The sequence below is a fragment of the Pelagimonas sp. KU-00592-HH genome (genome assembly GCF_040369695.1).
In the GTDB taxonomy this organism is placed as follows: domain Bacteria; phylum Pseudomonadota; class Alphaproteobacteria; order Rhodobacterales; family Rhodobacteraceae; genus Shimia.
In genome coordinates this window covers 283,241-340,762 of record NZ_BAABWM010000004.1, presented here as the reverse complement: position 1 = coordinate 340,762, position 57,522 = coordinate 283,241, and the positions used below count along the sequence as shown (strand labels likewise).

The window sequence follows — 57,522 nt, the reverse complement described above, 5'->3', positions numbered from 1 at the left end:
ATGGCGCCATCGCGGCAGTCTTCGCCTTCTTCGCCGCCCTCCTGGCGTTGAAGTTCATGATGCAACTTCTCCGCTCGGTCAGCTTCACGCCCTACGTGATCTACCGCGTCGCTCTTGGCATCATCCTTCTGGCCATCGCCTACAGCTAAAGAAAAAGGCGGGCCACATTGGACCCGCCTTGCGATTTCCAAACCCGAAAGCAATCAGGCGTTCAGGTTCTTTGCCGAATCCTTGATGGCGTCATACTGGCCCGACGGGCGGAAGCGCCACAGATAGTCGGCCAGAACCGCATCGGTGCTTGTCGGCTCGATGCCCAGATCGGCAAAGCCCTTGGCGTCTTCCGAAACCACATTGTCGTTCCGCAGCAGCTTGATCTGGTCGCGGGTGATGATCTTGTTTTCGATCAGCCCCATCAGAACCGCCTGCACCATGTCACAGCCCCAGGCCATGAGACGTGCCACAAAGAACGGCATATTCACGATCAGGCGGCGACGGTGCGCAACGTCAATGGACTTTTGCGCCCATTCCCGCAGCGTGCCCACATCAGGACCGCCCAGTTCATAAACACCCTGCGCCTCGCCCAGAATGCCCTTCACGGCCGCCTTGGCAACATCGTCAACGTAAACCGGCTGGAACTTGGTATCGCCGCCGATCACGGGCAGGATCGGGCCAAGGCGCGACATGGACGCAAAGCGGTTGAAGAACCCGTCATCGGGCCCAAAGATCACGGAGGGGCGCAGGATCATCGCGTTCGGCATATGCGCGAGAACCGCTTCCTCGCCCTCTACCTTGGCCTTGGCATAGCCGCTGTCCGAGGCGGTGTCCGCGATGGCCGAGATCTGCACCATCGTGTCAATGCCTGCCTCTGCGGCCAGACGCGCAACACGACCGGCGCCTTCCGCCATAACCGCATCAAAGGTGTTCTTGCGGTGCTCCCCCAGAACGCCAACGCAGTTCACAACCGCATCGGCACCATCCATCGCAAGTGCAACCGAGGCATCATCGCGAATATTGCAGAGAACCGGCTCAACTTGCCCGACCGCACCGTAAGGTTTTACGAACATCGCCTCGTTGGGACGGCGCACGGCCACGCGCACGCGCCAGCCCTCTTTCGCCATACGTTGCGCAATGTGGCGCCCGACAAAGCCCGAGCCGCCATAGATGGTCACAAGTTTCGGCATGGGAACCCTCCGCTTCTTGAATTCCTGTTTTCGGAATACGCCCGTTGCGCCGCGGGAACAAGGCGCAAACCCCGTACCGCGACAAGAATCCCCTTTAATTCCGAAAGAATTGGAAAGGCGCGCAACAGCCACCCCGAAAGTTCATGATAGAAAATTTAAATTTCTTTCAGAATCGCGTTGACACCCCCCGCCACGAGGCTTAAACGCCTGCCTCACCAACCCGTGCCCAGATGGCGGAATTGGTAGACGCGCTAGCTTCAGGTGCTAGTGTCCGTATGGACGTGGAGGTTCGAGTCCTCTTCTGGGCACCAAATTCCCCGAAATGATATATCCACAAAGCCTTGCTCAGGTGTCGCCAGTTTGGTCCACTCTTCCATCCAGCTTTTGAGGCGCTAATTTCTCAGTATGCGAGAAATTTTTCCAACGAGCTCTCAGTAACCAACTCTAGAATTCGCGCATGCAGCTCAGTGCCCGAACCAAGCAATATCTTCCCTTTGCACTTCGCCCTAATGAAATGCATTTGACGTCAGCGCTTGTGTGTCCAAATAGCGATCCTCCAATTTGCGGGACAATCTATGCCAGTTGGTTGACCAGTTCAGATGGGGCATCCCAACACCGACGTAATCGACGAAACGATCACGCGTTTGGCGGATAATTGGGAAGGCGATGAAGCTGCAGATGGGATTGATGCCCCCCTAAACAAATCCCGGCCATCGTGGGCACAAAACGATTTGGAAAAATGAAGGCACTTTTTCTGTTCCGACTGAGATCCTTCAGTGCCGAGAAACTTCTACGTCGGGAAGTCCTCGTTGCGGGCAGGAAAGGGAAAAATGAAACTCCGATTTTTTTGAATGCAATCTGGGTCAGTCTGGGGGGTGCAGTCTTCCGCCGTGAATTTCAGGTAGGATGGTCTTGGCCGAATGCTTTGCCTTTTGCTTCTGGGAAGGAGCGCGTCAACCTAGAAACAGCTAGTAAACAACAAAGGTTCACGAAATCTGAAGTTTGAAATCCTCGTGATACTTGGCCTGCAAGAAATCAAAGAACCGGTCGTGGAACAAGGCAGTGTGTTCATGCGCCAATCGGTCTGCGGCATCAGCGTCTTGCCGTTCAATGGCTTCGATCATGGTGAAGTGTTCGGGACCGAGGCTGCGGCCTTTGACCGAGTTTTTCGTGAACTCGAAATGCATGTGCAGGATTCGGCGACCCTCATCGAGAAGGCGACCATAAGATTCCATTAGGTAAGGATTCCTGCCGGCTTTTGCGACCGCCATGTGAAAGGCCTTGTTAGTAGCGGACATGTCGAGGTGGTCTTCGCTGCGGCAGGCGTCTTCATAGGCTTCAGCGCATTGCTTCATTTCTGTCAGATCAGCCTCGGTGCGGTATTGAGCTGCCAGCCGTGTCGTGATGCGTTGGAGCAAGTCCAATGCCTCGACGTACCTTGGGAACTCCATAAGGTTGATCGGGGTCACGATGGTCGTTCGGTTGGAGAGCATTTCGACCATACCCTCGGCAGACAATCGCACCAATGCTTCGCGAATCGGAGAGCGTGACATGGCGAACCTTTCGGCCAGAGCCGCCTCATCCAACGGGGTGCCAGGCGAAAGGTCCAACTCGAGAATCTCGCGCTTTAAGGTCTCGTAGACATGTCGACCGCCCCCGCCCCGAGCCGGCTTTGCTGTTGGTTTGGCTTTCTTTTTTACCTTGGTCGTTGTTTCGGATGCCATGAGGGCCTCTTGAGAAAGAATTGCATGCGAAAGAGAGCATTTCCAAAATATATTGACTTGTCGACGAACTGTCGACTAATTTCCTGCAACCATTCACGTCGACGAACTGTCGACAAAGATCCGGGCGGAAAACTCGGGGCAACAGAGGAGACCGAAATGAAACTCAAAATGCTTGCACTGGCAGCTGCGGGCCTTCTGGCGGCAGGATCAGCGATGGCTGAAAGCCGTCTGGATACCGTTAAGGAACGCGGCAAGTTGATGTGCTCTGGGCACAACGGCAGCTATCTGGGCTTTGCCGAAGTGGACGATCAGGGTAAATGGAAAGGCCTGGACATCGACCTTTGCCGCGGATTGGCCGCATCATTGTTTGGCCAGGCCGACGGCAACCTAGAAATCGTTCCAATCAGCTGGGCGCAGCGTTGGCCTGCGCTGCAGTCGGGCGATGTAGATGTCATCATCAAGCTTTCGGGCTGGAGCCAGAGCCGCGATACCGAATTGAACCTGGCCTTCTCGCGCCCCTATTTCGTGGCGTCGTTCCACGTGATGGTGAACACTGATCTGGGTGCCGAAAGCGTGGCCGATCTGGATGGTGGCTCAATCTGTGTGTCGGCCGGAACCTCGACCGAACGCTTCCTGGCCGCATATATCGAAAAGCTGGGTATCGAGGCTGAACTGATCGTATTTGAAAGTGGCGACGAGGTGCGCAGCGCCTACTTCAACGGCCGCTGTGACGGCCTGACCCTGCTGGCACCTCCGCTGGCCGCTGCCCGCGCCAAGTCGGCTGACCCGTCAGCCCATGTTATTCTGCCCGACGTGATCGCGCTGGAGCCCGAAGGCATCATCGTGCCCGAAGGCGATCCAAAATGGTTGGACGTTCAGAACTGGATGGTCAGCTCGCTTTGGTTCGCTGAGCTGCACGGCATCACCCAAGCCAATGTGGACGAAATCCGCGCCAACCCGCCGTCGGCCCAGATCGGCAAGTTCCTGGGTGTAACCCCGGGCTATGGCGAACGCCTGGGTCTGTCGGATGACTGGGCCTACAACCTGATCAAAGAGGTTGGCAACTACGCCGAGATCTTCGATCGCAACGTGGGTGAGCCCTATGGCCTGCCGCGGGCGATGAATAACCTCTACACCAACGGCGGCGTGTTCGTCCCGCTGATGGTTGACTAAACCTCCCCCCTGCCGGGGCCCTTCGGGGCCTCGGCCCCTCTTCCTTGTTGATCACGGGAGCCTTGCCGGATGTTTGCGCTTCTCAAGAAAAAATCTGTTCGGGATAAGGTGTTTCAGGCCGGTTTCGTTGGCGGGCTGCTTGCACTGATGATCCTGTTTGCGGTGACCGCCCGGATCAATCTGGACGCGCAGGGCCTGACCTCGGGCTTTGGGTTCCTGAACCGGGCGACCGGCTGGGACGTGAATTTCTCACTGATCGAGTTCGACACCTCAGACACCTATCTAAAGGTGATCTGGGTTGGTTTGCTGAACTCCTTGTTCCTTGGCGCGATCTCGTTGTCGATCGCCACCGTCCTGGGCACTGTCATTGGCATTATGCGAGTATCAGGCAACGAGATGGCCGAGCTCATTGGTGCCAGTTTCGTTGAACTCTTTCGAAATATCCCACTGCTGCTGCAGCTGTTCTTCTGGTACGCGATCCTTACATCGCTGCCCAAGCCGAAGCAGGCGCTGGATATCGGCGGCATTGCCTTTGTGAGTGGCAGAGGCATTTACCTGCCGGGGCTGAATGTCAGTGGCGGATCAGTCTTTGTGGCGGTGGCGATCATCACAGCAGCACTTGGTCTGATGCTATGGCTGAAAACCGCCCGGCGCTTTGCACAGACGGATGAAACGCGCAAAACTTCGATGGTTCGCGGTTTGTGGCTGGGTGTATTGGTAACGGTTGTGGCAACCCTGTGGATCGGGCGCATTCCTGAAACACCGCTTGTGAACTTGCCATATCTTAAGGGGCTGAATTTCAGAGAAGGTGTTCGTATTTCACCCGAGCTTCTTTCCTGTATCGTGGCCATTTCGATATATGGTGCGGCCTATATCGGCGAGATTGTGCGCGCAGGCTTCAATGCCGTGGGCAAGGGGCAATCCGAAGCCGGGCACGCGCTTGGTTTGACCCAATGGCAGATATTCAGCCGCATTCGTCTGCCGCTGGCCATCCGTGCGGTGCTGCCGACACTGATCAACCAGTATGTCTGGCTGTTCAAGTCGACAACGATTGGTATTGCTATCGGCTTCGTCGACTTCTTCTTCGTGATCTCCACCGCGATCAACCAATCGGGCCAGACGCTCGAGCTGATCGCCATCCTGATGGGCGGGTTCCTGGCCATCAACTACTCAATGGCCTGGGTGCTGAACCGCGTGAACGACGCGATCAAGCTCAAGGGCACGCAGCTGCGCACCTGAGGAACGATCATGGCCAAGACCTATCATACCCCGACCTTCTTCGAGAATGTGCGTGCGCGTTACTTCTCGACCCGCCTGGACACTGTCATGACCATAGGGTTCGGTGCATTTGTAGCATGGATCCTTTGGAACCTGCTGGACTGGGGCGTGTTGAACGCCACCTTCTCACAGGAACACCGCGACCATTGTGGCCACGGGAGCGGTGGGGCCTGCTGGGCAGTGATTGACGCACGTTGGCGGCTGATCCTGTTCGGGCTGTATCCCTTTGAAGAGCAATGGCGTTCGGCAATTGCCTGCATCGTCATGGTGTTGGTTGGTGGGCTGTCCTGTGTACCGTGGTTCTGGAATGCACGACGGATCGCTCTGCTGTGGGTCGCCGGGTTCGCCACCTTCTATGTCCTGATGCGCGGTGGCTATTTCGGCCTGACGGAGGTGACCGAGCAGAATTGGGGCGGGCTGTCGCTGACTATTTTCATTTTTGCGACAGTGATCCTGATGGGCATGCCGATGGCCATCGTCTTTGCCCTGCTGCGTCGTTCGGAGCTTCCTTGGATAGCCCGCACCATGGCACTGGTGATCGACACCATCCGGTCACTGCCACTCTTGTCGATCATGTTCACCTTTGCCATCGTGCTGCCCTTCGTGCTGCCGGGCTGGGCCGTGGGGGACAAGCTCTATCGTGTAATTGTCGGCTACGCCCTGTTCTTTGCCTGTTATCAGGCCGAGATCATCCGGGGTGGTATGCAGGCCCTGCCAGCCGGGCAGGAAGAGGCCGCCAAAGCACTGGGAATGGGATACTGGCAGCGGATCGGCTATGTCGTGCTGCCACAGGCCTTCCGGAACGCCCTTCCGCCGACAATCAACCAGTTCGTAATCACCTTCAAGGAAACCTCACTGGTCGTCATCATCGGTTTCTTCGAAATCCTTGCGTCAGGCAACGCTGCCTATGGCACTGCCGAATGGAATTTCGCTCATGTGGAAGTCTATTGCTTCGTCGCGCTGATCTATTTCACTTTCGTCTTCGCCCTGTCGCGCTACGGCGCCTATCTTGAACGCCGCCTGAGCGTTGCATCCCGCTAAGGAGCCCGCAGATGTCCGATACCAACACCGCCGTCCGCATTGCTGAAATGGACAAATACTATGGGTCGTTCCACGCCCTGAAGGGGATCAACCTGACCGTGGAAAAGGGCGAGCGGATTGTCGTTTGCGGCCCATCCGGATCTGGCAAGTCCACCCTGATCCGCTGTATCAACAAGCTTGAGGATTATCATGGCGGTTCGATCAACGTGCTGGGGACCGAGCTGGACGACAACCTGGATCACATCGACGAGATCCGGCGCGAGACGGGTATGGTGTTCCAACACTTCAACCTGTTCCCGCATATGACGATTCTGGAAAACTGCACTCTGGCACCGATCTTGGTGCGCAAGCAGCCACGTGCCGAGGCGGAACAGATCGCCATGGAATATCTAACCAAGGTGAAAATCCCCGAGCAGGCCGACAAGTACCCCGGCCAATTGTCAGGCGGTCAGCAGCAGCGTGTCGCCATCGCCCGTGCGCTTTGTATGCGACCGGAGATCATGCTGTTTGATGAACCTACTTCGGCGCTGGATCCCGAGATGATTTCCGAAGTGCTGGACGTCATGGTGAGCCTTGCAGACGAGGGCATGACAATGATCTGTGTTACCCACGAAATGGGCTTTGCCCGCCAGGTCGCCGACCGGGTGATCTTCATGGCGGATGGCGAGATCGTCGAGCAGGGGCCGCCGGATCAGTTCTTCGATAACCCGCAACACGAGCGTACCCGCACCTTCCTGAGCCAGGTGATTGGCCACTAAAGAGATGAAAGAAACCAACATGACCGAGCAAAGCCATTCCACCCACGACGCACAGGCTGACGACCGCAACGAGCACATCCTGATCCATGTGAACGGCCAATTGGTACCCAAGGATCAGGCTGTGGTGTCGGTCTATGACAGCGGCTTCATGCTTGGCGACGGCATGTGGGAGGGGATGCGTCTCTATGATGGCGAATGGGCTTTTTTTGACGAACACATGGACCGCTTGTTCAACTCGCTAAAATCGGTGTCGATCGATATTGGTATCGGTCCCAAGGACATTCGCAAGATTTTGGACGACACGGCAGCCGCAAACAACATGACTGGCGATGCGCACTGCCGACTGATGATCACCCGTGGACGCAAGGCGAAACCGTTTCAACACCCCGGGCTCTCGCGATTTGGCCCGACCATCGTGGCTATTGTCGAGCATTCGAAACCCGCCGATAGCCTGCAGAAAAAGGGCATTCGCCTGGCCACAGTCCCGCAGGTACGCGGGCTACCGATGAGTCAGGACGCCAAGTATAATAGCCATTCCAAGCTGAACTGCGTTGTAGCCTGCTTGCAGGCCGAACAGGCAGGCGCGGATGAGGCGCTGATGTTGGACCCGCACGGTTTTGTGAACACCACCAACGCCTGTAACTTCTTTATCGTGCGCCGAGGTGAAGTCTGGACCTCGACTGGTGACTACTGCATGAACGGGGTGACCCGGCAAAAGGTCATTGATCTGTGTCGCGCCAACGACATTCCGGTCAAGGAAAAGAACTACTCCCTGTATGAAGCATATGGCGCCGACGAGGCCTTTCTGACCGGCACCTTCGGGGCACAAACACCGGTGGCCGAAATCGACGGTAAACGCATCGGCGAGCATGACGGTGCAGGCCCGATGACGTTGCACCTGCGCCAGCTCTACAAGGAATTGATCGCTCAGAATGTGGCCGCTCAGAAGGCGTCCCGCTGATGGATATGGGTGCGGGCGGCCTGCTGTTGCTGGGATGCGGCAAGATGGGTGGAGCCATGTTGCGTGGTTGGCTGGCCAAAGGGCTGTCGCCGGATCAGGTGACGGTGCTGGACCCGCGCCCCGCCGACTGGCTGTGCGAGCTGCAGGCCAAGGGATTGCGCCTGAACGTTCAGCCTGACACCCCGCCCGCCATCGCCGTCATCGCCACCAAGCCGCAGATCATGGGTGATGCGATACCTGGCATAGCTGCCTTTGGGAACGGACCTACGCTGTTTCTTTCGATCGCTGCGGGTACGTCAATTGCGACGTTTGAGGATATGCTTGGCTTGGAGACACCTGTCGTGCGTGCCATGCCCAACACGCCCGCAGCTATCGGAGCCGGCATCAGCGCGTTGGTTGCCAACGAGCAAGTGACAACAGATCAACTGGGCCTTGCCGAAAGGTTGCTGGCGGCGGTGGGTGAAACGGTTTTGCTTGATTGCGAAGAACAGATGCACGCTGTAACGGCGTTGTCGGGCTCTGGTCCGGCCTATGTCTTTGCGTTGGCTGAGGCGATGGCAGGAGCAGGCCAGGAACTGGGTCTGCCCAAGGACATGGCGCTTCGGCTTGCTGTGGCAACCATTGCCGGGGCTGGGCGTTTGATGATGGAAACCGGAACTGCGCCGGATGTCTTACGCGATCAGGTCACATCTCCCAATGGCACCACCGCAGCTGGGCTGGACGTGCTGATGCGCCCGGACGGAATTGCAGAGCTGACGCGTCAAACCCTTGAAGCAGCCGCCGACCGCAGTAGAACTCTGGCGTAGAGGTGAACCGCACGGCTTGACCGCGTCGGTATCACCAAGCGAACAAAAAATCGAAATGAGTGCCCTATGAAAATTGGTTTTCTTCACGAACACCCGACCTGGTCAGATGCCCTGATCGACTGTTTCGCTCAAAATGGTATTGAACCGGTTCTGATCAATATCGCGGAAACGCCTTTTGCGACCGATGCGCCTGCTTTCGATGTCGACCTATGCGTCAATCGGATCAACATCATGCCATCTCACGGGCGGGCACCTGCCGTAGCCGCACACACTCTGCATTTCTTGAATTGGCTGGAAGGTTCAGGGACAAAGGTGATCAACGGGTTCCAGGCACATTTTGCCGGGGCGTCGAAGGCCGTACAAAACGGAATTTTCGCGGGCCTTGACCTCGACCATCCCACCGCAATTGCGATCTATCGTCCGGAAGACGCGCCTGCAGCAGCCGAACGCATAGGTTTTCCAGTGATCGTAAAACCGAACATCGGCGGTTCCGGCAGTGGTATCGCGCGGTTTGAGGACTCTGATGAATTGCAGGCCGCGGTGGAAAACGGCGATCTTGATCTCGGGATCGATGGGACAGGATTGGTGCAGGAATACATTCAGTCGGACGGCTTCGTGTACCGGGTCGAAGTTCTGGGGGACGAGCTGTTCTATGGCATTCGCCAGCGCATCGTAGAAAACCAGTTCAACTATTGCGCTGCCGATGGGTGCAGCATCAGTTTAGAAGGCTCGCCTTCAGAAGCTGAGTTCGACTTCTGCTCCCTGGATAGCGCGGGTCGTATCGAGCCGCACGAGGTGCCCGACGGAGTTTTGCAAAACGTTCTGAAGATCTGCCGTGCGGCCGGCGCCGAAGTTGGTGGCGTCGAATATTTCATTCGCGCGGAGTCCGGTTCGGCCTGCTTCTACGACTTCAACCCCTACTCAAACTTCGTCGGAGAGGGAAAAGCGTTGTTCGGCTTTTCCCCCGAACAACGCTTTGTCGACTTCGTGAAGGCCCATCTGTCAGATTGAAGGTTAGGTTTGCTGCCCTGTTCTTATGCCTAGATCCCTGTCGGCATGCTTGTTAGGCGGTCTGGCTATGCTGGTGGTTATACTGCCGCTGGTCTTTCGGATCATCACTGGGCCCGGTTGGTATCCAATCGGGCCCTTTCATTATTGGGTATCCGTCAGTCGATTCTCCAATGCGACGAGAACCTGGGCATATGCCGGTTCGATCCAGTCGGAATTCCAGAACCAGAGATATAATCCTCTATCCACTTCGTGCTGGGTGACCTTGGTACCACCCTGTACCGGTTCCAGACGCCACCGATGATCAAACGTAATAACGCCGAACAGGCCCCCGGTCTGACGCAGTTCGCGGTTTTCGGTCAGGTTTTTCACAGCGGCGCTCATTTCCAGAAATTTACCTTCAGGATCGCGCACCTTGTTCCGCACCTTTCCGCCTTGGACGTAGTCGCCTTGGACGTGGACAAAAACCGGATTCCAATCCGGATACGCCTCCGTATCCATCAGAATTTTCCAGACTTCATGCGGTGCGGCAGGAATGACTGCTTCGACATGAAACGTCTTGCGGGTAAACAACCCCGCCACCACCAGAATGGCGATGACGGGCAGCACCCACTTAAGAAGGCTCGAGATCATCGCATGTACTTGTCGAACCAACCCAACAGATCCTGCGGGTGTGATCCGACATAGTCATAGGCGGCAAACCGGCTTTTCTCGATGTCCAGAAGTTTGAGCTCTTTCTCGACTGTGAGCGCTTTGTAGTAGTCTTCGACCATACCCATCTGTGTCCAGGGATCGTTCTGGTTCTGGACCACCAGGGTTGGTACGGTCACTTTCGGAGCATCTTTGACAAAATTCGGCTGGCTCATGTCGAACCCCAGCCGTTTCTCGCTGACTCGCTCGCCGGCGCGGACCATGAATTTCGGCATGCCGAGCGCTTCCATGAAACAGGTATAGAGCAGCGGCTGCACCGCGACCATCGCCTTTACGTTCAGACGCGTTGCCAGCCCGTTTTCGCGGCCATAAGCGTAGGTTGTCGAGGCCGCACCCATGCAGATCGACAGCAGACCAATCGATGCTTCCGGGAACCGCTCGGTCACGAAATCCACCGCCGCCAGCACGTCCTTGGCTTCTTCCGGTCCCCAGCTGACCCAGGGAATTGGTCCCAGATCACTTTCTCCATGCCCACGCATGTCATACATAAGTACCGAATAACCTTGCTCAACCAGGTATTTCGCCTGGCGCAGGAACTGGATGTCGCGCTTCCAAGGGCTGATCGGACCATGTCCCTTTGGAGTCCATCCGCCGCGATTACACTGCACCCCGAAATGGGTCTGCACAATCACGCGATCTTCCCCGCCGTTGATTAGCCAACCGCGCAGGGTGGTGCCGTCTTCCGCTTTGAAGACGACGTTTTCATAAGCGAGACCATGGGCCTCGGGGGTGTCAAACAAAGGCGACTGCCCCGGTTTGACCATCATATTCGAGATCATGTTTCCCAACATCAGAGGTCTCCTTGGGTTAGGGCTTGGGGTCTTGGATAATGTTCTGAAGGCTCAGCAGGCGTAGGTTTGCGTAGCGATTGCTGATCCTACACACACCGTCCTCAAACCGGTATTCATCGCGGTATTCTGCCACGCCAGTTACGCCACGCGGGTCATCCATGCTGGCGCCAATCGGGTGAATGAAGATCTGTACATAGTTGGTGCCGGTGGCGGTGGTATCTGATGTGGGCTGGATGCGAATATTGCTCATCAGGTGCAAAAACCGCATCTGGTCGCGGCCCTGCAGATAGCGCCCGGCGATTTCCGAGTGACCGGTAAAGGTTTCTTCCTCCAGGCGGGCATTGGCCAGGCGCAGCACGGCATCTTCTGTAAAAAGCTGGGCGAATGCCTGCGCGGTTGCGGACATGTCGTCACCGGGGTGGTCCAGATACCAAGCATAATCATTCACAGTTTGCGTGCAGGCGACGATTTGCGCCGTGGATTCAGCCTGCGCGGGCAGGGTGGCGCCGAGGGACAGCAGACCGGCGAGAACTGTATTTTTCATTGCTTTCACCTCACATATGGGCGTCGTACCAGGCGATCATTTCGCCGGGGTTCTGGCTGAAATAGCGGTAGCCTTCGTAGCGCACCGGGGTGCCTTCAATCCACAATAGCTTCTTGTCGGGGTTGGGCAGCTTGTCGTGAATACCTTGGGCGTCCGAGGGTTTGGTGGTCATATCGTCCTTCACCTGCACCACCATGGTCGGACAGGTCACCTTGTCGGCACGGGCGATGGCGTTGCTGTCGGTGTGACGGAAGCTGGAGTAATAGCTATAGCGCGCATTGAAACGCTCAACCGCATTTTCCACGCCGTTGTCGATCAGAGCCCGTTCGATGAAGGGCGCCGCCGACAAGGGTTGCAAGGCGATCATGCAAGCTATGTCCTCGAATTCTTCGGGGTGTTTTTCCATAGCAAGGAACGTTGAGTTACAGCCCATACACTGGCTGTGAAGCGCAATTTTGGCGCCTGGCATTTTGTCTTTTGCAAAGCGGACAGAGCCGATCACGTCGCGCCATTCAATTGCACCAACGCCCGTGATGCTGCCTGCACCCTCGCTGGAATGGCCGTGGCCGCGCAGGTCATAAGCCAGCACGTTGTAGCCGGCATCATGCAGTACCTTGTACGCTTCGACAAAGTTCACCTCGAACCCGCCTTGTCCGGTCCAGGGCTCCAGATGGCCCGGGTAGCCATAGCGGTTCGCGCCGATGAAATGGTTGACGATAACCAGCTTGTTCGAACCTTCTGCCGGAATGAACCAGCCATCCAGCATCACGCCATCCATCGCCGGGAAGAACACGTCTTCGTATGCCATACCGTAGTCCGAAGGGCGGCGCAGAATGGGGGTGCGGAAAGAATAGCTCACGCCTTTGGCGATTTGATCTATCAGAGCATCTTCCTGTGTCTTGTCCATGGGGTTTCCTTTCGGTGTTTGTGCCCGTGCCGCCCATGGAAGGACGCTCGCGAAGATCGCGGCAGTGCTGCTGGTCAATAGGGTTCGACGGGTCAGGGTCATGACATTTGCCTTACAACTGTTTCGCAGTTGTACAGTTGTATTTTACATTGGAACCACACTTGTCAAGAAGTAAAAACGATTTTATTTAACTCCCATGACCAAAGCAGTTGCCAACCCCATGACCGAAACCGAGGAAAAGATCCTCGACGCCGCAATCCGCACATTCCTGCGATACGGTGCCCGCAAGACATCAATGAATGACATTGCCAAAGCCGCCGGTGTATCGCGCCAGACGCTTTATGATTTGTTTGGAAGCAAGGAAGAGTTGATCCGTGCTTCAACCCGTTCAATTACAGATCAAAAACTTGCCACGGTGCGGGAACGACTCGAAAAGAGCTTGTCCTTGGCAGATCAGCTAGAGATCTATTTCGAAGAGACCATCGTGGAGAGTTTCGAACTTCTGAAAGCGGCGGGCGATGCGGAGGATCTGATTGCTGGCTATCACGAGGTTGGCAAGGAGGCGATCGCAGAGTCACATGACCGCCATGCCGAGTTGGTTGAAGAATTGCTAGCACCATATGCCGCGCAATTGCTCAGCCACGGCCTCACACCGCAAAAACAAGCGCAGTTTATTGTCACTGTCACAATGGGCCTGAAAGCCGGAGTCGAAACGCGCATCGAACTGGACGCCATATTGAATACGTTGAAGAAAAACTGCCTTTCCGTTGTCACTGACAAGATTGCAATGCCATCTCACTAGTTGGGTTTGGGCTTACGGTCGGCAAACAGCTGCTATGCGCTGTTCATCGCTATCAATTCGGCAATAGGCAGACGCGTCTACAACATTGCCCGGCATCGTTTCGGCGCCTGAATGACTGGCCTCGGCAGTCTCTGCCGATCAGGCGCAGAGACTGAACCTGAAACCGCGCAATCTTGTCTGCAAGCCTAGTCGCCTAATCCGCAATATCCGCTGCGTCCCCTGTCTCCGCAAACTGATCCATCGATTGAAACCGAACAGTTTTCACCACAGCCAAGACCTAATCCATATCCGGCTCGGCGTGATTGAATTCGCGCGGTCAACGCCATAACGTCGCCCTGCCAAGACCGTAAAGGGCCAAGCCATTGCAACCACCCACCCCTCCCATTCCGGAAGAGTTGACGCTTGTCGTTGACGGGCTGACCTATGCCGGTCTTGCATCTGGGCCGGTTGATGCCCCGCCTATCCTCGCGTTGCATGGCTGGCAGGACAACGCCAACAGCTTCCTGCAACTGGCACGCGCCCTTCCCGATGTCCGGCTGGTCGCGCTTGACCTGTCCGGCCACGGCCTCAGTGGCCACCGCTCCACCGATGCAACCTACCAGATTTGGGACGACCTGCCCCAGCTTGTCGGCGTTCTGGATGCGCTGGGTTGGGCGCAATGCGCGGTCCTGGGACACTCCCGGGGGGCAATCATCGCAACTTTGCTGGCCGCGACCCAACCGGAAAGGGTTCATACGCTCATAACCCTCGATAGCATGCTGCCCAGACCCGCCAAAGACGAGGACTTTGCCAAGACACTGCGCGCGTTTCTCAAGGACCGCGCCGCGCTTTTGAACCGGTCTCCCCGCCAATACGCCACCGAACAGGACTTCGTCGCAAGACGCTCCCGTATGGGTGAACCACCCCTTGTCTCAACGGTTCTGGCAGAACGCGCACTCAAGCCCTGCGACGACGGTTTTGTGCATCGCAATGACCCACGACACAACGGCGCCTCGGCGGTCAGGATGAATGCGCAGCAGTGTATCTCCGTACTCAAGACTCTCTCAATGCCTGTCCTGAATATCTGGGCCACCCCCAGGAAGGGCCTCGAGGACGACATCGCACTGCAACGCGCCCTGATTGCCGAGCACATGCCGGATGTCACAACGGTTGATATCCCGGGACACCACCACTGGCACATGGAGCCAGAGCCCGCAGAACAGATCGCCACGGCCATCAGGCAGTTTCTGGTCTAGTCCCCTCGGCGCAAGCCTGCCCCACCCGATCAATGCGCGGCTTTCCGCATGAGTCATTGAAACGGCCCCGCGAAAACCGTAAGTCCTTTCTATCCGGAATTTCCGAGGCTTGAGATGGCAAACTACCTCTATCAGAACGACCTTCCCGACGGGCTTGACCTTGGCCCCATCGTTGCAATCGACTGCGAGACCATGGGTCTCAACCCCCATCGCGATCGCCTCTGTGTGATCCAGATGTCGGGGGGCGACGGGAATGCACACCTCGTGCAGGTCGCCATCGGTCAGACCGAGGCCCCCAACCTCTGCAAGATGCTCGAAGATCCAAACGTGCTCAAGCTGTTCCACTTCGGCCGCTTCGACATTGCCGCGATGTATAACGCCTTTGGCGCTCTCACCGCCCCGGTCTACTGCACCAAGATCGCCTCGAAACTGGTGCGCACCTACACCGACCGCCACGGCCTCAAGAACCTGCTTCAGGAATTGATCGGCGTCGACATCTCCAAGCAACAACAGATGAGCGACTGGGGTGCACCCACGCTCACCGACGCACAGCTCGACTATGCCGCCTCTGATGTTCTTTACCTGCACCGCTTGCGCGAAGAGCTGAACAAGCGCCTCGAACGCGAAGGGCGCACCGAAATGGCGCAGGCCTGTTTTGACTTCCTGCCAATGCGCGCGCGCCTCGATCTCGCGGGTTGGCCCGAACAAGATATCTTCGCCCACTGATGACCCAGACCTCGACTTTCTCTGACACCGCCCGCCGCGTCATCGCCACCGAGGCCGATGCTCTGCGCCAGTTGGGTGAAGGCCTGAACGGCGACTTTGATAAGGCTGTCGAAATCCTGCTGTCGGCGACCGGGCGCGTGATCGTATCCGGCATGGGCAAGTCCGGCCACATCGCCCGCAAGATTGCAGCCACGCTTGCCTCGACCGGCACCCCCGCGCATTTCGTGCACCCCGCCGAAGCAAGCCATGGCGACCTTGGCATGATGGCGCAGGGCGATGTTGCCCTCGTACTGTCCAATTCCGGTGAAACACCCGAACTGGCAGACGTTATCGCCTACACCCGTCGGTTCAACATCCCGATGATCGGTGTGGCAAGCCGCGCCGAGTCGACCCTGATCAAACAGTCCGATGTCGGCCTGATCCTGCCCCGGGCAGAAGAAGCCTGCGGCAGCGGCATCGTTCCGACATCTTCGACCACCATGACTCTGGCACTTGGCGATGCACTCGCCATCGCCCTCATGGAACACCGCAGCTTTACGCCCGAACACTTCCGTGAATTCCACCCCGGTGGCAAACTCGGTGCCCAACTCAGCCGCGTCAGCGACCTTATGCACGATGGCAAGGCGCTGCCGCTGGTCTCGCGCGAAACCCCGATGGCAGATGTCCTGATCGAAATCAGCCAGAAGGGCTTTGGCGTTGTCGGCGTAGTGGACAACTCCGGCGCGTTGCAGGGCATCATCACGGATGGCGACTTGCGGCGCCACATGCAGGGCCTTCTGGATCTGTCTGCCGCCGAAGTAATGACAGCCAACCCAACCACCATCGCGCCCGACGCACTTGCCGAGGAAGCGGTTGCCGTGATGAATGGGCGCAAGATTACCTGCCTGTTTGTGTTGTCTGCGCAAAAGGACATGACACCACTTGGTCTCCTGCACATCCATGACTGCCTGCGGGTAGGCCTGGGCTGAGAATGGACGGTATCGGGATGTCATACTCTCGCTTCATCTCTCTGTTGAAGGTCATCCTGCCCCTGACGGCGCTTGCGCTTTTGTCAACGCTGTTCCTCGTCTCCAACCGCATCAGCGACAGCACCGCCTCGATTCCGTTCGCCAAGGTCGATCTTGAGCAACGCGCCAAGGAACAGCGGATCACCGCCCCCTTCTTTTCGGGCAAAACCCAGAAGGGACATCTCGTGATGTTCATGGCAGAAGATGCCAAACCCGACGCGGACCAGCCTTCGACGTCGCTCGCACATAAAATGCAGGCCCGCGTCGATCTGAAAGACGGCTCCAGCCTGTCAATCAAGGCCGATACAGCCTTGATCAACAACAGCACGCAGGAAGCCCAACTCGAAGGCGCGGTGAACATCAGCAGCTCGAACGGCTTTGATATTCACAGCGACCTGCTGACATCCGCCATGCGTCGCCTTCATGTCGTCTCACCCGGCACTGTGACCGGAGAAGGCCCTGCCGGGGCCCTCCGGGCCGGTGCGCTCGAAATCGTGACGGACGAAGTATCTGGCAAAACAACTTTGTTTTTCACAAATGGTGTGAAACTGATATACACACCAACGAATTGATCGAGGTTTCCCCAGTGTCACTGCCCAAGTCTGTTTTCCTGGCTATCGCACTATTATTTTCAACGGCGGCCTTGGCCCAGGGTTTTGAAGTGGCATTTGGTAGCCTGCAACAGGACACGAACCAACCCGTTGAAGTAAACGCTGACAGCCTGTCCGTGAACCAGGCCGACGGCACCGCGACCTTCTCCGGCAATGTACTCATTAGCCAGGGCGGTATGCGTATGTCTGCACCTGAAGTGCAGGTTTTCTACAACGAGGAATCCTCGGGCATCTCGCGCCTTGTGGCCACAGGCGGAGTGCTTCTGGTCAAGGATCAGGATGCCGCCGAATCCCGCGAAGCCGACTATAGTGTTGAAGGCGGAACCGTCGTGATGGTCGGAGATGTGCTGCTGACGCAGGGCAACAACACCCTGCATTCGCAGAAAATGACCGTGAACCTGGAAACTGGCACCGCGCAGATGGAAGGCCGTGTCAAAACCATCCTGCGCACCGGGGACAACTGATGGCTGCTCCTGAACTGACGGTCGCCGAAGGAAGCTCGGGACTCCGCGTCGACAACCTACGCAAAAGCTATCGCAAGCGGGTGGTGATCCGGGAATTCAGCATGGAGCTGAACCGGGGCGAAGTTGTCGCTCTTCTCGGGCCAAACGGCTCGGGCAAGACCACAACCTTCTACGCCATCGCGGGTCTCATCATGCCCGAAGGCGGCCGCGTCACGATCGATGGCCGCGATGTCACGCATATGCCGATGTACCGCCGCGCCAAGCTGGGTATTGGCTATCTGCCGCAGGAGATGTCGATCTTCCGCGGCTTGAGCGTGGAAGAGAACATCACCGCCATTCTCGACATCACTCAGAAGGATCGCCACAAGCGCCGTGAGCGCCTTGAAGAGCTGCTGTCGGAGTTCTCCATCGAACACCTCCGCCGCGCCCCCGCACTGGCCCTTTCTGGTGGTGAGCGCCGCCGCGTGGAAATTGCCCGCTGCCTGGCGGCCGACCCGAAATACCTGCTGCTTGACGAACCTTTTGCCGGCGTCGATCCCATCTCGGTTGGCGACATTCGCCATCTTGTTGCCGATCTCAAGAAACGCGGTATCGGTGTTCTGATTACCGATCACAACGTGCGTGAGACCCTCGAAATCGTCGATCGCGCCTATATTCTCCACGATGGCAAGGTGCTCATGTCAGGCACACCTGACGACGTTGTCGAGAATGAAAACGTGCGTCGCGTCTATCTGGGAGACAACTTCCGGATTTCGTAATTCACCAAAAATTTTTGCGTGATTCTTCTTCGGAATTTGATCTGACCACATTGACAATTCCCTCGCCTGGGTTCTCAATGAAGGTATGACGTTTTTGGTACCCGAACCGCAGACTCACGCGGCCTTCTCGAAAAGGCCCGGTCTCGGACAAGGTACGAAGACGTCCAATTCCAGCATTCGAACCTGATCCGATCCGGGGCACTCAACGCCCTCGGACCGTGGTTCGACATGTCATCGCAAAGGAGACAGGATGCGCTACCAAATTACCGGAAAACATATCGATGTCGGTGATGCCCTTCAGACTCACGTCAAGGACGAGCTAGGATCAGTGGTCGGCAAGTATGCTGAACGCCCCACCGACGCCAACATTATCTTTTCCAAAAGCGCACACGAGTATGTTTGTGAAGCCACGGTTCACCTATCAACCGGGCTGACCGCGCAGGCCAAGGCGCACGCGACCGAAATCTACGCCGCTTTTGACGACTGCAACGAAAAAATGGAGAAACAGCTGCGCCGCTACAAGCGCCGCCTCAAGGATCACCACCGCGAACGTGCAGAACCGGTTGAACTCTTCGGCGCGTCCTCGTATATCCTCGCCTCTGAAGGGGAGACCGAGACGGCTGAGCCGGAAACGCTACAGCCGATGATCATCGCCGAGATGGAAACCAAGATCCCGTCTCTGAGCGTCGGTGAAGCCGTGATGCAAATGGAGCTCGCTGGCGCACCGGTCTTGGTATTCCAGAACGAAGGTAAAGACGGATTGAATGTCGTGTACCGCCGTGAAGACGGCAATATCGGCTGGATCGATCCACAAGGATAAGTCGGCAGAGCCAAGGTCTCTGCTCGGAGATACAGGCATATGGACCTTTCTACCATCCTGAAGCCAGAGGCGGTCAAAGTTGTTTCGGCCGCCTCTAGCAAGAAGCGCTTGCTGCATGCAATCGGCGAGCTGGCTGAGTCCGCCTATGGTCTGGATACAACCCGTGTTGTCGAAGCGCTTCTCGAACGTGAAAACCTCGGCCCTACCGGGGTTGGCCACGGCGTTGCCCTTCCGCACGCCCGCCTGGACGGCATCGACACCGTCGTCGGCGCCTTTATCCTCTTGGAAAAGCCCGTAGATTTTAACTCGGTTGACCGTCAGCCAGTTGATATCGCCTTTGCGCTTTTCGCACCGAACGAAGCAGGTGTTGAGCACCTCAAGGCACTGGCGCTGGTTTCACGCACGCTGCGAGAGACTTCGGTCTGCGCCAAACTGCGCGCCAACCAGGACGCCCAGACTCTCTACTCGATCCTGACCGAAGCCCAGAACGTTCAGGCCGCTTAAAAACCGGGCCTCAGACCCAGCTATCAAAGCCGAAATTCAAATAGTCGCGCTGGTATATGTCATGCACCAGCGCCTCTATCTCTTCATCGTAAATCTCGCCCAGCGCAAAGGGCACGTCATCCGGCGCGCGTTCGGGTTCCGGCGCGTCCAGCCGACCAACCTGCATCGCAAGCAGCGGCAGGAGGCTCTCCAGCTCGTCTTCCCGCACGATCATGTCCGGCAAGCAAAGATCGCCGAATCCCTTTAGCGTTGCGGCTTGCGTCGCCCAGTGGCCATCGATTCGAAAACTGGTCTGCCCCGCCAAATTCGCCTTCACAAACGCCAGATATGCCACAAACGCCTCTCGGTGTGCCGCGACGTCATATGACGCGTCAGGCCCGTTCTTGGGCAGCGGCACCTTGTAGACCTTCATCAGCGTATTGCGGATCTGCGCGTAGCGTCCTTCATTCACAGGCAGGATCATCTCGCAGAACGTGGCATGCGCCCGCGCAACCGGATGGCGTACAACCGTGAAACTGCGATGGCCCTTGTTCTTGCGCTTCCACTGGCGCAGGGCCTTTTGGTTCAACTTGGTCGGCAACGCATCGACATCGACGCCATCAAGGTCAGCCAGCCACTTCAACACCTGGGCTTCCGGCCCGGATCTAACCGGCAGGTACATCAGGGGCGTCTCGGCAGCCAGCGCGTAGGACGGCACGGCCGCCCCGCGCCGTGGCTCAAAGTTGGGTGTCCTGCTCAGGTTAAACCGATCAAGATCAGCCAGCGCATTGATGATTTCGTCGAAGTTGGCAACCTTTTCGGAAACAGGTTTGGGGTTCTGACGCTTCAGCGTTTTGTCCAGCTCCTCCAGCTTGCCATCGTGCCCAAGAAAGCTGGCCAGACCATTCATGACCTCGACGTTCTGCAAGTCTTCATAGGCGACATAAAACGCCGTCTGACCGGTTTCCTGAAGCGCATTCTGGATCAACACCTGAAAATCCTGCAAGTCCTCGACATGCGCTTTGAACTCCTGCGGATCAATGCGCACCTTGCCGGTCTCCTTGCGGCGCCGCACATCCGTCAGTTTCCACTGCCCCGTCGCCTGCGCGATTTTGAGCGACACGTAACTGTCCATCGGGTTTCGAGTGAGCACGATCTTGGCGCAGCGCGGATCGTTCAGGCAGACCTGCAACACCCGCGGGTCATGATCGTGGAAATAACGGAAGCCGCCCAGAACGCCATCCTGCGCCTTGATCACCTTGATCAGGGCGATTGGGTCGTGCGTGCGGTCCTCATAGGTCACACCAAGGATTTCCGACTTGTTGGGATAGCCGATGAAATGCGGATTAAACGCCTCACCGTGGCAGGTCAGCCCGTCGAAAGCGTTGATATTGGTCTCAAGAAAATTCGACCCCGTCCGCATCTCGGCGAAAACGACAAAGTAATCAAAGGTTTTGTTCATGCGATTTTACTGCACCAAATAGGGTTTGCGCGGGGGTTTTGGCTGGTTCAGTCCCGGTTGTGCGACCGGGAAGTCCCCCATCAGGTAGGGGTGCATCCCCTGGTTCTTGAGGTTCTGGAGGAACTGGCCGAACCCCGTCAAATCCGCCATCTTCGGCGCCTCTGACAAGCGGCGCAGGGAATGGCCGCCCATCTCGTCAATGATGGTCTGCAAGGGCTCCATCGGAGCTTCGATAAACTCGGCCATTGTCCAGATGCGTATGCGCGCCTTGGCCCAGATCGACCGCAACACCTTGAGCTGCTCTGCCTCGAGCTTCTGAAGATGCGCTGCCTCCTGTCGAAGGTCGGCAAAATTGCGGTTCGACTTAAACAACGGCACGGCCCAGGCGCCGCTGATCACCGAGATCTGCGCATTGGGATCTTTGGCCACGAACCACATCGGCGCGGTTTCGTCCATTGGCCCCATCTGGAAACACTGGCGCTCCCCGCGGGTGTTCCAGATCAGGTTGGTGAGAAACGCCGTCGGGTTATAGTCCCGCAACATCGGAGCATCCGACAGCGCCCCGTTGATCACCTTCTGCCCGTTCGCAAACTCGGCGCGTTCCGGACCGTATATATGCCCGTGCACCTGTGCACCCGTTGCCTTGGCCAACCAGGGTTCAAAGTCTTCGAACAGTTCTGAAAACCCCTGAAAGATCGAATAGCGCCCGCTGGTGATGCTGTGTTCATACCCCTCGTGCGGAAACCGGCTCTGCATATACAGGCCCTGCCGTCCGCGTGTCCGTCGCTCCACCGCCTTGGCGAATATCCGGTCAATCTTGGCCGGGTTCGGTTCGGTCATCTTGATCGCGCCTTCGGGGTCGGTCAGGAACGCGTCATAGAGCTTGTTCGCATGCGGCCAGATCTTGCGCGCGACAAAACAATCCGAACGCCGAAGCAATTGCAGGTGATCATCATAGAAAATATGCGGTTTGCCCTGGAAATCGAACTTCGACAGGGTCAGAGACCGGCTTTCCACATTGGTCGAATACAGCCGTGACAGGGTCTGGAAATAGCTCTCGTCGGGAATCCAGACCTTCTTGAAATAGGTATCATAGGTTTCCCGCTCCGGATCTTCGAGGATCGCAGAAAGCGTCTGGCGCGTCAGGCACCACCATTGCGATCCCATATGCGGCACGATCCCGTTCGGTATCTTGCGCCGAAATCCCACACGTCTCTGCAATTCGACATACTTGTCGAAAAGAAAACGCCGCTTCTTCCAGGAAAAGGGAAAGCGCAGAACGAAACGTTCGTGGCTCAGCCCACCCACTGTCCAAGGCACATCCGAGGTGGTCGCGGATTCAATAAAGTCCGTCCGTGGCCGCGCAGCAAGATAGTCTTTCAACTCCTGCACCGGGCGCAGCGGCAGGCACGATCCGGACGACAGGTAGACGTGCCGCACATCGGCAAATTCCGCCAGCATCATCTCGGCAGCGCTCTGTGTCCCGGCCACAAGCCCCCAAGTGCCCCACTCACAGGTGTGCCGTTTGCAGAACCGCACCTGCGCAACATCCGACAACGCCGCCTGAAATTCCTTGAACGTCTTGCGCGGCACATTGGCGTCGACGTGGATCACCACCGGGCATCCGGATGCCGTCCAGTGACGGGCAACCTTCTCGGCCCTGTCCAGGGCCGTATGCACCAGCATGATGATGCCAACGCTCACCGCAACACCTCCTGTATCATGCCCAGTTCCCCTTGGACATCAGCCCGAGAATTTCCAGCTGTCTCCAGTTAATATACTTCTCCGACCATTTGCACCAAAGTTCGGGATCATTCTCCATCGCCTTGGCATAGGCGATATACTCCACACTCGCCGCGTAGTGCTGCTTGCGGTGCAACTCCTCGGCCGCCTTTGCCGAGAAGGTATCTAAAAACTTGGTGTGCAAAAGAATGCCCGATGCCTTTTCCCCACCCCACTCATCGAACACGAGGTTAAGGCCCCGCGGCAGGATCATGTGGGTCGAATCCACATAGGCGTATTTCTTGCTCCACTTGACGAGCGGCACCTTGTTGAGGGCGGGCGCCTCTTCGGGGTTGTCCTGAAAGAACATCCGCGCGCGTGGCCCCCCTTGAATCCAAAGGTTCCAGTACCGCCAGTTCCGCGAAATCGTGTAGTTCCCCGCATCGAACCAACTCGCGATTTCAAGCGGGTCCTGGCCGGCACGATAAGGCTGAGCGTTTAACCGCCCCTTGGGGTACATATCCAGCAACATGGTGCTGAATGACCGGATCGAACTGGCGTCCAGCCAGTCGGTCAACGCCCGCAGCGGCCGGGTATCACAGAACGGATAGACCAAGAGTTCATCCGGATCGACCACAAGACACCAGTGGCCATCCCCGTATTTACGTTGCAGCCAGTTCAACCAATCAACGCCAAAGCGGCTTTTCTTGTAGCTCGCCTTGGTCGTCCAAAGTGACACATCCGGTTGCTCTGCCAGATACTCGCGCGACCCGTCATTGCTGTCGTTGTCCACAATAACGAAATGGTTCACACCCATCTCGCGATAATAGTCGAGAAAATAGGGAAGCCGGGTGTATTCGTTGCGCAGCGTCGAGAACACGATGATGTCGTTGCCGCGAATGTGTTCTGTCCGATCGGCAACCACGCGCAGCTCTCGGCTCTTGCGAAAGGCCCTTGCCAGCAGATGCTTACGCTTCCAACGCAGCTTGTATGATTGGAACAAGCTCATTCCGGCCCGTTGCTCCTGCCTGATCCGCCGGAATCTGCGCCTTGAATCAGATACTTGACCTGATCACTGGCACAATTCCCTGCGGTTCCTAACCCTACCCGAAGTCGCCGGAAGTTTCCGGTTCTTACAATTGCGTTGAGAATACGCCTTTGTTCACATTTCGTAAACAGTGAGCCACAGTATGCGCCCGCCCTCGTTAACATAATTTAAAGCCAAGTGCCGCGCGACATCAGCCCCATTGCTTCAAGCTGCCGCCAGCCGCGATACCGGCTCGATGCGTCGCACCACAAATCCGGATCGTCGATCAATCCCTTGTAGTAGTCGTCATAAAGATCGCTGTTGGCAAAATGCTCGCGCCGATCCAACTCCTCTCGTGACTTGTCGACGATGGTATCAAGAAACTTGGTGTGCAGCAGGATGCCCGAAGCAAATTCGCCCCCATCCCTGTCATACACCCGATTGAGCCGTGCCGGCAGCATCCCGTGGGTGGAGTTTACGTAAACGAACCGCCGGTTCCACTTTACCAGGGGCGTCTTGTTCATCGTCGGTGCCTTGCGGGGTTCCTTTTCAAAGAACACACGCGCCCGCACCCCCCCTTGTATCCAGAGGTTCTCTTTTGGCATTTGCCGCTGAATGGTGTAGTTGCCGGCGTCGAACCACGACAGGATTTCGGTGGGATCCTGCCCCGGTTCGTATCGCTGTTCGCTCAATTTCCCCTTGGGGTACATGTCCAGCATCATCGCCGGAAACATCTCGACCCCCTCACCATCCAGCCATTCCGTCAGCGCCTTGAGCGGGCGGGTTTCCCAATAGGGGTAGATCAGCAACTCGTCGGCATCGAGCGTCAGACACCAGTGGCCGTGCGCATGGCGGATCAACAGCCAGGTCAGCCAATCCAGCCCAAACCGACTCTGCTTGTACCCATGCGCCGTGGTCCAAAGCGACACATCGGGCTGCTCGGCAAGAAACTCACGAGTCCCGTCGTCGCTGTTGTTGTCGACAAACAGAAAGTGGCGAACACCAAGCCGCCGGTAGTGCTCAAGAAAATAAGGGAGCCGCACGATCTCGTTTCGAACCGTTGCCGCTCCCAGAATATCGTCAGGGGCAATCTGCCCCGTCCGGTCGACCACCGCCTGCATCTGACGCCGCTTGCGCAGCGCCCGAAACAGCAATCGCCTGCGCGTCCACCGCAGCTTGTAGGCAGCCCTCAGCCCGCGAAGTTTTTCGCGATCAAGAGCTCCGATATGCCCCAAGCCAAGTGGAATGGACGCGACCTCATTTTTCGTAGTGCCCGGACTGGTGCCAGCGCCAGGCGTCGGAAATCATCGTGTTCAGGTTCGAACGGGATGGTTGCCAGCCTAGCTCTTTCTCTGCCCGTGTCGAGCCGGAAACGAGCCGTGTGCAATCTCCGGGACGGCGATCGCCCTCGACATAGGGCACATCGCGGTTGGTCACGGCGCGAGAGTGATCGATCACTTCCCGAACCGAAAACCCGCTGCCGGTGCCAAGGTTGAACACCCGGCTACCCTTGCCATCCAGAAGCCACTTAAGACCCAGAACATGGGCATCCACAAGATCGCAGACATGCACATAGTCACGAATGCAGGTGCCATCAGGCGTGTCATAGTCGGTGCCAAAGATCGTCAGCGCATCCCGCTTGCCGTCAATTGCATCAAGCATCAGCGGAATCAGGTGCGTCTCGGGCTGGTGGAATTCACCCACTTCCGCCTCGGGATCGGCGCCAGCCACGTTGAAATAGCGGTAGATCACGTGGTTCAGACCGGTCGCCCCTTCGAAATCCTTGAGCATGTCTTCAATGGCACGCTTGGAAGACCCATAAGCATTGATCGGAAACTGCGAGCTGTTTTCATCCAGAACCACGTTGTCCTGATCGCCATAGGTCGCACAGGTCGACGAGAACACAAAGTTCATGCACCCTGCCTCGGTCGCAGCCTCGATCAGGTTCAGCGACCCCTGAACGTTGTTCAGCCAGTATTTGCCCGGGATCTGCATGCTTTCGCCAACCTGGCTCAGCGCCGCAAAGTGCATCACGGCAACCGGCTCATGCTTGGCAAAGACTTCGTCCAGACGCGCCCGATCAAGAAGGTCGCCCTTCTCAAGCGGGCCAAACTTGACCGCATCTTCCCAGCCGGTGCTGATATTGTCGAAGGTGACCGGATTGAACCCGGCCGCCTTAAGGGCCTTGCACGCATGCGAGCCGATATAGCCGGCACCGCCGGTTACCAGAACATTCTGCACTGAAATTCTCCCGCCGCTTATTGCGCTGCTTTTTGCGATGCGACCAGCTCGTGCAGGTACTCGCTCAGCTCGTCACGAAGTTCTTCGCGCGCCATTGCAAAGGCCACGGTTGCCTGCAGGAAGCCGGCTTTCGAACCACAATCAAAGCGCTGACCGCGGAAACGATATCCAAACACGTTATTCTCGTGTTCGATTTCCTTGGCGATCGCATCGGTCAGCTGGATTTCCCCACCTGCACCAGCCTCTTGCTTGTTGAGGTTACGCAGAACATGCGGAGACAGGATGTAGCGGCCAATCACCGCGAGGTTCGACGGCGCTTCTTCCTGTTTCGGCTTCTCAACCATGCCCTTGACCGACACCAGCGAACCCATGTCTTCCTTCACGTCCAGAACACCATAGGCCGATGCTTTTTCTGGCGGCACTTCCATGGCCGCAACCATGCTGCCACCGGTTTCCTCGTAGGCTTCCACCATCTGCTTGAGGCAGGACTCTTCACCTGCAATCACGTCGTCCGGCAGAACCACGGCAAAGGGCTCGTTCGCAATAAGGCGACGGGCACACCACACCGCGTGGCCAAGGCCCAGCGCGCGGTGCTGGCGGATATAGGCGATGCCACCGCTTTCCATATTGGTCTGCTTGAGTGTTTCAAGCAGGTCTTTCTTGCCTTTGCGACGCAGTTCCTGCTCGAGGATCGGGTTGTTGTCGAAATAGTCCTCAAGCGCGCTCTTGCCGCGCGAGGTGACAAAGATGAACTCCTTGATTCCTGCTTCGCGCGCCTCGTCGATCGCGTATTGAATCAACGGGCGGTCAACAAGGGTCATGATTTCCTTCGGAACCGATTTGGTGGCCGGCAGAAATCGGGTGCCAAGACCTGCGACGGGAAAGATTGCTTTCGTTACCTTTTTGCGCATGGGGAGCTCGCTTTAATAATTTCAAGTTGGGTATTCTGACCCAAAACCTACAAAACCCTACTCGGATTGAGCACGTCTTTCAACATGACGGAATACCGCGTAAATGTGACAAATCACTAATGATATAAGGCATGCTTACTTTTCAGGCGGCTCTGACGCAAGGAAAACCCTGCGCCAGTGCATGGAAATTCTGCACTGCAGAATTAGTCGAATGCATTCGTGATCGCAAAGGCCGATCCGAACAGTGCAATCAGGGCCTGGGCAGGTTTCACAACCGATTCGGTCGCAAGCACTGTATCGCCCGGCTGGATGTAAAAGTTCTTGGCACCGAACAGGCCATCCGCCGACGTCAGGTCCATCGCGAAGATCACGTATTCCCGTGCCGGGCCTTTGTCGTCGGCACGAACGTGGCCCGCCTCGTACTGGCGCAGGACAAGAAGGCCCGCAGGGTTGGCGCGCGCATCAATGAGACCACCTAGGATCGAAACCGCTTCAAGCCCGGAAATCGCTTCCTTGTTGAAGTTGACGATCTCTTCTTTCTCCGTGGTCCCAAGCGCAACGAAGAACCGAGGGTCTTCCGTGATCACAACCTGATCACCCCCGCGAAGAATGGCATTCTTCTTGGAATCCTTCAGAAGCTCCGAGGCCGGAATCTCATAGGTATGCCCGCCACGGATCAGACGCACGAGCGGATTGCGGATCGACTCGCTGATACCGCCGCCCCTCGAAATGAGCGACAGGATCGAGAAATTGCGGTTCGGCAGAGGATATGTTCCCGGCGTTTTCACACCAGCCACGAGGTCCACCGAGTTTCCAACACCTTCCTCGAGATCCAGCTGAACCTGTGCGGACGGTGCAAGTTGGGTCATTTTCTCCTGGATCAGGCGGCGTGCTTCCGGGGCTGTCAAACCAGAAACGTTTACCTGGTCAACATAAGGGACAAAGGCTGTTCCGTTCGGCTCGACCTCAACCCGCGCCACCTGCGCACTGCGTTCGTCACGACCAGTGATAAGAGAGTTCTCGGCATTGTCCCAAATGGTCAGGTTCAGCATGTCGCCGGGGCGCAGGATATTGCTCCCGCCACCGCGCTGTACGGCAAGCCAACGGTAGTGACCCTGCCAACCAGTAACCGGCCAGCCCTTGATCATGTCGGCACTGTCCCGCGTAACGGGGACAATTTGAACATTCTGTTCCGCGGCTTTTTCAGGGTCCGTCTTTACAACTTCCGAATACACAGGAGCACCGCGCGGCAAAGCACAGGCAGCCAAAACACACAAGGCGGCCATCAGGCCCAGATTTCTGACCATGGAATGCATTGAACTGTTCTGCCCCTATAAACTTTTAACGGCTTTCTACTCTTAATGGCTCACAAACTCAAAACTCTTTGTTGAAAGGGGTGATTCTTATGACAACAGGTTGCCTTTACACAACATTGGCGAATTTGAACCGACAGCAGAGCACAACTCTTGATTGAAAGCCTAGGCAAGCTGCTCAAAATGCTGTAGGAATTGGCAGGTGGTCATGCCGCACTGCATTTGCCACCAAGGACAAGAAATTCCCCTTATCGGGTGTGTAGGTGATATTTTAACTGTTTGGTAACCTTCGAGCGGATTTAAGTCCTCTAGGCTGCACTATCATAGGCCCGGCAAAAGACCATGCTGTACCAACTTCTCAAATCCCTGAACCGCACGCAAAAAAGTTCCGTGCTGGTTCTGCTTGATCTCATCTGGATCGTTGTTGCATTTGAAATCGCTCTCGCCATCGAAGCAAACGGTGCCCAAACGCTCGCAGCATTCGTCGGAATGTCCTGGTACCTCGCCGTACTATTGCCCGCAGCCATACTGGCGATCAAACTCTTCGGCCTCGAGCAAATCAAGCTTCACGCCTTCAGCCTTGGGGATGCGGTCGATACGGCCTCTCTGGCTGTTTTCCTCGGTGGATTGGGCTTCCTTTGCAATTACCTGCCCGTGGCACGAAGCATGGCACCACTCTCCACGTTCTTTGTATTTGCCCTGCTATTTCTCGTCCTTTCCGTTGGTGCCCGAATTGCGCTCCGCAACATCGTCATGGAGATTTTCCGCCGTGGTCAGAACCGCAAGCGCGTGATGATCTATGGCGCAGGCCAGACCGGCCAACAGCTTGCCGCCGCGCTCGTCACAGACGATGAATTCGAAGCCGTTTGCTTTGTTGACGACAAGGTCGCCCTGCAAAAGCTCACCATCAGCAGCATGCGCGTCCATGCGCCCCGCGAAATCGCCGACATCGTCGCCAAGGAACAGATCGACAGGATCGTCCTCGCCATGCCCTCGGCCAGCCTCGCGGTACGCACACGCATCGCCCACGGCCTGCGAAACGTTGGCTGCGAAGTGCTGGCCCTGCCATCTTTCGCCGAAATCGTCCTGCGTGGCGAAGAGGCCCACAAGATCGCCCCTGTCGAAACCTCGAAACTGCTGGGACGTTCCGCTCTCGAAGGCGAACTGCCCGCCGCGTCAGAGACCTACCTGGATCGTTCCATCCTCGTCACCGGCGCTGGTGGCTCGATCGGGTCTGAACTCTGTCGCCAGATCCTGACCTGCAAACCCAAACGCCTCGTGCTGCTCGATCACTCGGAGCTTGCGCTCTACAACGTCGAACGTGAACTCCAGGAAACCCAGACAGATTGCGACGTCGTCGTTGCCCTCGGGTCGATCAACGAACCTGAACTTCTGGATCAGGTGCTCCAACAACACGACATCGACATTGTCTTCCACGCCGCCGCCTACAAGCACCTGCCGATGGTCGAGGACAACTGCCTCGAAGGGCTGCGCAACAACGTGATCGGCACCCGCGCCGTGGCCGAAGCCGCCCGCCGTCACGATGTCGAACGCTTCATCCTCGTGTCCTCGGACAAGGCCGTGCGCCCCACGTCGGTCATGGGGTCGTCCAAGCGCATGGCGGAACTGGTGGTGCAGGACCTTGCCACCCGCAGTGAAGGCACGCGCTTCTCGATGGTTCGGTTCGGCAACGTCATGGGGTCATCCGGCTCGGTCATTCCCCTGTTCGAAGACCAGATCCGCCACGGCGGGCCGCTCACCGTGACCCACCCGAATGTCACCCGCTTCTTCATGACGGTGTCCGAAGCCGTCCGCCTCGTCCTTCTGGCCGGAAGCTTTTCGCGCGGCGGTGACGTCTTTGTGCTCGACATGGGGGAACCGGTGTCGATCCTCGATGTCGCCCGCAAGATGATCGAAGGCTCGGGCTATAGCGTCCGCGACGACAAGAACCCGGCCGGAGACATCGCCATCACCTTCACCGGCCTGCGCCCGGGTGAAAAGATGCACGAGGAACTGCTGATCGGTTCTGACATGCTGACAACACCGCACCCCAAGATTCTCAGGGCACAGGAAAAACGCTTGTCGGAAATCGAAATAGCGGGGGCCCTGCAAGACCTCCGGCGCGCCATTCAAACACGCGATGAATCGCTTGCACTGGCCACGCTGCACACCTGCGTGGAAGAGTTCACGCCAAAAGACGACCGTGACACCGCCAGCTGATCAAACGCCGTAGTAGTCTCTGTACCACGCAACAAACGCCTTAACCCCGGCGTCTACCGAGGTTTCAGGGCGTGATCCGGTCAATGATTGCAACAGCTGCGCCTCGGCCCATGTTGCAGGCACGTCGCCGGGTTGCATCGGCATGAAATTCTTCTGCGCCTCGATACCGATGGCTTTTTCGATCGCCTCGACAAAGGCCATCAACTGAACCGGCTGGCCATTGCCGATGTTCACCACACGCCACGGCGCAACAGGGCTGAGCGAGTCAAACGCCTCCGGCTCCTCCTTTCGCCCATCCGCCTGTGGCGGCACCGCCTCGACAAGCGCCACGATTCCAGACACCAGATCGTCGATATAGGTGAAATCCCGGCGCATATCCCCGTGGTTGTAGATATCGATCGCCGACCCTTCGAGAATGGCCTTGGTAAACTTGAACAACGCCATGTCCGGACGCCCCCACGGCCCATAAACCGTAAAGAAGCGGAACATCGTGACCGGCAGGTGATAGAGATGCGCATAGGAATGCGCCATCGCCTCGTTGGCCTTCTTGGTCGCCGCATAGAACGACATCTGGCTGTCCGCCTTGTCAGTCTCAGCATAGGGCATATCTTCGTTCGCGCCATAAACCGACGACGTCGACGCCAGAAGCATATGCTGTGGCGGATAGGCGCGCGCGGCTTCCAGAAGGTCAAATGTCCCGATCAGGTTGGCTTCGACATAGGACCGCGGCGCATCAATCGAATACCGAACACCCGCTTGCGCCGCGAGATGGATCACAACGTCCGGGCGGTGTTTCTCGAACAGGTTCATCAGCAGGCCCGGCTCTTCCAGACGCCCAACAACTGCCGTGAACTTCTCGTTCTGCTGAAGCATCGCGTGGCGGCGTTCCTTCACGGCCACCTCGTAGTAATCGGTCATCGCATCAAGGCCGATCACCGTCCAGCCTTCAGCAAGCAACCGCGCCGCGGTGTGATACCCGATGAAGCCGGCAGACCCGGTCACCAATGCGGTACGATTGAATGCAGTCATGATAAAAAGCCTCCCGGCAAATGGATCTGTTCGATCCCCTCAAGACACAAAGAAACCGCCCGCAATTGGAAGAGGGCAAGGAAAAATCTGGGCAGGCACCGCCCGCCTCAAGGCGTGCCCATCTCCGCCATCATCGCTTCGATGCGCGGAACATCTTCGGGGTTGTTCAATTCCCAGAACTGCCGCCCGCGCGCTTCGACCTCAACGCACAGGACCTTGTGGCCGTTTTCCATGAAACGCAGCTGTTCTAGGCCTTCCAGTGTCTCCAGGGGACCGGCCTGCCAGCGCGGATAAGCGCCCAGCGCCGAAGGCCGGTAGGCATAGACCCCCACATGGTGGAACACCGGGGTCTCGGCATCGTCGGCATAAATTTCCGACGTGAATGGCACCACTTCCTTGGAGAAATACATCGCGTGACGGTCCTTGGTGAACACCGCCGTTGTCCCACCAACACGGCCCGCCTTGCGATCTTCAAGGAACCCGTTCAAGGCACGGCCATCACAGCGCAACACCGGCGTTGCCACCTCGGCCACCGGATCGTTGCGCAACCCTTCGATCAGGTCCTCGACAAACCAGGCGGGGGTCAGAGGCGCATCGCCCTGAAGGTTCACCACGATATCGAACCCGCCACCCAGATTGTCATAGGCCTCGGCACAGCGTTCGGTACCATTGGCACAGTCTTCCGAGGTCATCACAACCTCGGCGCCAAAGGCCTCGGCCGCTTCTCGGATACGGTCATCATCTGTCGCCACCACGACACGGTCCACGCCCTTGACCTGGCATGCCGCCTCCCAGGATCTCTGGATCAGGCTCTTGGTTTCGCCCGTCGCGCCTTTCAGCGTGGCAAGCGGTTTACCGGGATAGCGGGTCGACGCATAGCGCGCCGGGATGGCGATCAGAACAGACATCAGGCCTCTTTCAGTTCCACGTTCGGGGCGTAGGCAATGAAATACGGGTTGGCAAAGTCTTCCTTGCCATAGGTCAGCGGGCTGTGGTCATCGAAACGCACAACATCACCACCAGCACCCAGCAGAACCGCATGGCCAGCGGCCGTATCCCACTCCATGGTGCGGCCGACGCGCGGGTACAGATCGGCTTCGCCAGTCGCGACGAGGCAGAATTTCAGCGACGAACCCGCGCTCTTGAAATCCGCCACTTCGTACTTGGCGATATAATCCTTGGTCTCGTCGGTCAGGTGCGATTTCGAGGCCACCACCAGAAGCGCGGCATTGTCGCTTTCAGCAACCTTCATCGGCGTAACTTCGCCCACGGTGTCCTTGGCGAAATCACCGGTTTCTTCAACAGACTGGCCGTCTGCTTGGGTAAAGAACATGCGGTTCTTGGCCGGCGCATACACCACACCACGCTGCGGCACACCGTTTTCGACATAGGCGATGTTCACGGTGAAATCGCCACGACGGTGGATGAATTCCTTGGTGCCATCCAGCGGGTCAACGATCAGGAAAGTTTCACCCTTGGCTGCATGGCTATCTGCCTGCTCTTCGGTCACCAGCATCACGTCGGGGAACAGTTCAACCAGACCCGCGGAAATGATTGCGTCTGCCGCTTCATCCGCAGCCGTCACCGGGCTGTCGTCCGACTTAACTTTCACGTCAAAATCGTCTGCGTTGTAAATTTCCATAATCTTGTCGCCGGCCTCGATGGCCAGTTTACGAATGGCGGGAATAAGTACGTTATAGTCCAAAGGGGTATCTCCCAAGCAGGATTGTTGAAATGACGAGTCGCGCCCCTTATGATGCGACAATAACGGAACGGCAAGATTTCCCTGTCAAAACCGGTTCAATCCGGGGAACCTGAGGCGATGTTTCAACAAGCGGCCCCTAAAACGACGCTTTCTAGCGCACTAAACATATCCGAGCTGATTTATCACTCGGTCGTGAGAAACGTACGCAAGTCTCACGGCAATGCCCTGATGTCCCTGATAATGAACATGATGCAGGCGATCATCTTCGTGATGGCCTTTTACGTGATGTTCTCGGTCCTCGGCATGCGCGGCGCGGCCCTGCGCGGTGATTTCCTGCTCTACATCATGTCGGGCATCTTCCTGTTCATGACCCACACCAAGACCCTTGGTGCCGTGGTCGGGGCCGAAGGTCCGTCTTCGCCGATGATGAAACACGCGCCGATGAACACCATCATCGCAATCGTTTCTGCTGCACTCAGCACCCTCTACATTCAGGTGCTGTCGCTCTTCACGATCCTGTTCATCTACCACGTCGGCTTTACCCCGTTCGAAATTGACCGCCCCCTGCCCGCGATGGGCATGGTGCTTCTGGCATGGTTCACCGGCCTCGCGCTTGGCGTGGTTTTCCTGGCGCTAAAGCCCTGGTTCCCGACCTTCGTCAGCATCGCCAGCACGATCTACCAGCGCGCCAACATGATCGCCTCGGGCAAGATGTTCGTCGCCAACACCCTGCCAAGCTTCATGGTCTCGATGTTCGACTGGAACCCGCTGTTCCACTGTATCGACCAGTCGCGCGGCTATGTCTTCATCAACTACGCCCCGCGCAACTCCAGCCTCGAATATCCGATATGGTTTGGCATCATCTTCCTGATGATCGGCCTCATGGGCGAGTTCTATACACGCCGCCACGCCTCCCTCAGCTGGAGCGCCCGCCGGTGATGCGGCTTCTGGCTGCCCCGCTTTTGCTCCCGACCTTACTGAGCGCAGGAGAGTTTCCTGCCCTGTTTTCCGTGACTGGTGTAGCCGCGAACGATGTCCTGAACATCCGCGAAACCGCAAACGCCTCGGCCGATAAGCTGGGTGCCCTGGCACATAACGCAGAAAACGTCGAAGTCGTGGCAGTTGATGACGCCCGCAAATGGGCCCTGATCAACACGGGCGAAACCGCCGGCTGGGTCGCCTTCCGCTACCTCGCCCGTCAGTCCGAAACCGGCTGGGCGTGGGACAGGATCGGACTGGAATGTTTCGGCACCGAACCCTTCTGGTCCGCCGCAACCGATGCCGACCGATCCCTCCTTGCGTTCCAGTTCTTTGATGATCCGGTGGAACACTTCGCAGTTCAGTGGACCTCGCACCCGGAAAACTACACCGTCGGCACCTTGGGCCTTGGCGCGGCCTCGCCTTCGGGCTCTGCCTTTGCCACCGTCCGAAGCGCACTGTGTTCCGACGGGATGAGCGATCGCACCTATGGCCTCGCGACGGAACTGTTCATTCTGCGCGACGGCACGCCCACCGGCTATCGGGGTTGCTGCACACTGCGCCCGTGATCGCTAGGCCACCACCCGCATTGTCAGGTTGATCCGCCCGCCCTTCGGCAACAGCCTTGAAGACCCAAAGCGGATGCGATCCACGCCATGATGCGCCAGCCGTGCCGCGCCGCCCATGACCACCACGTCGCCGGACTCCAACCACAACGACTCGGTCTTGCCGCCCCGCTCGACATTGCCCATCCGGAACAATCCCGCATCACCCAGCGAGATCGACACCACAGGCCAGTCGAAACTGCCTTCGTCCTTGTCCTGATGCATGCCCATCCTGGCGTCTTCGCCATAGAAATTGACCAAACAGCAATCCGGCGCGCGCGAAACGCCCGATACGGCCTCCCAGACGTCCAGTATCCTCTTGGGAATTTCCGGCCACGCCATCCCGTCAGGGTGATGCGCCTGATACCGGTATCCGCCACGATCCGTGACCCATCCCAGGCGCCCGGCCGACGTCATGCGCACCGACATCTTTTTCCCCGACGGGGTCACGGGATCAAAGAACGGCGCAACGCGGGCAACCTCGCGCAAATCCGCAACCATCTGTTCCTGTATCCGAGCCTCCAGAAACCCTTTGTAAACCTGGAATCCCCGGATCATCAGCGGCGCGTTCATGGCATCCTTTCCACACTGCCCGAAAAAGCTTGGATTCTTCGCATATGTGCCAATTCTCATGCTTGCAGGCTCTTTTTCCCCTCCCTATATACCCTGCGAAGCGCGTCGGTCGAATGACTGTCGCATTCGGAATCGGGGCAAGGATGCCAAAACGGGTCCGAACCTCGGAATATCGCCTTAAGTAAGAAGGGATCGAAAATGAGCAAAGTGATTGGTATCGACCTCGGTACGACCAACTCCTGTGTTGCCCTGATGGAAGGGTCGCAGCCGAAAGTAATCGAAAACGCGGAAGGTGCACGCACCACCCCCTCGATCGTTGCTTTCACTGATGACGAGCGCCTCGTAGGCCAGCCGGCGAAACGCCAGGCCGTCACCAACCCCGAAAACACCGTCTTTGGCGTCAAGCGCCTGATCGGCCGTCGTGTTGACGATGCAGCCGTCGAAAAAGACAAGAAAATGGTGCCCTATGCCATCGTCAACGGCGGCAACGGCGACGCATGGGTCGAAGCACGCGGCGAAAAATACTCGCCTTCGCAAATCTCGGCCTTCACCCTGGGCAAGATGAAAGAAACCGCCGAATCCTACCTCGGTGAAGAAGTAACCCAGGCCGTCATCACCGTGCCTGCATACTTCAACGATGCTCAGCGTCAGGCCACCAAAGACGCCGGCAAGATCGCGGGCCTCGAAGTTCTGCGTATCATCAACGAACCGACTGCCGCCGCTCTGGCATACGGTCTCGACAAGGAAGATACCCAAACCATCGCGGTCTACGACCTTGGTGGCGGTACCTTCGACGTGACCATCCTCGAAATCGACGATGGCCTGTTCGAAGTGAAATCGACCAACGGCGACACCTTCCTTGGTGGTGAAGACTTTGACATGCGCATCGTCAACTACCTCGCGGACGAGTTCAAAAAAGAACACGGCGTTGACCTGTCGGCCGACAAGATGGCCCTGCAGCGTCTGAAAGAAGCTGCCGAGAAAGCCAAGATCGAACTGTCGTCGACCTCGCAAACCGAGATCAACCAGCCGTTCATCTCGATGGGCAAAGACGGCCAGCCGCTGCACATGGTCATGAAACTGACTCGTGCCAAGCTGGAATCGCTGGTTGCCGACCTGATCAAGCGTTCGATCAAACCCTGTCAGGACGCCCTGAAAGACGCGGGCCTCGCAGCCAACGAAATCGACGAAGTCGTTCTCGTCGGTGGTATGACCCGTATGCCCAAGGTCATTGACGAAGTGACCAAGTTCTTCGGCAAAGAGCCCCACAAGGGTGTGAACCCCGATGAAGTGGTTGCCATGGGTGCCGCCATTCAGGCCGGTGTTCTGCAAGGCGACGTGAAAGACGTTGTTCTGCTCGACGTGACCCCGCTGTCGCTCGGCATCGAAACCCTCGGCGGTGTTTTCACCCGCCTGATCGACCGCAACACCACCATCCCGACCAAGAAGTCGCAGGTGTTCTCGACCGCGGAAGACAACCAGAACGCCGTGACCCTGCGTGTGTTCCAGGGTGAGCGCGAGATGGCCGCCGACAACAAGATCCTCGGCCAGTTCAACCTCGAGGAAATCCCGCCGGCACCACGCGGCATGCCGCAGATCGAAGTGACCTTCGACATCGACGCCAACGGCATCGTGTCGGTTGGTGCCAAGGACAAAGGCACCGGCAAGGAACAGTCGATCACCATTCAGGCATCGGGTGGTCTCTCGGACGAGGACATCGAAAAGATGGTCAAGGAAGCCGAGGACAACGCCGAGGCCGACAAGGAACGCCGCGAGCTGATCGAAGCCAAGAACCAGGCCGAGAGCCTCATCCACTCGACCGAAAAGTCGATGGAAGAGCACAGCGACAAGGTCGACCCGACCACCATCGAAGCCATCGAACTGGCCATCGCCGCGCTCAAGGACGACCTTGAGAAAGACGACGCCTCCGCCGACAAGATCAAGTCGGGCATCCAGAACGTGACCGAAGCGGCCATGAAACTGGGTGAGGCGATCTACAAGGCCAGCCAGGAAGAAGGCGCAGGAGAACCCGAGGCCGCCGACATGGGCCCGGGTGACGACGACATCGTCGACGCCGACTTCGAGGACCTGGACGGCGACAAGCGCTAATGGCGCATCATCGGAACTGAAATTGGGGCCGGTCCGCTTGCCGGATCGGCCCTTTTCATTCCGTGCCAAAGGAGACACCCATGGCAAAACGTGACTTCTACGAGGTGCTTGACGTCGGCAAAGGGGCTTCCGCGGACGAAATCAAGAAGGCCTATCGCAAGAAGGCCAAGGAACTGCACCCCGACCGCAACGCAGACAATCCGGATGCCGAATCCCAGTTCAAGGAAGTGAACGAGGCTTATGACGTCCTGAAAGATGCCGACAAAAAGGCGGCCTACGACCGCTTTGGCCACCAGGCCTTCGAAGGCGGTATGGGCGGCGGTCCGCGTGGCGGGCATCCCGGTCAGGGCGACTTCGCCAGCGCCTTTTCGGATGTCTTTGATGACCTCTTCGGCGACTTCATGGGCGGGCGCGGTGGCGGTGGCCGTCAGCGTGCATCCCGCGGTGCCGATCTGCGCTACAACCTGCGTGTCACCCTGGAAGAGGCGTTCTCGGGCCTTCAGAAGACAATCAATGTACCGACCTCGGTGCAATGTGGGTCATGCGAAGGCACCGGCGCCGAAGGCGGTGCGGAACCCGTCACCTGCCCCACCTGCTCGGGCATGGGCAAGGTCCGCGCGCAACAGGGCTTTTTCACGGTGGAACGCACTTGCCCCACCTGTTCGGGCCTTGGCCAGATCATCAAGAACCCCTGCAAAACATGTAGCGGTCAGGGCCGCGTGGAAAAAGACCGTGCGCTTTCGGTCAACATCCCCGCAGGCGTTGAAACCGGCACCCGCATCCGTCTTGCTGGCGAAGGCGAAGCCGGCATGCGCGGCGGCCCCAACGGTGATCTCTACATCTTCATCGAAGTGTCCAAGCACAAGATCTTCGAACGCGATGGCACCAACCTGTTCTGCCGCGTCCCGGTCAGCATGACCAACGCCGCGCTGGGTGGTGACATCGAAGTGCCGACAATCGATGGCGGCCGCAGCCGCGTAAAAGTACCCGCCGGTTCGCAATCAGGTCGCCAGATGCGCCTGCGTGGCAAGGGCATGCCCGCCCTGCGTGGCGCGGGCAGCGGCGACATGTTCATCGAGATGGCCGTCGAAACCCCGGTCAACCTGACCAGCCGCCAGAAAGAATTGCTGCGCGAATTCGAGGACCTCTCCGAGGACAACAACCCCGAAAGCAACAGCTTCTTCAAATCGGTCAAAAGCTTCTGGGACAGCATGAAAGGCTAACCCAAAGCCAACCGGTTCAAAATGCAAAGGCGCGCCTCCCGGTGCGCCTTTTCTCTTGGGGCGTCAAAATTTCCCTGCCGCAGGTCGCTTCCTGCACAGCCAGTCCCTGCCCTTCGGATCGAACCTGAGCCAAAGGGAGAACAGACCATGCAGGATCTCAAAGGCAAACGCGCCCTCGTCACCGGTGCCGCAGGCGGCATCGGGCAGGCCATCATCACGAAATTGCACAACGCGGGCGCGATCACCGCAGGTGCCGACCGCGTCACAAGCGCGGCAGATCACGATTTCACCGGTGATCTGACAGACGCCGCCTTTTGCGACGGCCTGCCCGCCTTGGCCCACAAGGCCATGGGCGGCCTCGACATCCTGATCAACAACGCCGGCATCATCACCCGCGGCCCGATCACCGAAGCCACTGACGACGACTACGCGCGCTCGATGGCCGTCAACGTCGAGGCACCCTTCCGCCTCTGCCGCGCCGCCATTCCCCTTATGGCCGCAGCTGGCGGCGGGGCCATCGTCAACACCTCCTCGTGCTGGGGCGTACACCCCGGCCCCAACCACCCGATCTATGTGATGTCCAAGGCGGCCATTGCCTCGCTCACCCAATGCCTCGGGATGGACCACGCGCATCAGAACATCCGCGTCAACGCGGTCTGCCCCAACGAGGTGAACACACCAATGCTCCGCACCGGCTTTGCCACGCGCGGGCTTGATCCTGACAGCGCAATCGCAGACCTCAACGCCTCGGTCCCTCTGGGCCGCATCGCCGAGCCGGAAGACATCGCGGATGTCATCCTGTTCCTCGCCTCGGATCAGGCCCGCTACATGTGCGGCGCCCTGCTGGAAGTGAACGGAGGCAAGTCGGTCCAATGACACGTTTCGCAAACAAGGTTGTTCTCGTCACCGGCGGTCGAAGCGGCATCGGCGCGGCGACCGCGGCCCGCTTCGCTGCGGACGGTGCCGCCGTCGTCACCGCCCAGCGCGGCGCCGATCCGGCCCATGAATGGATCGAGGCCGACTTTCTCGACCCCACCACCCCAGAGCGGCTTGTTGCCGAAGTCATCCGGCGTTTTGGCCGCCTTGATGTTCTTGTCAACAACGCGGGCCTGATGCGCGAAGGCACCGCGCTGGAAACCACAGAAGAGGATTGGGCCGCCACCCTTCAGGTCAACCTCACTGCGCCCTTCATGCTTTGCAAACATGCCCTGCCCCACCTCATCGCCGCCAAGGGCGCGATCGTGAATGTCGGCTCTATCGAGGGGTTGGGATCGAACCCGCGCCACCCCGCTTACTGTGCCTCCAAGGCGGGCCTGCACGGGCTCACACGGGCGCTGGCTGTCGATCATGGACAACAGGGCGTGCGCTGCAATGCGGTGGCACCCGGTTGGATCGATACCGAACTGAACGTCGCCTTCATCGAAAGCCTTGGCGATCCCGAAACCTTCCGCGCGGGGATCGGAGATATCCACCCTGTCGGACGTACTGGAACGCCCGAAGAAGTCGCCGCGCTGATCACCTGGCTTGCCTCCGACGAAGCGGCCTTCGTCACCGGACAAGTCTGGACAATCGACGGTGGCCGCATGGCCCAACTCAGCCTGCCCAAAAGTTAACGTCCGGCGCACCTCCGCAATACCTCCACGATACCGACGTAATACCGACGTTGGTTTTTCAGGTTTTCCCGAGAAAATTAATGCGCGTTAAGATTTGGCTAACCAATTGTTCGCCACTCTCCGGCTATGACGGAAAGGCACGCCCTACTCGCTAATTCCTTGCCGCTGTTCGACAGCGAGGAAGCTCCGGTTGCGCCAATTCCATCCGGCAAACTGCCTTCGTATATCGCCAACCACCGGCAGCGCCTTCGGGAGCGTTTCCTTGAGGGCGGCGCCTCTGCCATGCCTGATTATGAAATCCTCGAACTGGTACTGTTCCGCGCCATTCCACGCCAAGATGTAAAGCCTCTGGCTCACAAGCTTCTGGAAACATTCGGAGATTTCAACGGCGTTCTCTCTGCGCCCATCCCCCGCCTGAAAGAGGTCAAAGGGGTCGGAGACGCCATTGTCCTCGAGTTGAAGATCATTGAAGCCGCCGCTCACAGGCTGGCCCGCTCGCGGGTGTTGCAGAGACCAATCCTGTCAAGCTGGGACGCGCTGATCGACTATTGCCACACTGCGATGGCACATCGTGAAACCGAACAGTTCCGCGTATTGTACCTCGACACCAAGAACACCCTGATTGCCGACGAGGAACAGGCCAAAGGCACCGTCAACCACGTGCCCGTCTACCCCCGCGAAGTCGTCAAACGCGCCCTTGAAACCAACGCCAGTGCCTTGATTCTAGTGCACAATCACCCATCAGGTGACCCAACACCCTCCCAGTCCGACATTGAGATGACGGCCAAGGTCAAAGCCGCAGCCGAGGCCTTGGGCCTGACACTTCACGACCACATCATCATCGGAAAATCCACCGAACTCAGCTTCCGGTCCGAAGGATACCTCTAGCGCACCCAGACCTCGACTCGGCGATTGACCTGCCGTCCCCAGGCACTGTCATCGCAGGCCATCGGCATTGCCTCTCCAAATGCGTCGACATCCAGCGTGAGCTGTTCGAAATTCGCAGTCTCCGCCGCCGCCACGACCGCGGCCTTAACGGTTTCTGCACGCTTCAGGGCGATCTTGCGATTGCCTTCCGCGGCCCCTTCCCCGTCGCTGAAACCGACAAACAAAAGCCGCCGTGCATCATAAAGACCCGCTTCCAGCGCACGCGCCAATTGCTGGACGTTGGAACGCGACTGCGCATCAAGCTGGGTTTTTCCGGTTTGAAACCGAAACGATGTCGTCAACCGCTTCATCGGGGACAAGGTGTTGGTCATACGCTGTAGTTCCGACAGCGGAATGTCATCTCCGGCAACCGAGATGGCACTGACAAAACGGTCCCCCTGCAAATTCACGGGGATTTCTTCGGCTGCCTGATCCACAAATCCCGCCCGTCGGATCACGATCTGCGCCGAGGGGCTTCGCGTATAGGCCAGAAACTCCCGTGCAATCTTCGGCAACCGCCGCGCCGGGAAATACAGGAACATGGGGGCCGTAAGCGGATAATCTTCGGTCTTGATCGTCCGCCGCGACGCCGCCAGCGAGAACCCGCAGGTTCCCGTCAGGTTCAAACGCTGGGTGTTGCCCGTCTCCGAGAACTGCGCGATTCCGATCGCAAAGGGATCACGCATCACCGCCGAAACAAGAGCGAGGTTCTTTTCGTGACGCACAGTTTCAGCCGAAAACTCGCGATCCACCGGCTTCATCAACTGGTCTTCCAACGCTTGAGACGATCCCGAATTCGCCGCTGGCAGGTGCAGAGCAATCGGTGCATCCGGCCCCCCGAATTCAATCCAGTTGTCGATCTGACCCGCAAACACCTGGGCCAGCTGCAAGGGCGACAAGGACCGTACCGGATTGCCGGGTGACACAACCGGAACCAGCCCATCAAGCGCCAGAACGCGGCTGCGATTGGTGTCCGTCATGTCACCAAGACCGGCCTCAAACCCGCGTTTGGCTTCATCTGGGCGTATTTCCCGAAGAGACATGGCGATGTCCGCTTCATCGGCCAGAAGGTCGGCAAACCCTTCATCCGAGTTGCTCGCATAAAAGGAGAACCGCGCAAGAACGGTTTGACCAGTTTCATCGCTCAGATGGTATTCGAATTCAGTCAGGCTGATCGAAACGCGCGAGACCTTGTAGCCATTGCGCAGCGCAAAAGCTTCTAGGAGCGCTGGCATCAGCACTTCACCCATTGAGGCCGATCCCGAGACTGACACCTCGGCCACATAGTTGATCAGGCTGGGACAGGCAGGCCCAGTGCAGAGGACTCCTGTACCGTCCACGGTCAACTCGCCATAGACAGTTTCGACACGATAAAACTCACCATCAAAGCCAAGAAGCGTCCCGGTGATCTCAACGGCACCATCGCGCGACGTCAAAGTGACGTCCTGCGCGTAGGATGCGTTCGCCCCGATCAAAAGGAAAAGTGCGGCGAAAACCGCCGCACGCAAATTGTTCATAAGACTACCTTTACGATCCCGCCTAGTTGCGCGCGATTTTCAGGTCTTCCAATAGGTTTTTCAACACCAGAAATTCACCTGCGGCATCGCAGTTCGGCATTTCCACTTGCAGGTCTTGAATACGTGCCTCTTCACCACGATGCACCTCGATTGACTGCGCACTGATCGAGCGGTCACAGTTTGTTTCTCCAACCTCTGCCTCAACGCTTAGCGCAACAGCGCCCTGCTGTTTCGCGGTAAGAGACGGGAAAGTATAGACCTCAGCGAACTTGCCTTCTTTGAGAGCCTCATTCCCAAGGCGGGTCAGGAAACCGCCATCGCCACTGGCAACCGAAGACACATCCCGCGCACTTTCGCGCCAGACATGTCCCGCGTCACCATAGGACGCGCCAAATTCCAGAGCATGTAGCTCGACGCCAGTATCACCTTGCCACTGAACCACTATGCGGTCGTAGAAAGCCAAGGAGGAGACCTCTGTGCGCACTACAGCGCCATCACCATTGGCAAAGGCCACGACGAACAAGGACTGCTCAGCAAGGGCCGGAACATCCACGGAGAATGAGCCGTCCTCTGGCAAGATGTCGGTAAACAGCATATCCGAATGACGGATGGTCAGGCGTTCACCTGCCAAACAAGGCGCTTGAACCGTCAGATTGACCAAAGCTCCCGCGACCGGCTCTGCAACCAGAGAAATTTCACAACCCAGGTTCGGCGCGCTCTCCTCGTTGGGTAATAGACCAATCGGCACGTCCCGCGAAACCACCAGGAAGACGGCATCGGACGGCAATGACACCTCTTTGTCCAACTCCTTTGGCAGCGCAGGCAAGGGTGATTTTGAAATTTGGGGCGGGTTCGACGTCGATTCTATCCCGGGGTCAACCGCGTTTGCAGGGCTGTGACCCGCATATCCAGGTTCACTGAATTGCATCAGGAAGCCGATCGAAACTGCGCAAGAAAAAGTTGCCCCTGCAAGGGCATAGCGACGATAAGTATTTACTGGTTTGCTCATACCAAACTCCAAATCCGCGCTGCCCCAAAGCCTTTGTGCAACAAAAAAAGGGCGCCGATGTGGCACCCTTTTGATTTGAATCTGTTCAGAAGGTTAAGCGAGACGTCCGTGGCAGTGTTTGAATTTCTTGCCCGAACCACATGGGCAAGTATCGTTGCGCCCCGGATTACCCCAGGTGCTGGGATCATTCTCGTCAAATCCATCAATTGCATCTTCGGTCGGCGCTGGCATCTCGGAGGCCCTGGCGGCTGCCTCCATCATCTGGCGCTGTTGAGCCATTTCCAGGGCAAGTTGCTGCTGCTCTTCTTCCGTCATCGGGCGGATCTGGGCGAGCGTCTTGGTCACGTCAGCGCGCAGACCATCCAGCATGGACTCGAACAGTTGGAAGGATTCGTTCTTGTATTCGTTCAGCGGATCACGCTGCGCATAGCCACGGAAACCGACAACCGAACGCAAATGTTCGAGCGTCAAAAGGTGCTCACGCCACTTGGTGTCGATGGTTTGAAGAAGAACCTGCTTTTCGATCATCCGCATGGACTCAGGCCCGAAATGCGCAGCCTTCTGAGCCATCATTTCATCGGCGGCGTTTTCAAGGCGCTCCATGACATCTTCGTCATCAACGCCTTCTTCGTTGGCCCAATCTGCTACCGGCGCATCAATTCCAAGCGCTTCGATGCAAGCTTCGTGCAGCCCATCAACGTCCCACTGATCTGCGTAGGTCTTGGGGGGCATATGCGTTTCAACAAGATCTGCAATCACTTCGTGGCGCATATCCTGTGCAATCTCGGACAGGTCAGCAGCTTCCATGATTTCACGACGCTGTCCGAAGATCACCTTACGCTGATCGTTCATGACGTCGTCGAACTTGAGAAGCTGCTTACGGATGTCAAAGTTGCGACCCTCAACCTTGGCCTGGGCGCGTTCCAGCGATTTGTTGACCCAAGGGTGAACGATCGCCTCGCCCTCTTTCATGCCAAGTGATGACAGAACCTTGTCCAGACGGTCGGACCCGAAGATGCGCATCAGGTCGTCTTCCAGAGAGAGGAAGAACGAAGAGCGACCAGGGTCACCCTGACGGCCGGAACGGCCGCGCAGCTGGTTGTCAATGCGGCGCGATTCATGGCGTTCGGTTGCCAGAACGAAAAGACCGCCGGCATCCTTGACCGCCTGCTCGTCAGCCGTGTGAGCTTCTTCAATGCGCGCGCGGATCTCATCAGGATGCTCTTCAGGATTTGCCGCGATCGCCTCCATGATCTTGAACTCGACGTTTCCGCCAAGTTTGATGTCAGTACCACGGCCCGCCATGTTCGTTGCGATGGTCACCGCGCCAAGCTTACCGGCATCTGCAACGATCTGCGCTTCCTGCTCGTGCTGGCGGGCGTTCAGAACGTTGTGCTTGACGCCTGCTTTCGAGAGCATATCCGAGAGGAACTCCGACTTTTCAATCGAGGTCGTACCCACAAGGATCGGCTGGCCCTTTTCGTGACCTGCCTTGATCTCTTCAACGATTGCTTCGTATTTCTCTCGGGCTGTACGATAAACAGCATCGTCCTCGTCAATACGTGCAATTGGACGGTTCGTGGGAACCTCCACAACACCGAGACCATAAATCTCGGCGAATTCTTCCGCTTCGGTGGCGGCAGTACCGGTCATCCCGGCCAACTTGTTGTAGAGGCGGAAGTAGTTCTGGAAGGTCACCTGAGCCAAGGTCACGTTTTCTGGGCGGATGTCACAGCCTTCCTTGGCTTCAATTGCCTGATGCAAGCCCTCGGAAAGACGGCGCCCAGCCATCATCCGGCCGGTGAATTCATCGATCAGGACAACATCACCGTCACGAACAATATAGTCCTTGTCACGGGTGAACAGTTTGTGGGCACGGAGGCCCTGGTTTACATGGTGTACGATAGTGGTGCTCTCGGGGTCATAGAGAGACTGGTCTTCGGGCAGGATACCATGCTTCTGGAGCAACCCTTCGAGATAGTCGTTGCCTTCTTCCGAAAAGCTGACCTGACGGTTCTTTTCCTCGATGGTGTAGTGTTCGTCGCTCAGTTCCGGGATCAGCGCATCAATCGCTTTGTAGAGCTCGGTACGATCCTGTGCGGGGCCAGAGATGATCAGCGGTGTTCGTGCTTCGTCGATCAAGATCGAGTCGACTTCATCTACTACCGCAAAGTTGTGACCGCGTTGAAACATTTCCGACAACTCGGATTTCATGTTGTCGCGAAGATAATCGAAACCCAGTTCGTTGTTCGTTGAATAGGTGATGTCACAGGCATACGCCGCCCGCTTTTCTTCATCCGGTTGCTGGGGATAGACAACGCCAGTGGTCATTCCCAGTGCGCTGTAGACTTTGCTCATCCACTCTGCGTCACGCTTGGCGAGATAGTCGTTCACGGTAACGATGTGCACACCTTCGCCAGTCAGCGCGTTCAGATAGGACGGGAAGGTTGCAACAAGCGTCTTACCTTCACCGGTTTTCATTTCGGAAATGTTCCCCTGATGCAGGAAAACACCACCCATGAGCTGTGTATCAAAGGCGCGGAGACCAAGTGCGCGGTGCGCGGCTTCCCGGCAGTTTGCGAAAGCTTCGGGCAGCAGGTCGTCGAGGCTTTCGCCACCTTTCGCTCGTTCGGAGAGTTCGGCGGTCTTTGCCTTGATCTCGTCATCCGAGAGTTTTTGGAAATCGGGCTCGAGCGCGTTGATCTTGTCGATGAGAGGGCGGGTTGCCTTGATCTTGCGGTCGTTCGGCGTTCCGAACATTTTCTTGGCAAGTTTTCCGATACCCAGCATGTGTCTTTGTCCTTCATTGACAGATTCGTGCGAGGCATTCGCTTGCTCGTCCCGCGCCCTGCTCATACAAACGGGAAACAGGCAATTTGCCCCAGCCTCAAAGCGATGTAAGGGGCGTCTGTAACAGTGTCAACGCCGCCAACCCGCGCGGCATCAGCCGAGGACGAATGGATGTCAAAACACCTCAATTTTATGCGATCTGCGGCTCTGGCGCTGTTGGTAGCTCAACCCGTATCGGCATCGGAAGAAATCCGGGCAGACACTGTCGTTGCCACGGTCAACGGCGAAGAGATCACGATTGGTCAGATGCAGATTGTCCGCGAGCGGCTTCCTGAGCAGTATCAGTCACTGGAGGACAGTGTTCTCTTCGACGGAATTCTGGATCAACTGATCCAACAAACGTTGCTTGCGCAGTCTTTTGAGGGAAATGAACCCCAGCGCATCAAGCAGGCCCTGACAAACGAACGCCGTTTCTTGCTGGCCGACGCTGCCCTCAATTCCGAAATTGCCAAGGGTGTCGACGAAGACGCAATCAAGGCCGCCTACCAAGAGACGTACGTGACCAACTTTGTTGGTCCCAAGCAATACGACGCATCACATATTCTTGTAGAGACTGAAGAAGAGGCCAGCGCCATCCGCGAAGAAATCCTTGCAGGCGCAGACTTCGCCGAAAAGGCAAAAGAAAAATCTACCGGCCCCTCCGGGCCTTCTGGCGGTGCCTTGGGATGGTTCGGCCCCGGCCAGATGGTAGCGCCTTTCGAAGAGGCCGTGGTTCAAATGGAGGTCGGCGAGGTCTCGCAACCTGTTCAAACGCGCTTTGGCTGGCACCTCATCCTGTTGAATGACACGCGCACAGACGACGCACCGGCATACGAAGCCGTTCGGGACCAACTGGCTTCCGACATTCAAACCGCCCGAATTGACGAGTTGCTCTCCTCGCTCACCAGCCAGGCCGATGTATCGCGACCGGAAGCAGGGGCTTTTGACCCCTCGATCCTGAGTAAAACCGAGCTCCTAGATGCGCAAACTGAAGGAAACTGATCATGGGTGAAATCACACATGTATCGCCACTCGCGCCCGCAGGCTTTCCGGACCTTCCGGAAATCGAGGGGGTAGAGTTCGCCGCTGTTGAAGCGGGTGTGAAGTATCAGAACCGCAAAGACGTGACGCTGATGCGCCTGGTTGAAGGCAGCTCCCTGGCCGGCGTTTTTACAAAGTCCGCGACCAGATCGGCAGCCGTTCTTGATTGTCAGGAAAAGATTGGCGCACCAAGCTCTGAAGGCGCAGCAATCATCGTCAATTCTGGCAATGCCAACGCATTCACCGGAAGGAACGGGATGGAGTCGGTGGCCGCTGTGACAAACGCAGTTGGTGAATGCCTTGGACTACCTGCATCGCGCGTCTTTTCTTCGTCGACAGGCGTTATCGGAGAAGCGTTGCCGCATGACCGGATTATTTCAAAGGTCAGTGAGGCGTGCGAAGCACTCTCAACTTCCGGCATTCGCGACGCGGCAGAGGGCATCCGCACAACTGATACCTTCGCAAAAGGAGCTGGCTCTACGATTGAGATCGACGGCAAGCCCGTGAAAATTGCGGGTATCGCCAAAGGTTCGGGCATGATTGCGCCCGATATGGCGACGATGCTGGTTTATATCTTTACCGACGCTCAGGTTGAGCAGCCTTTGCTACAAAAGGTTCTTTCGGAACTGACAGACCAGACGTTCAACAACATCACCGTGGACAGCGACACCTCCACGTCTGACACTTTGTTGTTGGGAGCCACTGGCACGTCAGGCGTTGAAATCACAGAGGACAACAGTGTCTTCCGCGATGCCTTGCGAGACGTGATGCTCGATCTCGCACATCAGGTTGTAAAGGACGGCGAGGGCGCGACCAAATTCGTGGAAGTTGCTGTTACAGGTGCTGCAAGCGATGAAGATGCGCGCGTTCATGCACTGGCGATCGCCAATTCACCACTCGTGAAAACTGCCGTTGCAGGTGAAGACCCCAACTGGGGGCGGGTTGTCATGGCGATTGGGAAATCCGGCGCAGCTGCGGACCGTGATCTTCTATCCATTCGGTTTGGGGATATTCTTGTCGCTGAAAATGGTTGGGTATCGCCAACCTATAGCGAAGAGGCAGGTGCATCCTATATGAAAGCCCAAGAACTCGCGATCAATGTCGATCTTGGGTTGGGAGACGGCGCTTCGACCGTTTGGACCTGCGACCTGACACATTGCTATATCACCATCAACGCGGACTACCGATCCTGATGAAAACTGTTCTTGTTTCTGCTGTTGCGCTCATTGATGTCGATGGGCGCATCCTTCTCGCACAACGTCCGGAAGACAAATCCATGGCCGGCCTATGGGAGTTTCCCGGGGGCAAGATCGAAACTGGCGAAACGCCAGAAGCCGCTCTGGTCCGCGAACTTCAGGAGGAGCTGGGAATCGATACTTGGGAGAGCTGCCTGGCGCCGCTTACCTTTGCGTCTCATAGTTACGAGGATTTCCATCTCCTGATGCCGCTTTTTGCCTGCCGGAAATGGGAAGGCACGCCGATGTCAAAGGAGGGGCAAACCCTGAAATGGGTGCGCCCAGAGAATCTTCGTGATTTCAAGATGCCGCCCGCAGATATCCCCCTGATTCCTGTTCTGAGAGACTGGTTGTAGAAGTTTTGGGCAAAAAAAGTTGTACTCTCCTACATGTTGTGCGTTTGTGGATAACTTTCCACTTAACACATTCTCGAAGTCGCGCTAACGTAACATCACTGTGACAGCCCGTAGGGTTAAACGAAAATAAACTTAAACTATATCCAATCAGGTCAATATCACTGGGGAGATTTGACATGCTTAGGACTATCACAGTGGGCAGTTGTGTTTCCGTCCAAGGAACCTTCGTGCGCACTTTGCCTGGCGGCAAAATTGCCGTCCGTGTAGGGAATACGATCTATTCTGGAGTGCCTATCCAGGCGTCCAGCTGACGAAAAGTAGTCTCACGGAAAAAGAAGGGGAGCCTCAGGGCTCCCCTTTGTCATTCTATCAGTCGAGGGTTCTCGTGACTTCTTCGCGCTCGAAAATCTCGATCACATCGCCTGCGCGAATGTCATCGTAGTTTTCAAATGCCATACCACATTCCTGACCCGATTGAACTTCGGCCACTTCATCCTTGAAGCGCTTGAGGGTTTTCAGAGTGCCTTCGTGGATCACCACGTTGTCGCGTAGTAGGCGAACGCCAGCGGAACGACGCGCGACGCCCTCGGTGACCAGACAGCCCGCAACCTTGCCGACGTTGGATACCTTGAAGACATCCTTGATTTGAGCGTAGCCGATGAAGTTCTCTTTGATCTCGGCGCTCAGCAGGCCCGAAGCCGCAGCTTTGACGTCATCAACAAGATCGTAGATCACCGAATAATAACGGATCTCGACGCCCTTCTGGTTTGCCGAATTCCGTGCCGGGGTGTTCGCACGAACGTTGAAGCCCATGATCGGTGCACCGGAGGCTTCTGCAAGACCAACGTCGGTTTCGGTAATGGCACCGACACCGGAGTGGAGAACGCGCACGCGAACTTCGTCGTTGCCGATCTTCTCCATCGCCTGAACGATGGCTTCGGCTGAACCCTGTACGTCCGCTTTAACGAGAATCGGCAACTCCGCCACGTTCTCGTCTTCCTTGGCCTTCTGCATCAGCTGCTCAAGCGTAGTCGCAGCACCTGCTGCTGCGCGTTTGTCCTTGGCAGCCTGCTCACGGTACGCGGCAATTTCGCGCGCCTGGGCTTCGGTCTCAGTGACGTTCAGCACGTCGCCTGCTTCCGGGGTGCCGTTCAGACCGAGTACCTCAACAGGAACCGACGGACCAGCTTCCTGAACGCGATCGCCCTTGTCATTGATCAGTGCACGAACCTTACCGTACTGCTCGCCAACAACGAAGATATCACCCTGTTTGAGCGTACCTTTCTGGACGAGGACGGTAGCGACGGGACCGCGACCGACATCAAGCTGGGCTTCGATCACTGCACCCTGTGCTGCACGATCGGGGTTGGCCTTCAGCTCGAGAATCTCAGCTTGCAGCGCAATCGCCTCCAGAAGTTCATCGAGACCTTGACCGGTCACAGCCGAAACCTCGACGTCCTGCACTTCACCGGACATGGCTTCAACAATCACTTCGTGTTGCAGAAGTTCTGCGCGAACCTTGTTGGGGTCAGCTGCCGGTTTGTCGATCTTGTTGATCGCAACGATCATCGGCACTTCGGCTGCCTTAGCGTGGTTAATCGCTTCGATGGTTTGCGGCATCACCGAGTCGTCGGCGGCAACAACAAGAACAACGATGTCAGTCACCTGAGCACCGCGAGAACGCATCGAGGTAAACGCTGCGTGGCCGGGTGTATCGAGGAACGACAGGGTTACACCATCGTTGGTTTGAACCTGATAAGCGCCAATGTGCTGCGTGATACCGCCAGCTTCACCCGCCACAACCTTGGCATCGCGAATTGCATCAAGCAGCGAGGTTTTGCCGTGGTCAACGTGACCCATGATTGTGATGACGGGCGGACGCGGCTGAAGTTCTTCATCCTTGTCTTCCACGTCGGCAATGACGTCTTCCACATCAGCGTCGGATACGCGCACAACCTTGTGGCCAAACTCTTCAATGATGAGTTCCGCAGTATCGGCATCAATCGATTGGTTTTGGGTAACCATCATGCCCATTTTCATGAGCTCTTTGACGACGTCGGCAACACGCTCTGCCATACGGTTGGCCAGTTCGGAAACTACGATGGTCTCCGGCAATTGCACTTCGCGGATCACCTTTTCGCGCTCAACCGAACCGCCCATCGCCTTTTGACGAGCGCGCTCTTGTTTACGCTTCATTGCAGCGAGCGATTTTTGGCGACCGCCTTCACCCGACAGCGCCTGGTTCAGGGTCAGCTTGCCTGAACGACGGTTGTCGTCACGGCCTTTACCGCGTTGATTTCGCTGCTGTTGTTCACGTTCGCGATCTTGCTTGCGCGACGGCGATGCCGCCGGAGCAGGCTTGTTCGCGGCAGTGCGTGCGGTCGCTTCCTGCTTAGGCTGAGCCGCGGCAGCAGCAGCCTCGGCAGCAGCACGTTTTGCTGCTTCTTCGGCTTCACGCTTCTTGCGTTCTTCCTCTTCAGCCTTCTGGCGCGCGCGCTCTTCGGCTTCGCGCTGTTCACGCTCCTTGGCTTCGGCTTCAGCACGGCGGCGCTGGCGCTCTTCCTCGCGGGCTTTTTCTTCCGCCTCACGCTTTGCAGCCTCTTCGGCTTCGCGCGCTTTCGCGGCTTGCAGCGCTTTCAGACGACGCTCCATTTCAGCATCGGAAATCCCGGCAGGACGGCGCGAGGGATCGCCGCCAGCCTTGGCAGAGCCAAGACCCGACTTGGCAGCACCGGGTTTCGGAACCACAACGCGCTTGCGCTTGGTTTCCACCACGACGTTTTTGGTCCGCCCGTGGCTAAAGCTTTGCTTTACGTTGCCAGGACGCGATCCTGATCCACGCAGGCCCAGAGTCTTTTTACCGTCGTTATCGCTCATCTAGCTGTCTTACCCTTCTGTGCGGCCCCTGCCGCACCATTTTCACGAATGCCTTTTAACCGTTGGGCTTCCTCTACTACACGATGCGTGAGTCCGCCAGACGCAAGCGCACCATGTATCACAGTTTGTCGCCCAAAAGCCAAACCTAATTCATCGGCCGTTAGCCAGCCGATGTAGTGGCCACCGTAAGGCGTGCTGAGCTTGGATTTTCCCCGTCCTGATCCATCAGAAGCCTGGATCAAAACCTCGGCGTAATCCTTCGCAAGCCAGTCCTTGACCTTTTCATATCCGGTAACGGCCTCACCCGATTTGCGCGCCATGCTGATAAGATCAACAACACGGCGCGCCACTTGTTTCTCGACCTCGCTCACGAGGTCTTCGGGCACCGAAACCTTTTGTTTCGCGGCGCGAGAGAACAAACCCTTGCTTGCCGCCTTCTTCAACGCAGCACGATCTGCAGAGACCCACATCCCGCGCCCGGGCAGTTTACCCAGCACATCCGGCACGACTTGAGCATCGGGCCCGACAACAAAACGGATCAACCCGAATTTGGGTTGGGTTTCGCCAGTGGCGATGCACTTGCGTTCAGAACCGTCAGCGCGGTCTTTGGTGCGTCCACCACGTGTCATGTTTGTGCCACTGAGGCCCTGAATCAGGCCTCAGCCTCCTCTTCGGTTGCGTCTTCTTCTTCGGCTTCCGCTTCTAGTTCGGAGGGATCAACCCAACCCAGAACGATGCGTGCGGTCATGACCATGTCCTGCGCTTCTTCAAGTGACACACCAAAGGGCTCAAGAACACCGTCGTCCTTGACTCTCTCGCCATCGACGGAAGTCCAACCACCCGCGAGCTCCCAATCCGCGCAAGTTGCGAAATCTTCGAGCGTCAGAACGCCATCTTTCGCCAGTGCTTCGATCATCTGGGGTGTAAGGCCTTCGAATTCAACCAAGCTATCTTCGACACCCAATGCACGGGCGCTTTCCATCGCTGCCTTGTTCTGGGCTTCGATATAGTCACGTGCACGCGCTTGAAGCTCGTTTGCGGTGCCTTCATCGACACCGTCGATCACAAGAAGCTCGTCAAGTTCGACATAGGCGACTTCTTCGAGGTTGGTAAACCCTTCGGAAACCAGCAGTTGAGCAAAGAACTCATCAAGGTCCAGAGTTTCCACAAAGAGCTTGGTGCGTACTTCGAACTCTTTCTGACGGCGCTCGGATTCGTCCGACTCGGTCATGATGTCGATATCAAGACCGGTCAGCTGAGACGCGAGGCGTACGTTTTGACCGCGACGACCAATGGCAAGTGAAAGCTGCTCGTCAGGAACAACCACTTCGATTTTGCCAGCTTCATCGTCCAGAACAACCTTGGAGACTTCAGCAGGTTGCAGAGCGTTCACAAGGAAGGTTGGCTGATCTTCGTTCCACGGAATGATGTCGATCTTTTCGCCCTGAAGCTCGTTCACAACGGCCTGCACACGCGAACCTCGCATACCAACACAGGCGCCGACAGGATCAATCGAACCGTCATAAGAGATCACGGCGATCTTGGCGCGGGAACCGGGATCACGGGCGACGGCCTTGATCTCGATAATGCCGTCATAGATTTCCGGCACTTCCATCTTGAACAGTTCAGCCATGAATTCCGGCGCGGTGCGCGACAGGAAGATCTGCGGGCCACGGGTCTCGCGGCGCACATCCTTGATGAAGCAGCGCACACGGTCATTCGGGCGATAGCTTTCGCGGCCGATTTTCTCGTTGCGGCGCAGGATACCCTCGCCACGGCCCACATCCACGATGACATTGCCGTATTCTTCGCGCTTAACAACACCATTGATGATGGTGCCTGCGCGGTCCTTGAATTCGTCGTACTGGCGATCACGCTCGGCTTCGCGGACCTTTTGAAGAATGACCTGCTTTGCGGACTGCGCAGCAATGCGGCCCATTTCGACCGGCGGCACTTCTTCGATGAATTGATCGCCAACCTTGGGATCATCCAGATACTGCTTGGCCTGCTCAACAGTGAACTCAGCTTGGTAGTTTTCAAGCTCTTCTTCTTCGACCACGGTGCGAACACGGGTGAAGGTTGCCTTACCCGTCTTGCGATCGATGCTGACACGGATATCCATTTCCGCGCCATAACGCGACTTGGCTGCACGCGCGAGGGACTCTTCCATCGCTTCCACAACCAGGCCCGGGTCGATCATCTTCTCGCGAGCGACAGCCTCGGCGGTTTGCAGCAACTCAAGCTGGTTTGCAGAGGTAATTGCCATTGTCAGTCCTCCTCGGAACCGTTTTCGGTTTCAATCTCGTCAAATTGGTCTTCGTTCAGGGTGCCTGCCGCCTTGCGCTGCCGCAGCATCTCCTTGATCAGTTCGTCAGTCATGACCAGTTTGGCATCTGCCAACCAATCAAATTGCAGACCGACAGTTACCGTCTCGCCCTGTGACTCGAGGTTGATGAGCACCTCTTCACCTTCGACGCCAGCCAGAACGCCCTTAAAGCGTTTGCGGCCATCGATCAACTCGGCGGTTTCGATCTTCGCGTCGTAGCCCTCGAAGGTCTCGAAATCCTTGAGGCGGGTAAGGGGCCGGTCGATACCGGGGCTGCCGACTTCGAGCACATACGAATCCGAAAGCGGGTCTTCGACATCCAGAACCGCACTCACTGCATTCGAGATATCGGCACACTCGTCGACCTCGATGCCTCCAGTGGGGCGCTCGGCCATGATCTGCAGAGTATGTGTGCTGCCACCTTGAAGACGCAGGCGTACGAGCTCGAACCCCATGTCTTCAATGACAGGAGATATGATCTCGGCCAGTTTGCGATCTATCGCAGTTTTGGCAATCAGGTCACTCATCGTAGCTTTCCAAACACAAAAAAACGGGCCAGCGGCCCGTCGAACTTTCCGATGGAGCGTTGGGAGTACATCCCCCAGCGCACCGCTGTTGAAAAGGCATATACGCGCGATGCAGCGAGTCTGCAAGGTCTATGTGAAAACGCCCCGCAAATGCGGGGCGTTTCCTAAGATTTTTGGGCGGAATTAAGCGAACCACCAACGCTCGATGAGACGCGAGCTATCCATCTGGAACACGTTACCAATCGTTCCCGAGTTGGTCAGCTTGGTGCTGTGCGCATCCACATAGTTCGCGTACATCGGAATTACGGTCCCGCCTTCCGACGACATCAACGCCTGCATCTCGTGATACATCATGCGGCGCTTGCCGCTGTCCAGTTCGGCGCGCGCAGTCAGGAGCAGTTCCTGGAAGCGTGCGTTTTCCCAACCCGAGTCATTCCACGGAACACCAGTTTCGTAGGCGGTCGAGAACATCCAATCCTCGGTTGCACGACCCGACCAGTAGCAAGCACACCACGGTTTCTTGAGCCAGACGTTCGACCAGTAGCCGTCAGCCGGTTCCTGAACCACGTTGATATCAATACCGGAAGCCTTGGCGGAAGCCTGATACAGTTGCGCTGCGTCCACTGCGCCCGGGAAGGCCGCATCCGAAGCCGAGAGATCAACTTTCAGGCCATCGAGGCCGGCCTTTTTGAGGTGGTGCTTGGCTTTATCCGGATCATAGTCGTTCAGCGGAAGATCCGACGCGAAGTACTGGTTCGCAGGACCAATCGGAATATCGTTCGCAACGGCACCGTGACCCAGAAGGATCTTGTCGACCATTTCCTGACGGTTGATTGAGTGCTTCAGAGCTTTGCGCACGTCCACATTGTTGAAGGGCTCCAGTGCGGTCAGCATCGGGAAGGTAAAGTGCTGGTTGCCGGTCACCTCGAAGATGTTGATCATCGGGTTGGCCTTCATGAGCGGCTCGGTCTTGAAGTCAACGCGGTTCACCGCGTCTACCTGACCGGTCATCAGAGCATTCATGCGCGCCGAAGAATCGTTGATCGCAATCAGTTCAACCGAGTCGAACCAACCTTCTTTGCCATCCTTGTAGTGGCCGTCAACACGGCTCAGCAGGGTACGAACGCCGGGGTTGAAGCTCTCAACCTTGTAGAGGCCGGTGCCGATGCCATTTGCAATGGCTTCGTCCACCTGACCGGCCGGATACATACAGATGTGATAATCGGAAAGAAGGAACGGGAAGTCCGCATTACCCGCTTTCAGAGTCATCTGAACCTGATGGTCTCCCATCTTCTTCATTTCGGTAATAGCCGAAACGATTGGTTTCGCCGCCGATTTCGCGCCCTCGGCCACGTGCATGTTCAGTGATTCGATCACGTCGTCAGCGCCAAACGCCTTGCCGTTGTGGAAAGTCACACCCTTGCGCAGATTGAACGTCCAGGTTTTGGCGTCGGGGGTAGCTTCCCAGCTCTCAGCCAATTCGCCGGCCAGTTCGCCACTTGCGGCAACCTGAGTCAGGGTATCAAAAACTGCGCCATGACAGGCCATGATCATATAGCTGTCCGAGTGTGTACGGCTATCCCAGCTATCCGAAGTGTTGGCGCCAGCAAGACCAAGACGCAGGGTACCACCACGCTTGGGCATTGCAGAAACCGGCATACCGGTTGCCGCAAGAACGCCAGCGGCTGCACCGGTCTTAAGCAGGCCACGTCTGCTGATATTCGTCATTAGATTACTCCCATGTTGGTTGTTCGGCTTTTTCACCGATTAGTAAGCCGCCCGTTCACCGGGCGATTCGAATTACATCTTATCAACGGCGGCGTCGCCGATGTTATCAACTCCACGTTCATTGAGCAGATTGGTGAGCCAATCCGGATCCATTTCCGGAACCGAGCTGAGCAGAAGATCGGTGTAGGGATGGTGCGGAGGTGTGAACATGTCGTTTTTGAGACCCTGCTCAACAACGCGCCCGTCTTTCATCACGACAACCTCGTCGGCAATTGATTTCACTGTAGCGAGATCGTGTGTGATGAACATGTAGGACAAGTTAAGCTCATCTTGCAGCTTGGCAAGTAGCTTGAGGATACCTTCGGCGACCAATTGGTCGAGCGCGGATGTTACCTCGTCGCAAATGATGAACTTAGGCTCGGCAGCAAGAGCGCGGGCGATACCGATACGCTGTTTCTGTCCCCCCGACAGCTCGGACGGCAGACGATTATAGTACTGCGACGGTTCAAGCTCGATTTCTTCCAGGAGATATTCTACGCGCTTGCGTTTTTCCGCACCCGTCAGTCCCATGTAAAACTGAACGGGTCGTCCAATTAGCTCGCCGATCGTTTTGCGTGGGTTCAGAGCCGT

At 57.2% G+C, this 57,522-nt stretch carries 54 protein-coding genes and 1 tRNA gene (2 of these 55 only partly in view); 29 read left to right on the top strand and 26 right to left on the bottom strand.

Annotated features, from left to right (window positions below):
* Positions 1–149, top strand: partial view of an undecaprenyl-diphosphate phosphatase gene (locus tag ABWV42_RS16940; RefSeq protein WP_353341208.1) — the 3' portion only. 655 nt of this gene lie to the left of the window's left edge; 149 of the gene's 804 nt are visible here — the last part of the coding sequence; the start codon falls outside the window, past its left edge; the stop codon is at positions 147–149.
* 54 nt (positions 150–203) lie between these two features.
* Here the strand turns inward: ABWV42_RS16940 and ABWV42_RS16935 are convergent, their stop codons facing one another.
* Entirely contained in the window at positions 204–1,181 is a 978-nt protein-coding gene (locus tag ABWV42_RS16935; RefSeq protein WP_255107078.1) for a complex I NDUFA9 subunit family protein, read from the bottom strand.
* A gap of 224 nt (positions 1,182–1,405) precedes the next feature.
* On the opposite strand from ABWV42_RS16935, the gene ABWV42_RS16930 reads away from it, so the two are divergent.
* Positions 1,406–1,492, top strand: a tRNA-Leu gene (locus tag ABWV42_RS16930).
* 675 nt (positions 1,493–2,167) lie between these two features.
* Here ABWV42_RS16930 and ABWV42_RS16925 read toward each other — a convergent pair.
* Complete coding sequence (locus ABWV42_RS16925; protein ID WP_353341207.1) at positions 2,168–2,905, bottom strand: GntR family transcriptional regulator; 738 nt, start codon at positions 2,903–2,905, stop codon at positions 2,168–2,170.
* Between the two features lie 156 nt (positions 2,906–3,061).
* Here ABWV42_RS16925 and ABWV42_RS16920 point away from each other — a divergent pair, with 156 nt between their 5' ends.
* From ABWV42_RS16920 to ABWV42_RS16890, 7 genes are all read left to right on the top strand, one after another.
* Positions 3,062–4,078 carry a transporter substrate-binding domain-containing protein gene (locus ABWV42_RS16920; RefSeq protein ID WP_353341206.1) on the top strand — a complete coding sequence of 339 codons (1,017 nt, stop codon included), beginning with the start codon at positions 3,062–3,064 and terminating at the stop codon, positions 4,076–4,078.
* Between the two features lie 69 nt (positions 4,079–4,147).
* On the top strand, positions 4,148–5,317 hold the full coding sequence (locus ABWV42_RS16915) for an amino acid ABC transporter permease (protein WP_353341205.1): 1,170 nt from the start codon (positions 4,148–4,150) through the stop codon (positions 5,315–5,317).
* A gap of 9 nt (positions 5,318–5,326) precedes the next feature.
* Positions 5,327–6,397: an amino acid ABC transporter permease gene (locus tag ABWV42_RS16910; protein ID WP_353341204.1), complete on the top strand. Its 1,071-nt coding sequence runs from the start codon at positions 5,327–5,329 to the stop codon at positions 6,395–6,397.
* Between the two features lie 11 nt (positions 6,398–6,408).
* Positions 6,409–7,155 carry an amino acid ABC transporter ATP-binding protein gene (locus ABWV42_RS16905; protein WP_353341203.1) on the top strand — a complete coding sequence of 249 codons (747 nt, stop codon included), beginning with the start codon at positions 6,409–6,411 and terminating at the stop codon, positions 7,153–7,155.
* 4 nt (positions 7,156–7,159) lie between these two features.
* A complete protein-coding gene (locus ABWV42_RS16900; protein WP_502930971.1) occupies positions 7,160–8,116 on the top strand; it encodes an aminotransferase class IV in 957 nt (318 codons plus the stop codon).
* The gene (proC, locus tag ABWV42_RS16895) at positions 8,116–8,922 is read left to right on the top strand and encodes a pyrroline-5-carboxylate reductase (protein WP_353341202.1); all 807 of its coding nucleotides are present in this window, start codon (positions 8,116–8,118) and stop codon (positions 8,920–8,922) included. Before ABWV42_RS16900 ends, proC begins: the two co-directional genes overlap by 1 nt.
* A 66-nt stretch (positions 8,923–8,988) precedes the next feature.
* The gene (locus ABWV42_RS16890; RefSeq protein ID WP_353341201.1) at positions 8,989–9,933 is read left to right on the top strand and encodes an ATP-grasp domain-containing protein; all 945 of its coding nucleotides are present in this window, start codon (positions 8,989–8,991) and stop codon (positions 9,931–9,933) included.
* 141 nt (positions 9,934–10,074) lie between these two features.
* On the opposite strand, the gene ABWV42_RS16885 is transcribed toward ABWV42_RS16890, so the two are convergent.
* Genes ABWV42_RS16885 through ABWV42_RS16870 form a run of 4 tightly spaced genes read right to left on the bottom strand, consistent with a single transcriptional unit; the run spans position 10,075 to position 12,883 of the window.
* Positions 10,075–10,563 carry an SRPBCC family protein gene (locus ABWV42_RS16885; protein ID WP_353341200.1) on the bottom strand — a complete coding sequence of 163 codons (489 nt, stop codon included), beginning with the start codon at positions 10,561–10,563 and terminating at the stop codon, positions 10,075–10,077.
* Positions 10,560–11,432 carry an alpha/beta hydrolase gene (locus ABWV42_RS16880; RefSeq protein WP_353341199.1) on the bottom strand — a complete coding sequence of 291 codons (873 nt, stop codon included), beginning with the start codon at positions 11,430–11,432 and terminating at the stop codon, positions 10,560–10,562. Before ABWV42_RS16880 ends, ABWV42_RS16885 begins: the two co-directional genes overlap by 4 nt.
* A gap of 16 nt (positions 11,433–11,448) precedes the next feature.
* A complete protein-coding gene (locus tag ABWV42_RS16875) occupies positions 11,449–11,976 on the bottom strand; it encodes a nuclear transport factor 2 family protein (RefSeq protein WP_353341198.1) in 528 nt (175 codons plus the stop codon).
* Positions 11,977–11,986: 10 nt separating this feature from the next.
* Positions 11,987–12,883, bottom strand: coding sequence for an alpha/beta hydrolase family protein (locus ABWV42_RS16870; RefSeq protein ID WP_353341197.1), 897 nt, complete (start codon positions 12,881–12,883; stop codon positions 11,987–11,989).
* A 196-nt stretch (positions 12,884–13,079) separates the two neighbouring features.
* Between ABWV42_RS16870 and ABWV42_RS16865 the strand changes: the two genes are divergently transcribed.
* From ABWV42_RS16865 to ABWV42_RS16825, 9 genes are all read left to right on the top strand, one after another.
* Entirely contained in the window at positions 13,080–13,685 is a 606-nt protein-coding gene (locus ABWV42_RS16865) for a TetR/AcrR family transcriptional regulator (RefSeq protein WP_353341196.1), read from the top strand.
* A 362-nt stretch (positions 13,686–14,047) separates the two neighbouring features.
* Positions 14,048–14,920 (top strand): alpha/beta fold hydrolase, encoded by an 873-nt coding sequence (locus ABWV42_RS16860; RefSeq protein ID WP_353341195.1) that lies wholly within the window; start codon positions 14,048–14,050, stop codon positions 14,918–14,920.
* Between the two features lie 114 nt (positions 14,921–15,034).
* Positions 15,035–15,646 (top strand): ribonuclease D, encoded by a 612-nt coding sequence (locus tag ABWV42_RS16855; RefSeq protein ID WP_353341194.1) that lies wholly within the window; start codon positions 15,035–15,037, stop codon positions 15,644–15,646.
* Complete coding sequence (locus tag ABWV42_RS16850; RefSeq protein ID WP_353341193.1) at positions 15,646–16,614, top strand: KpsF/GutQ family sugar-phosphate isomerase; 969 nt, start codon at positions 15,646–15,648, stop codon at positions 16,612–16,614. The genes ABWV42_RS16855 and ABWV42_RS16850 overlap by 1 nt, the downstream gene beginning before the upstream one ends.
* Positions 16,615–16,694: 80 nt before the next feature.
* Positions 16,695–17,225 (top strand): LPS export ABC transporter periplasmic protein LptC, encoded by a 531-nt coding sequence (lptC, locus tag ABWV42_RS16845; RefSeq protein ID WP_353341192.1) that lies wholly within the window; start codon positions 16,695–16,697, stop codon positions 17,223–17,225.
* Positions 17,226–17,239: 14 nt separating this feature from the next.
* Positions 17,240–17,728: a lipopolysaccharide transport periplasmic protein LptA gene (lptA, locus tag ABWV42_RS16840; protein ID WP_500150988.1), complete on the top strand. Its 489-nt coding sequence runs from the start codon at positions 17,240–17,242 to the stop codon at positions 17,726–17,728.
* Entirely contained in the window at positions 17,728–18,486 is a 759-nt protein-coding gene (gene lptB, locus ABWV42_RS16835) for an LPS export ABC transporter ATP-binding protein (protein ID WP_255107123.1), read from the top strand. Before lptA ends, lptB begins: the two co-directional genes overlap by 1 nt.
* Before the next feature lie 250 nt (positions 18,487–18,736).
* Entirely contained in the window at positions 18,737–19,306 is a 570-nt protein-coding gene (gene hpf, locus ABWV42_RS16830) for a ribosome hibernation-promoting factor, HPF/YfiA family (protein ID WP_255107124.1), read from the top strand.
* 39 nt (positions 19,307–19,345) lie between these two features.
* The gene (locus ABWV42_RS16825; protein ID WP_353341190.1) at positions 19,346–19,810 is read left to right on the top strand and encodes a PTS sugar transporter subunit IIA; all 465 of its coding nucleotides are present in this window, start codon (positions 19,346–19,348) and stop codon (positions 19,808–19,810) included.
* A 10-nt stretch (positions 19,811–19,820) separates the two neighbouring features.
* Here ABWV42_RS16825 and ABWV42_RS16820 read toward each other — a convergent pair whose 3' ends face one another.
* From ABWV42_RS16820 to ABWV42_RS16790, 7 genes are all read right to left on the bottom strand, one after another.
* The gene (locus ABWV42_RS16820; RefSeq protein ID WP_353341189.1) at positions 19,821–21,251 is read right to left on the bottom strand and encodes a sulfotransferase family 2 domain-containing protein; all 1,431 of its coding nucleotides are present in this window, start codon (positions 21,249–21,251) and stop codon (positions 19,821–19,823) included.
* A gap of 6 nt (positions 21,252–21,257) precedes the next feature.
* Positions 21,258–22,955: a DUF5927 domain-containing protein gene (locus ABWV42_RS16815; protein ID WP_353341188.1), complete on the bottom strand. Its 1,698-nt coding sequence runs from the start codon at positions 22,953–22,955 to the stop codon at positions 21,258–21,260.
* 16 nt (positions 22,956–22,971) lie between these two features.
* Positions 22,972–23,982, bottom strand: coding sequence for a glycosyltransferase family 2 protein (locus ABWV42_RS16810; RefSeq protein WP_255107128.1), 1,011 nt, complete (start codon positions 23,980–23,982; stop codon positions 22,972–22,974).
* Between the two features lie 206 nt (positions 23,983–24,188).
* Complete coding sequence (locus ABWV42_RS16805; RefSeq protein ID WP_353341187.1) at positions 24,189–25,235, bottom strand: glycosyltransferase family 2 protein; 1,047 nt, start codon at positions 25,233–25,235, stop codon at positions 24,189–24,191.
* A gap of 22 nt (positions 25,236–25,257) precedes the next feature.
* Positions 25,258–26,241, bottom strand: coding sequence for a UDP-glucose 4-epimerase GalE (gene galE, locus ABWV42_RS16800; protein ID WP_255107130.1), 984 nt, complete (start codon positions 26,239–26,241; stop codon positions 25,258–25,260).
* Between the two features lie 17 nt (positions 26,242–26,258).
* Entirely contained in the window at positions 26,259–27,152 is an 894-nt protein-coding gene (gene galU / locus ABWV42_RS16795; RefSeq protein ID WP_255107131.1) for a UTP--glucose-1-phosphate uridylyltransferase GalU, read from the bottom strand.
* 203 nt (positions 27,153–27,355) lie between these two features.
* Positions 27,356–28,300, bottom strand: coding sequence for a polysaccharide biosynthesis/export family protein (locus ABWV42_RS16790; RefSeq protein ID WP_255107132.1), 945 nt, complete (start codon positions 28,298–28,300; stop codon positions 27,356–27,358).
* A gap of 555 nt (positions 28,301–28,855) precedes the next feature.
* Between ABWV42_RS16790 and ABWV42_RS16785 the strand changes: the two genes are divergently transcribed.
* Positions 28,856–30,685 carry a polysaccharide biosynthesis protein gene (locus ABWV42_RS16785; protein WP_353341186.1) on the top strand — a complete coding sequence of 610 codons (1,830 nt, stop codon included), beginning with the start codon at positions 28,856–28,858 and terminating at the stop codon, positions 30,683–30,685.
* On the opposite strand, the gene ABWV42_RS16780 is transcribed toward ABWV42_RS16785, so the two are convergent.
* From ABWV42_RS16780 to cysQ, 3 genes are all read right to left on the bottom strand, one after another.
* On the bottom strand, positions 30,686–31,714 hold the full coding sequence (locus tag ABWV42_RS16780) for an NAD-dependent epimerase/dehydratase family protein (RefSeq protein WP_353341185.1): 1,029 nt from the start codon (positions 31,712–31,714) through the stop codon (positions 30,686–30,688).
* A 107-nt stretch (positions 31,715–31,821) separates the two neighbouring features.
* Positions 31,822–32,622: a 3-deoxy-manno-octulosonate cytidylyltransferase gene (locus tag ABWV42_RS16775; protein ID WP_353341184.1), complete on the bottom strand. Its 801-nt coding sequence runs from the start codon at positions 32,620–32,622 to the stop codon at positions 31,822–31,824.
* On the bottom strand, positions 32,622–33,419 hold the full coding sequence (gene cysQ, locus ABWV42_RS16770) for a 3'(2'),5'-bisphosphate nucleotidase CysQ (protein ID WP_353341183.1): 798 nt from the start codon (positions 33,417–33,419) through the stop codon (positions 32,622–32,624). Before cysQ ends, ABWV42_RS16775 begins: the two co-directional genes overlap by 1 nt.
* A 117-nt stretch (positions 33,420–33,536) precedes the next feature.
* Here cysQ and ABWV42_RS16765 point away from each other — a divergent pair, with 117 nt between their 5' ends.
* Together ABWV42_RS16765 and ABWV42_RS16760 are read left to right on the top strand one after the other, a co-directional pair.
* A complete protein-coding gene (locus ABWV42_RS16765) occupies positions 33,537–34,358 on the top strand; it encodes an ABC transporter permease (RefSeq protein ID WP_353341182.1) in 822 nt (273 codons plus the stop codon).
* Between the two features lie 71 nt (positions 34,359–34,429).
* Positions 34,430–34,966, top strand: a complete 537-nt coding sequence (locus ABWV42_RS16760; protein ID WP_353341181.1) for a peptide-binding protein — start codon at positions 34,430–34,432, stop codon at positions 34,964–34,966.
* A 3-nt stretch (positions 34,967–34,969) separates the two neighbouring features.
* Here ABWV42_RS16760 and ABWV42_RS16755 read toward each other — a convergent pair whose 3' ends face one another.
* Positions 34,970–35,575: an alpha-ketoglutarate-dependent dioxygenase AlkB family protein gene (locus ABWV42_RS16755; RefSeq protein WP_353341180.1), complete on the bottom strand. Its 606-nt coding sequence runs from the start codon at positions 35,573–35,575 to the stop codon at positions 34,970–34,972.
* 198 nt (positions 35,576–35,773) lie between these two features.
* On the opposite strand from ABWV42_RS16755, the gene dnaK reads away from it, so the two are divergent.
* The 5 genes from dnaK to radC all read left to right on the top strand — a co-directional run bounded on the left by dnaK (position 35,774) and on the right by radC (position 41,408).
* The gene (gene dnaK, locus ABWV42_RS16750; RefSeq protein WP_353341179.1) at positions 35,774–37,684 is read left to right on the top strand and encodes a molecular chaperone DnaK; all 1,911 of its coding nucleotides are present in this window, start codon (positions 35,774–35,776) and stop codon (positions 37,682–37,684) included.
* Between the two features lie 80 nt (positions 37,685–37,764).
* Positions 37,765–38,907 (top strand): molecular chaperone DnaJ, encoded by a 1,143-nt coding sequence (dnaJ, locus tag ABWV42_RS16745; RefSeq protein WP_353341178.1) that lies wholly within the window; start codon positions 37,765–37,767, stop codon positions 38,905–38,907.
* A gap of 147 nt (positions 38,908–39,054) precedes the next feature.
* On the top strand, positions 39,055–39,783 hold the full coding sequence (locus tag ABWV42_RS16740; RefSeq protein ID WP_353341177.1) for an SDR family NAD(P)-dependent oxidoreductase: 729 nt from the start codon (positions 39,055–39,057) through the stop codon (positions 39,781–39,783).
* Entirely contained in the window at positions 39,780–40,520 is a 741-nt protein-coding gene (locus tag ABWV42_RS16735) for an SDR family NAD(P)-dependent oxidoreductase (protein ID WP_353341176.1), read from the top strand. The genes ABWV42_RS16740 and ABWV42_RS16735 overlap by 4 nt, the downstream gene beginning before the upstream one ends.
* A 126-nt stretch (positions 40,521–40,646) precedes the next feature.
* Entirely contained in the window at positions 40,647–41,408 is a 762-nt protein-coding gene (radC, locus tag ABWV42_RS16730) for a RadC family protein (protein WP_353341175.1), read from the top strand.
* On the opposite strand, the gene ABWV42_RS16725 is transcribed toward radC, so the two are convergent.
* The 3 genes from ABWV42_RS16725 to secA all read right to left on the bottom strand — a co-directional run bounded on the left by ABWV42_RS16725 (position 41,405) and on the right by secA (position 46,763).
* On the bottom strand, positions 41,405–42,964 hold the full coding sequence (locus ABWV42_RS16725) for a substrate-binding domain-containing protein (protein WP_353341174.1): 1,560 nt from the start codon (positions 42,962–42,964) through the stop codon (positions 41,405–41,407). The genes radC and ABWV42_RS16725 overlap by 4 nt on opposite strands.
* Before the next feature lie 22 nt (positions 42,965–42,986).
* Positions 42,987–43,973, bottom strand: a complete 987-nt coding sequence (locus ABWV42_RS16720; RefSeq protein ID WP_353341173.1) for a translocase — start codon at positions 43,971–43,973, stop codon at positions 42,987–42,989.
* A 93-nt stretch (positions 43,974–44,066) separates the two neighbouring features.
* Complete coding sequence (gene secA / locus ABWV42_RS16715) at positions 44,067–46,763, bottom strand: preprotein translocase subunit SecA (protein WP_353341172.1); 2,697 nt, start codon at positions 46,761–46,763, stop codon at positions 44,067–44,069.
* A 171-nt stretch (positions 46,764–46,934) separates the two neighbouring features.
* On the opposite strand from secA, the gene ABWV42_RS16710 reads away from it, so the two are divergent.
* The 3 genes from ABWV42_RS16710 to mutT are packed head-to-tail and all read left to right on the top strand — an operon-like array spanning position 46,935 to position 49,434.
* On the top strand, positions 46,935–47,804 hold the full coding sequence (locus tag ABWV42_RS16710; protein ID WP_353341171.1) for a peptidylprolyl isomerase: 870 nt from the start codon (positions 46,935–46,937) through the stop codon (positions 47,802–47,804).
* Positions 47,805–47,806: 2 nt separating this feature from the next.
* Entirely contained in the window at positions 47,807–49,036 is a 1,230-nt protein-coding gene (gene argJ, locus ABWV42_RS16705; protein WP_353341170.1) for a bifunctional glutamate N-acetyltransferase/amino-acid acetyltransferase ArgJ, read from the top strand.
* Positions 49,036–49,434, top strand: a complete 399-nt coding sequence (gene mutT / locus ABWV42_RS16700; RefSeq protein ID WP_353341169.1) for an 8-oxo-dGTP diphosphatase MutT — start codon at positions 49,036–49,038, stop codon at positions 49,432–49,434. Before argJ ends, mutT begins: the two co-directional genes overlap by 1 nt.
* A gap of 369 nt (positions 49,435–49,803) precedes the next feature.
* Here the strand turns inward: mutT and infB are convergent, their stop codons facing one another.
* The 6 genes from infB to ABWV42_RS16670 all read right to left on the bottom strand — a co-directional run.
* Positions 49,804–52,311 carry a translation initiation factor IF-2 gene (gene infB / locus ABWV42_RS16695; RefSeq protein ID WP_353341168.1) on the bottom strand — a complete coding sequence of 836 codons (2,508 nt, stop codon included), beginning with the start codon at positions 52,309–52,311 and terminating at the stop codon, positions 49,804–49,806.
* Complete coding sequence (locus ABWV42_RS16690; protein WP_353341167.1) at positions 52,308–52,940, bottom strand: RNA-binding protein; 633 nt, start codon at positions 52,938–52,940, stop codon at positions 52,308–52,310. The genes infB and ABWV42_RS16690 overlap by 4 nt, the downstream gene beginning before the upstream one ends.
* Before the next feature lie 23 nt (positions 52,941–52,963).
* Positions 52,964–54,577, bottom strand: a complete 1,614-nt coding sequence (nusA, locus tag ABWV42_RS16685) for a transcription termination factor NusA (RefSeq protein WP_255107153.1) — start codon at positions 54,575–54,577, stop codon at positions 52,964–52,966.
* 2 nt (positions 54,578–54,579) lie between these two features.
* Complete coding sequence (rimP, locus tag ABWV42_RS16680) at positions 54,580–55,164, bottom strand: ribosome maturation factor RimP (RefSeq protein WP_353341166.1); 585 nt, start codon at positions 55,162–55,164, stop codon at positions 54,580–54,582.
* 183 nt (positions 55,165–55,347) lie between these two features.
* Complete coding sequence (locus ABWV42_RS16675) at positions 55,348–56,892, bottom strand: ABC transporter substrate-binding protein (RefSeq protein WP_255107155.1); 1,545 nt, start codon at positions 56,890–56,892, stop codon at positions 55,348–55,350.
* 72 nt (positions 56,893–56,964) lie between these two features.
* Positions 56,965–57,522, bottom strand: the 3' portion of a protein-coding gene (locus tag ABWV42_RS16670) for an ABC transporter ATP-binding protein (RefSeq protein ID WP_353341165.1). The gene runs 1,089 nt beyond the window's last position; 558 of the gene's 1,647 nt are visible here — the last part of the coding sequence; the start codon falls outside the window, past its right edge; it ends in the stop codon at positions 56,965–56,967.

Bases quoted from the DNA above. Each gene is read 5' to 3' on its own strand.
- ABWV42_RS16925 (WP_353341207.1), bottom strand. From the start codon at position 2,905: ATGGCATCCGAAACAACGACCAAGGTAAAAAAGAAAGCCAAACCAACA.
- ABWV42_RS16790 (WP_255107132.1), bottom strand. From the start codon at position 28,300: ATGATCAAGGGCTGGCCGGTTACTGGTTGGCAGGGTCACTACCGTTGG.
- dnaJ (WP_353341178.1), top strand. From the start codon at position 37,765: ATGGCAAAACGTGACTTCTACGAGGTGCTTGACGTCGGCAAAGGGGCT.
- argJ (WP_353341170.1), top strand. From the start codon at position 47,807: ATGGGTGAAATCACACATGTATCGCCACTCGCGCCCGCAGGCTTTCCG.
- ABWV42_RS16780 (WP_353341185.1), bottom strand. From the start codon at position 31,714: ATGACTGCATTCAATCGTACCGCATTGGTGACCGGGTCTGCCGGCTTC.
- ABWV42_RS16875 (WP_353341198.1), bottom strand. From the start codon at position 11,976: ATGAAAAATACAGTTCTCGCCGGTCTGCTGTCCCTCGGCGCCACCCTG.
- lptB (WP_255107123.1), top strand. From the start codon at position 17,728: ATGGCTGCTCCTGAACTGACGGTCGCCGAAGGAAGCTCGGGACTCCGC.
- ABWV42_RS16810 (WP_255107128.1), bottom strand. From the start codon at position 23,982: ATGAGCTTGTTCCAATCATACAAGCTGCGTTGGAAGCGTAAGCATCTG.
- proC (WP_353341202.1), top strand. From the start codon at position 8,116: ATGGATATGGGTGCGGGCGGCCTGCTGTTGCTGGGATGCGGCAAGATG.
- ABWV42_RS16935 (WP_255107078.1), bottom strand. From the start codon at position 1,181: ATGCCGAAACTTGTGACCATCTATGGCGGCTCGGGCTTTGTCGGGCGC.
- ABWV42_RS16690 (WP_353341167.1), bottom strand. From the start codon at position 52,940: ATGACACGTGGTGGACGCACCAAAGACCGCGCTGACGGTTCTGAACGC.
- hpf (WP_255107124.1), top strand. From the start codon at position 18,737: ATGCGCTACCAAATTACCGGAAAACATATCGATGTCGGTGATGCCCTT.
- infB (WP_353341168.1), bottom strand. From the start codon at position 52,311: ATGAGCGATAACGACGGTAAAAAGACTCTGGGCCTGCGTGGATCAGGA.
- ABWV42_RS16905 (WP_353341203.1), top strand. From the start codon at position 6,409: ATGTCCGATACCAACACCGCCGTCCGCATTGCTGAAATGGACAAATAC.
- ABWV42_RS16755 (WP_353341180.1), bottom strand. From the start codon at position 35,575: ATGAACGCGCCGCTGATGATCCGGGGATTCCAGGTTTACAAAGGGTTT.
- ABWV42_RS16865 (WP_353341196.1), top strand. From the start codon at position 13,080: ATGACCAAAGCAGTTGCCAACCCCATGACCGAAACCGAGGAAAAGATC.
- ABWV42_RS16740 (WP_353341177.1), top strand. From the start codon at position 39,055: ATGCAGGATCTCAAAGGCAAACGCGCCCTCGTCACCGGTGCCGCAGGC.
- ABWV42_RS16910 (WP_353341204.1), top strand. From the start codon at position 5,327: ATGGCCAAGACCTATCATACCCCGACCTTCTTCGAGAATGTGCGTGCG.
- ABWV42_RS16890 (WP_353341201.1), top strand. From the start codon at position 8,989: ATGAAAATTGGTTTTCTTCACGAACACCCGACCTGGTCAGATGCCCTG.
- ABWV42_RS16915 (WP_353341205.1), top strand. From the start codon at position 4,148: ATGTTTGCGCTTCTCAAGAAAAAATCTGTTCGGGATAAGGTGTTTCAG.
- ABWV42_RS16735 (WP_353341176.1), top strand. From the start codon at position 39,780: ATGACACGTTTCGCAAACAAGGTTGTTCTCGTCACCGGCGGTCGAAGC.
- ABWV42_RS16720 (WP_353341173.1), bottom strand. From the start codon at position 43,973: ATGAGCAAACCAGTAAATACTTATCGTCGCTATGCCCTTGCAGGGGCA.
- ABWV42_RS16775 (WP_353341184.1), bottom strand. From the start codon at position 32,622: ATGTCTGTTCTGATCGCCATCCCGGCGCGCTATGCGTCGACCCGCTAT.
- ABWV42_RS16710 (WP_353341171.1), top strand. From the start codon at position 46,935: ATGTCAAAACACCTCAATTTTATGCGATCTGCGGCTCTGGCGCTGTTG.
- secA (WP_353341172.1), bottom strand. From the start codon at position 46,763: ATGCTGGGTATCGGAAAACTTGCCAAGAAAATGTTCGGAACGCCGAAC.
- radC (WP_353341175.1), top strand. From the start codon at position 40,647: ATGACGGAAAGGCACGCCCTACTCGCTAATTCCTTGCCGCTGTTCGAC.
- rimP (WP_353341166.1), bottom strand. From the start codon at position 55,164: ATGAGTGACCTGATTGCCAAAACTGCGATAGATCGCAAACTGGCCGAG.
- ABWV42_RS16765 (WP_353341182.1), top strand. From the start codon at position 33,537: ATGTTTCAACAAGCGGCCCCTAAAACGACGCTTTCTAGCGCACTAAAC.
- ABWV42_RS16855 (WP_353341194.1), top strand. From the start codon at position 15,035: ATGGCAAACTACCTCTATCAGAACGACCTTCCCGACGGGCTTGACCTT.
- ABWV42_RS16920 (WP_353341206.1), top strand. From the start codon at position 3,062: ATGAAACTCAAAATGCTTGCACTGGCAGCTGCGGGCCTTCTGGCGGCA.
- mutT (WP_353341169.1), top strand. From the start codon at position 49,036: ATGAAAACTGTTCTTGTTTCTGCTGTTGCGCTCATTGATGTCGATGGG.
- galU (WP_255107131.1), bottom strand. From the start codon at position 27,152: ATGCGCAAAAAGGTAACGAAAGCAATCTTTCCCGTCGCAGGTCTTGGC.
- ABWV42_RS16850 (WP_353341193.1), top strand. From the start codon at position 15,646: ATGACCCAGACCTCGACTTTCTCTGACACCGCCCGCCGCGTCATCGCC.
- ABWV42_RS16675 (WP_255107155.1), bottom strand. From the start codon at position 56,892: ATGACGAATATCAGCAGACGTGGCCTGCTTAAGACCGGTGCAGCCGCT.
- ABWV42_RS16900 (WP_502930971.1), top strand. From the start codon at position 7,160: ATGAAAGAAACCAACATGACCGAGCAAAGCCATTCCACCCACGACGCA.
- ABWV42_RS16870 (WP_353341197.1), bottom strand. From the start codon at position 12,883: ATGGACAAGACACAGGAAGATGCTCTGATAGATCAAATCGCCAAAGGC.
- ABWV42_RS16825 (WP_353341190.1), top strand. From the start codon at position 19,346: ATGGACCTTTCTACCATCCTGAAGCCAGAGGCGGTCAAAGTTGTTTCG.
- dnaK (WP_353341179.1), top strand. From the start codon at position 35,774: ATGAGCAAAGTGATTGGTATCGACCTCGGTACGACCAACTCCTGTGTT.
- ABWV42_RS16725 (WP_353341174.1), bottom strand. From the start codon at position 42,964: ATGAACAATTTGCGTGCGGCGGTTTTCGCCGCACTTTTCCTTTTGATC.
- ABWV42_RS16885 (WP_353341200.1), bottom strand. From the start codon at position 10,563: ATGATCTCGAGCCTTCTTAAGTGGGTGCTGCCCGTCATCGCCATTCTG.
- ABWV42_RS16820 (WP_353341189.1), bottom strand. From the start codon at position 21,251: ATGAACAAAACCTTTGATTACTTTGTCGTTTTCGCCGAGATGCGGACG.
- nusA (WP_255107153.1), bottom strand. From the start codon at position 54,577: ATGGCAATTACCTCTGCAAACCAGCTTGAGTTGCTGCAAACCGCCGAG.
- ABWV42_RS16880 (WP_353341199.1), bottom strand. From the start codon at position 11,432: ATGTTGGGAAACATGATCTCGAATATGATGGTCAAACCGGGGCAGTCG.